The organism is Sphingomonas sp. P3_C5, from assembly GCF_056402635.1.
The window spans coordinates 226,994-274,563 of record NZ_JBFUHA010000008.1; the positions used below are offsets into that span (position 1 = coordinate 226,994).

50 protein-coding genes, 1 tRNA gene and 1 other RNA gene (1 of these 52 cut by a window edge) are annotated in these 47,570 nt (G+C 64.4%); 13 read left to right on the forward strand and 39 right to left on the reverse strand.

Annotated features, from left to right (window positions below; all coding sequences use genetic code 11):
* From AC1DVS_RS19745 to AC1DVS_RS19775, 7 genes are all read right to left on the reverse strand, one after another.
* Window positions 1–51 carry the 5' portion of a YbaB/EbfC family nucleoid-associated protein gene (locus AC1DVS_RS19745; protein ID WP_478025628.1) on the reverse strand. Its footprint begins 273 nt before the window's first position, so the window shows 51 of its 324 coding nt (coding positions 1–51); it begins with the start codon at window positions 49–51; the stop codon falls past the left edge of the window.
* On the reverse strand, window positions 48–1,700 hold the full coding sequence (locus AC1DVS_RS19750) for a DNA polymerase III subunit gamma/tau (RefSeq protein ID WP_478025629.1): 1,653 nt from the start codon (window positions 1,698–1,700) through the stop codon (window positions 48–50). Before AC1DVS_RS19750 ends, AC1DVS_RS19745 begins: the two co-directional genes overlap by 4 nt.
* Window positions 1,701–1,763: 63 nt before the next feature.
* Window positions 1,764–1,861: signal recognition particle sRNA small type (gene ffs, locus AC1DVS_RS19755), an RNA gene on the reverse strand.
* A 39-nt stretch (window positions 1,862–1,900) separates the two neighbouring features.
* The gene (locus AC1DVS_RS19760) at window positions 1,901–2,170 is read right to left on the reverse strand and encodes a hypothetical protein (RefSeq protein WP_478025630.1); all 270 of its coding nucleotides are present in this window, start codon (window positions 2,168–2,170) and stop codon (window positions 1,901–1,903) included.
* Between the two features lie 43 nt (window positions 2,171–2,213).
* Window positions 2,214–2,546: a 2Fe-2S iron-sulfur cluster-binding protein gene (locus AC1DVS_RS19765; RefSeq protein WP_478025722.1), complete on the reverse strand. Its 333-nt coding sequence runs from the start codon at window positions 2,544–2,546 to the stop codon at window positions 2,214–2,216.
* Window positions 2,543–3,637, reverse strand: coding sequence for a cysteine desulfurase family protein (locus AC1DVS_RS19770; RefSeq protein WP_478025724.1), 1,095 nt, complete (start codon window positions 3,635–3,637; stop codon window positions 2,543–2,545). Before AC1DVS_RS19770 ends, AC1DVS_RS19765 begins: the two co-directional genes overlap by 4 nt.
* Window positions 3,634–4,710: a cysteine desulfurase family protein gene (locus AC1DVS_RS19775; protein WP_478025726.1), complete on the reverse strand. Its 1,077-nt coding sequence runs from the start codon at window positions 4,708–4,710 to the stop codon at window positions 3,634–3,636. The genes AC1DVS_RS19770 and AC1DVS_RS19775 overlap by 4 nt, the downstream gene beginning before the upstream one ends.
* A gap of 94 nt (window positions 4,711–4,804) precedes the next feature.
* Here AC1DVS_RS19775 and AC1DVS_RS19780 point away from each other — a divergent pair, with 94 nt between their 5' ends.
* Window positions 4,805–5,461 carry an alpha/beta hydrolase gene (locus tag AC1DVS_RS19780; RefSeq protein ID WP_478025631.1) on the forward strand — a complete coding sequence of 219 codons (657 nt, stop codon included), beginning with the start codon at window positions 4,805–4,807 and terminating at the stop codon, window positions 5,459–5,461.
* Window positions 5,458–6,366: an ADP-ribosylglycohydrolase family protein gene (locus tag AC1DVS_RS19785; RefSeq protein WP_478025632.1), complete on the forward strand. Its 909-nt coding sequence runs from the start codon at window positions 5,458–5,460 to the stop codon at window positions 6,364–6,366. The genes AC1DVS_RS19780 and AC1DVS_RS19785 overlap by 4 nt, the downstream gene beginning before the upstream one ends.
* Here the strand turns inward: AC1DVS_RS19785 and AC1DVS_RS19790 are convergent.
* Complete coding sequence (locus AC1DVS_RS19790) at window positions 6,363–6,542, reverse strand: hypothetical protein (RefSeq protein WP_478025633.1); 180 nt, start codon at window positions 6,540–6,542, stop codon at window positions 6,363–6,365. The two genes, AC1DVS_RS19785 and AC1DVS_RS19790, sit on opposite strands and share 4 nt — an antisense overlap.
* Window positions 6,539–7,477: a threonine ammonia-lyase gene (locus tag AC1DVS_RS19795; protein ID WP_478025634.1), complete on the reverse strand. Its 939-nt coding sequence runs from the start codon at window positions 7,475–7,477 to the stop codon at window positions 6,539–6,541. Before AC1DVS_RS19795 ends, AC1DVS_RS19790 begins: the two co-directional genes overlap by 4 nt.
* 167 nt (window positions 7,478–7,644) lie before the next feature.
* Between AC1DVS_RS19795 and AC1DVS_RS19800 the strand changes: the two genes are divergently transcribed.
* The 5 genes from AC1DVS_RS19800 to AC1DVS_RS19820 all read left to right on the forward strand — a co-directional run bounded on the left by AC1DVS_RS19800 (window position 7,645) and on the right by AC1DVS_RS19820 (window position 12,176).
* Window positions 7,645–8,865: a type III PLP-dependent enzyme gene (locus AC1DVS_RS19800; protein WP_478025635.1), complete on the forward strand. Its 1,221-nt coding sequence runs from the start codon at window positions 7,645–7,647 to the stop codon at window positions 8,863–8,865.
* A gap of 135 nt (window positions 8,866–9,000) precedes the next feature.
* A complete protein-coding gene (locus tag AC1DVS_RS19805; RefSeq protein WP_478025636.1) occupies window positions 9,001–10,050 on the forward strand; it encodes a 1,9-bis(guanidino)-5-aza-nonane synthase in 1,050 nt (349 codons plus the stop codon).
* A gap of 77 nt (window positions 10,051–10,127) precedes the next feature.
* Window positions 10,128–10,706 (forward strand): NMCC_0638 family (lipo)protein, encoded by a 579-nt coding sequence (locus AC1DVS_RS19810; protein ID WP_478025637.1) that lies wholly within the window; start codon window positions 10,128–10,130, stop codon window positions 10,704–10,706.
* 66 nt (window positions 10,707–10,772) lie between these two features.
* On the forward strand, window positions 10,773–11,207 hold the full coding sequence (locus AC1DVS_RS19815) for an MAPEG family protein (RefSeq protein WP_478025638.1): 435 nt from the start codon (window positions 10,773–10,775) through the stop codon (window positions 11,205–11,207).
* 366 nt (window positions 11,208–11,573) lie between these two features.
* On the forward strand, window positions 11,574–12,176 hold the full coding sequence (locus AC1DVS_RS19820) for a DUF6940 family protein (protein ID WP_478025639.1): 603 nt from the start codon (window positions 11,574–11,576) through the stop codon (window positions 12,174–12,176).
* A gap of 59 nt (window positions 12,177–12,235) precedes the next feature.
* Here AC1DVS_RS19820 and AC1DVS_RS19825 read toward each other — a convergent pair whose 3' ends face one another.
* From AC1DVS_RS19825 to AC1DVS_RS19890, 14 genes are all read right to left on the reverse strand, one after another.
* Window positions 12,236–14,128, reverse strand: a complete 1,893-nt coding sequence (locus AC1DVS_RS19825) for an XrtA/PEP-CTERM system amidotransferase (RefSeq protein WP_478025640.1) — start codon at window positions 14,126–14,128, stop codon at window positions 12,236–12,238.
* A 114-nt stretch (window positions 14,129–14,242) separates the two neighbouring features.
* Window positions 14,243–15,781, reverse strand: a complete 1,539-nt coding sequence (gene xrtA / locus AC1DVS_RS19830; RefSeq protein ID WP_478025641.1) for an exosortase A — start codon at window positions 15,779–15,781, stop codon at window positions 14,243–14,245.
* Entirely contained in the window at window positions 15,778–16,989 is a 1,212-nt protein-coding gene (locus AC1DVS_RS19835) for a TIGR03087 family PEP-CTERM/XrtA system glycosyltransferase (RefSeq protein ID WP_478025642.1), read from the reverse strand. Before AC1DVS_RS19835 ends, xrtA begins: the two co-directional genes overlap by 4 nt.
* Entirely contained in the window at window positions 16,989–18,062 is a 1,074-nt protein-coding gene (locus tag AC1DVS_RS19840; protein WP_478025644.1) for a FemAB family XrtA/PEP-CTERM system-associated protein, read from the reverse strand. The genes AC1DVS_RS19835 and AC1DVS_RS19840 overlap by 1 nt, the downstream gene beginning before the upstream one ends.
* A complete protein-coding gene (locus AC1DVS_RS19845) occupies window positions 18,059–18,913 on the reverse strand; it encodes an XrtA system polysaccharide deacetylase (protein ID WP_478025646.1) in 855 nt (284 codons plus the stop codon). Before AC1DVS_RS19845 ends, AC1DVS_RS19840 begins: the two co-directional genes overlap by 4 nt.
* A 7-nt stretch (window positions 18,914–18,920) precedes the next feature.
* On the reverse strand, window positions 18,921–20,135 hold the full coding sequence (locus tag AC1DVS_RS19850) for an ExeA family protein (RefSeq protein WP_478025647.1): 1,215 nt from the start codon (window positions 20,133–20,135) through the stop codon (window positions 18,921–18,923).
* A 37-nt stretch (window positions 20,136–20,172) separates the two neighbouring features.
* On the reverse strand, window positions 20,173–21,780 hold the full coding sequence (locus AC1DVS_RS19855; protein WP_478025649.1) for a hypothetical protein: 1,608 nt from the start codon (window positions 21,778–21,780) through the stop codon (window positions 20,173–20,175).
* Window positions 21,777–22,796 (reverse strand): AAA family ATPase, encoded by a 1,020-nt coding sequence (locus AC1DVS_RS19860; RefSeq protein ID WP_478025651.1) that lies wholly within the window; start codon window positions 22,794–22,796, stop codon window positions 21,777–21,779. Before AC1DVS_RS19860 ends, AC1DVS_RS19855 begins: the two co-directional genes overlap by 4 nt.
* On the reverse strand, window positions 22,793–24,301 hold the full coding sequence (locus tag AC1DVS_RS19865; protein ID WP_478025653.1) for an XrtA system polysaccharide chain length determinant: 1,509 nt from the start codon (window positions 24,299–24,301) through the stop codon (window positions 22,793–22,795). The genes AC1DVS_RS19860 and AC1DVS_RS19865 overlap by 4 nt, the downstream gene beginning before the upstream one ends.
* A gap of 13 nt (window positions 24,302–24,314) precedes the next feature.
* The gene (locus tag AC1DVS_RS19870) at window positions 24,315–24,926 is read right to left on the reverse strand and encodes an XrtA/PEP-CTERM system exopolysaccharide export protein (RefSeq protein WP_478025655.1); all 612 of its coding nucleotides are present in this window, start codon (window positions 24,924–24,926) and stop codon (window positions 24,315–24,317) included.
* 100 nt (window positions 24,927–25,026) lie between these two features.
* Entirely contained in the window at window positions 25,027–26,292 is a 1,266-nt protein-coding gene (locus AC1DVS_RS19875) for a pyridoxal-dependent decarboxylase, exosortase A system-associated (RefSeq protein ID WP_478025657.1), read from the reverse strand.
* A gap of 72 nt (window positions 26,293–26,364) precedes the next feature.
* The gene (locus tag AC1DVS_RS19880) at window positions 26,365–27,285 is read right to left on the reverse strand and encodes an alpha/beta hydrolase family protein (protein ID WP_478025659.1); all 921 of its coding nucleotides are present in this window, start codon (window positions 27,283–27,285) and stop codon (window positions 26,365–26,367) included.
* Complete coding sequence (locus AC1DVS_RS19885; RefSeq protein ID WP_478025661.1) at window positions 27,282–28,808, reverse strand: acyl-CoA ligase (AMP-forming), exosortase A system-associated; 1,527 nt, start codon at window positions 28,806–28,808, stop codon at window positions 27,282–27,284. Before AC1DVS_RS19885 ends, AC1DVS_RS19880 begins: the two co-directional genes overlap by 4 nt.
* 76 nt (window positions 28,809–28,884) lie before the next feature.
* Complete coding sequence (locus AC1DVS_RS19890) at window positions 28,885–29,148, reverse strand: DUF7660 family protein (RefSeq protein WP_478025663.1); 264 nt, start codon at window positions 29,146–29,148, stop codon at window positions 28,885–28,887.
* 151 nt (window positions 29,149–29,299) lie between these two features.
* On the opposite strand from AC1DVS_RS19890, the gene AC1DVS_RS19895 reads away from it, so the two are divergent.
* The 3 genes from AC1DVS_RS19895 to AC1DVS_RS19905 are packed head-to-tail and all read left to right on the forward strand — an operon-like array spanning window position 29,300 to window position 31,054.
* A complete protein-coding gene (locus tag AC1DVS_RS19895) occupies window positions 29,300–29,572 on the forward strand; it encodes an acyl carrier protein (protein WP_478025665.1) in 273 nt (90 codons plus the stop codon).
* Window positions 29,573–29,582: 10 nt separating this feature from the next.
* On the forward strand, window positions 29,583–30,290 hold the full coding sequence (locus AC1DVS_RS19900) for an alpha/beta hydrolase family protein (protein WP_478025667.1): 708 nt from the start codon (window positions 29,583–29,585) through the stop codon (window positions 30,288–30,290).
* 29 nt (window positions 30,291–30,319) lie between these two features.
* Window positions 30,320–31,054, forward strand: coding sequence for a hydrolase 1, exosortase A system-associated (locus tag AC1DVS_RS19905; RefSeq protein ID WP_478025728.1), 735 nt, complete (start codon window positions 30,320–30,322; stop codon window positions 31,052–31,054).
* Between the two features lie 4 nt (window positions 31,055–31,058).
* Here AC1DVS_RS19905 and trxB read toward each other — a convergent pair whose 3' ends face one another.
* From trxB to AC1DVS_RS19945, 8 genes are all read right to left on the reverse strand, one after another.
* Window positions 31,059–32,024, reverse strand: coding sequence for a thioredoxin-disulfide reductase (trxB, locus tag AC1DVS_RS19910; protein WP_478025669.1), 966 nt, complete (start codon window positions 32,022–32,024; stop codon window positions 31,059–31,061).
* Between the two features lie 106 nt (window positions 32,025–32,130).
* Window positions 32,131–32,973 carry an S-formylglutathione hydrolase gene (fghA, locus tag AC1DVS_RS19915; protein ID WP_478025671.1) on the reverse strand — a complete coding sequence of 281 codons (843 nt, stop codon included), beginning with the start codon at window positions 32,971–32,973 and terminating at the stop codon, window positions 32,131–32,133.
* A gap of 4 nt (window positions 32,974–32,977) precedes the next feature.
* Complete coding sequence (locus AC1DVS_RS19920; protein WP_478025672.1) at window positions 32,978–33,361, reverse strand: VOC family protein; 384 nt, start codon at window positions 33,359–33,361, stop codon at window positions 32,978–32,980.
* Window positions 33,362–33,385: 24 nt separating this feature from the next.
* On the reverse strand, window positions 33,386–34,492 hold the full coding sequence (locus AC1DVS_RS19925; protein WP_478025674.1) for an S-(hydroxymethyl)glutathione dehydrogenase/class III alcohol dehydrogenase: 1,107 nt from the start codon (window positions 34,490–34,492) through the stop codon (window positions 33,386–33,388).
* Between the two features lie 94 nt (window positions 34,493–34,586).
* Window positions 34,587–34,663: transfer RNA gene (locus AC1DVS_RS19930), tRNA-Met, on the reverse strand.
* A gap of 46 nt (window positions 34,664–34,709) precedes the next feature.
* Window positions 34,710–35,213 carry a 2'-5' RNA ligase family protein gene (locus AC1DVS_RS19935; RefSeq protein ID WP_478025676.1) on the reverse strand — a complete coding sequence of 168 codons (504 nt, stop codon included), beginning with the start codon at window positions 35,211–35,213 and terminating at the stop codon, window positions 34,710–34,712.
* Window positions 35,210–37,135 (reverse strand): potassium transporter Kup, encoded by a 1,926-nt coding sequence (locus AC1DVS_RS19940; RefSeq protein ID WP_478025678.1) that lies wholly within the window; start codon window positions 37,133–37,135, stop codon window positions 35,210–35,212. The genes AC1DVS_RS19935 and AC1DVS_RS19940 overlap by 4 nt, the downstream gene beginning before the upstream one ends.
* Before the next feature lie 138 nt (window positions 37,136–37,273).
* Window positions 37,274–37,714, reverse strand: a complete 441-nt coding sequence (locus AC1DVS_RS19945; RefSeq protein WP_478025680.1) for an Lrp/AsnC family transcriptional regulator — start codon at window positions 37,712–37,714, stop codon at window positions 37,274–37,276.
* A gap of 129 nt (window positions 37,715–37,843) precedes the next feature.
* On the opposite strand from AC1DVS_RS19945, the gene ald reads away from it, so the two are divergent.
* Complete coding sequence (gene ald, locus AC1DVS_RS19950; RefSeq protein ID WP_478025682.1) at window positions 37,844–38,950, forward strand: alanine dehydrogenase; 1,107 nt, start codon at window positions 37,844–37,846, stop codon at window positions 38,948–38,950.
* Here the strand turns inward: ald and AC1DVS_RS19955 are convergent.
* The 8 genes from AC1DVS_RS19955 to AC1DVS_RS19990 all read right to left on the reverse strand — a co-directional run bounded on the left by AC1DVS_RS19955 (window position 38,947) and on the right by AC1DVS_RS19990 (window position 44,481).
* Window positions 38,947–39,627 carry a tetratricopeptide repeat protein gene (locus AC1DVS_RS19955; RefSeq protein ID WP_478025684.1) on the reverse strand — a complete coding sequence of 227 codons (681 nt, stop codon included), beginning with the start codon at window positions 39,625–39,627 and terminating at the stop codon, window positions 38,947–38,949. The two genes, ald and AC1DVS_RS19955, sit on opposite strands and share 4 nt — an antisense overlap.
* Entirely contained in the window at window positions 39,627–40,028 is a 402-nt protein-coding gene (locus AC1DVS_RS19960; RefSeq protein WP_478025686.1) for a cytochrome c-type biogenesis protein, read from the reverse strand. Before AC1DVS_RS19960 ends, AC1DVS_RS19955 begins: the two co-directional genes overlap by 1 nt.
* A 110-nt stretch (window positions 40,029–40,138) precedes the next feature.
* Entirely contained in the window at window positions 40,139–40,666 is a 528-nt protein-coding gene (locus tag AC1DVS_RS19965; RefSeq protein ID WP_478025688.1) for a redoxin family protein, read from the reverse strand.
* Complete coding sequence (locus tag AC1DVS_RS19970) at window positions 40,663–42,597, reverse strand: heme lyase CcmF/NrfE family subunit (protein ID WP_478025690.1); 1,935 nt, start codon at window positions 42,595–42,597, stop codon at window positions 40,663–40,665. The genes AC1DVS_RS19965 and AC1DVS_RS19970 overlap by 4 nt, the downstream gene beginning before the upstream one ends.
* Entirely contained in the window at window positions 42,594–43,028 is a 435-nt protein-coding gene (ccmE, locus tag AC1DVS_RS19975; protein ID WP_478025692.1) for a cytochrome c maturation protein CcmE, read from the reverse strand. Before ccmE ends, AC1DVS_RS19970 begins: the two co-directional genes overlap by 4 nt.
* Window positions 43,025–43,132, reverse strand: coding sequence for a heme exporter protein CcmD (locus AC1DVS_RS19980; RefSeq protein WP_478025694.1), 108 nt, complete (start codon window positions 43,130–43,132; stop codon window positions 43,025–43,027). Before AC1DVS_RS19980 ends, ccmE begins: the two co-directional genes overlap by 4 nt.
* On the reverse strand, window positions 43,129–43,851 hold the full coding sequence (gene ccmC / locus AC1DVS_RS19985) for a heme ABC transporter permease CcmC (protein ID WP_478025696.1): 723 nt from the start codon (window positions 43,849–43,851) through the stop codon (window positions 43,129–43,131). The genes AC1DVS_RS19980 and ccmC overlap by 4 nt, the downstream gene beginning before the upstream one ends.
* 504 nt (window positions 43,852–44,355) lie before the next feature.
* Entirely contained in the window at window positions 44,356–44,481 is a 126-nt protein-coding gene (locus AC1DVS_RS19990; RefSeq protein ID WP_478025698.1) for a hypothetical protein, read from the reverse strand.
* A gap of 79 nt (window positions 44,482–44,560) precedes the next feature.
* Between AC1DVS_RS19990 and AC1DVS_RS19995 the strand changes: the two genes are divergently transcribed.
* Window positions 44,561–46,549, forward strand: a complete 1,989-nt coding sequence (locus AC1DVS_RS19995) for a PA5441 family protein (protein ID WP_478025700.1) — start codon at window positions 44,561–44,563, stop codon at window positions 46,547–46,549.
* Between the two features lie 3 nt (window positions 46,550–46,552).
* Window positions 46,553–47,287, forward strand: coding sequence for a DUF3142 domain-containing protein (locus AC1DVS_RS20000; RefSeq protein WP_478025702.1), 735 nt, complete (start codon window positions 46,553–46,555; stop codon window positions 47,285–47,287).
* Window positions 47,288–47,570: the final 283 nt, after the last annotated feature.

The following is a 47,570-nucleotide window of genomic DNA, read 5'->3' on the forward strand; positions in this document are numbered from 1 at the left end:
CTCGTTCTGAACGTTCTGCGCCATGGCCATGATGTCTTCGAGGCTATTCATGATGTGCTCCGTTGTGCCGCCATCAGGCGGTCGAGTTCGCTTTCGGGAAATTCCGCATCGGGAAAGGCTTCAAACGCTGCCTTCACCACCGGGGTTTCAAGAATGGCGGCGCGCATCGCATTGCGGCTCGCTTCCTCTTCCTCACGCATCGTCGGCGCGCCCGGGGTATCTTCGGCGGTGACCTTCCAGGGCCGCCCGGTCAGCCGCTTCAGTTCGGCGTTCAGCTCGCGGATCAGGTCAGCCGGAAGCGGCCGCGCCGAGCTCAGGACCAGCTCGGGCGCGGCGAAACGCACGACGCTGGCGCTGCGGGTGAGTTTCACCGCAAGGCCCTGCTCGCCCTTGTCTTCGAGAAAGCTGACCAGCTCGCGGATCGTGCTGGGTAGCGAAGCCTCGACCGGCACCGCCTGCGCGCGCGACGCCGGTGCGGTGAGCGCAGCCCCGGCGACGGGCGCGCCATTGGCGATCATCCGGGCCAGTTCGCCTGGATCCGGCAAGGTGGATGCGTGGATAAGCCGCAGCAGCGCCATTTCGCAGGCCTCGATCGGCAACGCCGCGCGGGCGACCTCGTCATGGCCCTTGAGCAGCAATTGCCACAACCGATGCAGCGACGCGAAGGAGAGCGATGCCGCCCAGCTGGCCAGCGCATCGCGCTCCTCGGCTGCTTGTCCCATTTCCGGCGCTGTGCCGAGCTTCACCAAGGTGATACCGTGCACCGTCTCGAGCAGCGAGCGCAGCACGCCGAGCGGATCGACGCCGAAATCATATTGCCGCCTGAGCGCCGCAAGCGCGCCCAGGCCATCGCCTGCGAGCACCAGCCCGAGCAGATCGCGAATCGCCCCCCGATCCGACAGGCCAAGCATGTCGCGCACCGTCGCCGCCTGGACGCCACTGCCCTCGATCCCGGCATGCGCAATCGCCTGGTCGAGGATTGACAGCCCGTCTCGCGCCGAGCCTTCAGCCGCGCGCGCAATCAGCGCCAGCGCCTCGGGCTCAGCCTCGACGCCCTCTGCCTCGGACACCCGCGCGAAATGCTCGGCCAACTTCTCCGCCGGAATGCGCCGCAGGTCGAATCGCTGGCACCGTGACAGCACCGTCACCGGCACCTTGTTGACCTCGGTCGTCGCGAACAGGAACTTCACATGCGCCGGCGGTTCTTCGAGCGTCTTCAGCAGCGCGTTGAACGCGTTCTTGGACAGCATATGAACTTCGTCGATGATGTAGATCTTGAACCGTGCCGAGACAGCCGAATAGCGCGAGGCGTCAATGATCTCGCGGACATCGTCGACGCCGGTATGGCTCGCCGCATCCATCTCGATCACGTCGATATGCCGGCCCTCGGAAATCGCGACACAGGGCTCGCAGACGCCGCAAGGGTCGATCGTCGGGCCGCCATTGCCATCGGGGCCGATACAGTTGAGCGCCTTGGCGATCAGCCGCGCGGTCGAGGTCTTGCCCACCCCGCGCACGCCGGTCAGCAAAAAGGCATGCGCCAGCCGCCCGCGCCGAATCGCGTTGCCGAGCGTCGTCACCATCGCATCCTGGCCGATCAGCTCCGCAAAGGTCTGCGGCCGGTATTTGCGGGCGAGGACGCGATAGACCTCAGCCTTGGCGGGCTGAGGCGGTTCGCCGAGATCGAAGGAGTCGGACATTGCGATCCATCTAGGCGGTCGTTCGCCACGACGCCAGAAGATCGACCAATTTTCGTGGAAAGCGGCGGTGGGAGCCGGAACGACCCGCGGCGAAATCGTTGCGGCTGCTTCCTTCCGGATCTGACCGGGTTGGCGACGACCACGTCCGCCCGACTCCCGCGTGCCATATGGCGGGGCCGGGCGGTATGATCAAGCCCGTCTTACCAGCGAACGGTGCGGCAGACGCGAACGCGATGATGATGGCGCCATTTGGTCTTGCACACACGACGCGTGCGATGACGGTCGCGCCAGCCGCGGCGTTCGCCAGGCCGTACGTCGCGCCGGCCATCGTCGGTCCTGACGGTGGTCGTCGTCGTGACGACGCGCTTGTCGTGCCGCTCGTGGCTAGACTGCATCTGTGCGCTCGCGGTGGCGGGCGCAATCGCGGCGACAGCCACAAGGCCTGCCGAGATCAGCGTGAACAATTTCATGGTATCTTCTCCTGCGTGCCGCGACGGCACGGGAGCGAAATGATCAACGGCCCTGCATGTTCCGCGCTTCCCCCGGAATCCGGACCGTCAGCGTATCGAATGCAGCGTCGAGCCAGATCTGGCAGGCAAGCCGACTGGTGCGGGTCGCGCCGGCGGCGAGATCGAGCATATCCTCCTCATCCTCGCTCGCCTTTGGCAACCGGTCGAAATCACCGGCATCGACGATGACATGGCAGGTGGAACAGGCCATCTGCCCCTCGCATGTGCCCTCGAGCGGCTGCCCATTGGCCTGGGCGATCTCGAGCAGGCGATCACCGGCTTTTGCCTCGACCTCACTGATGGTGCCGTCGGCGCCGATGAACCGCACCAGCATCAGGCGGCGATCCGTTGCGCTGTCGCGGCGGCCATGATCCCGTCGATGGCGCTCATGATCTCATCCTCGCTCGTATACCGCCCGAAACCGAGCCGAATGCTGCTGCGCGCCTCCGCATCGCTGAGGCCAAGCGCGCGCAGTACATGGCTCGGCCGGCCCGATCCGCTCGCACAGGCTGAGCCGGCGGAAAAGGCAATATCGCGAAGCCCGGACATCAGCCGATTCACATCGAGCCCGTCATGGCGGACATTGAGATTGCCATGGTAACGATGCTCGACAGATCCGTTGATGATCCAATCCTCCCCAAGCCGTTCGATGGCCAATCCCCAGAGTTGCTCGATATGCCGGGTGTCATCCTCATGATAGTCCGAGGAAAGGCGCGCCGCGGCGCCGAATCCAGCGCAAAGAGCCGGTGACAGCGTGCCGGACCGCCCCGCCGCTTCCTGTCCGCCGCCATGGAGAAGAGGCGCAATCGACACGCCGTCGCGGATCCACAGGGCACCGATCCCCTTTGGTCCATGGATCTTGTGCGCGGAGATAGCGATCAGGTCGCAGCTATCCGGAATTGCGACGCGGCCATAGCCCTGCACCGCATCGCACAGGAACAGAGCGCCCGCCGCGCGTGCCAGTGCCGCAAGCTCGGCGATCGGCTGGATCACGCCGATCTCGTTGTTGACCAGCATCGCCGCCACAAGCGCCGTGCCGGGCGCAATGGCGGCTTTGGCAGCGGCAAGATCGACGAGGCCGTCGGGACCGACCGGCAACTCCGTTATGGCCCTGCCCGTCCGGGCCATCGCCTCGACCGTGTCGAGCGTCGCAGCATGCTCGGTCGCGAGCGTCACGATCGCGCCGGGCCCTACACCCTTGATCGCCCAGTTGATCGCCTCGGTCGCACCACTGGTGAAGCTGACTCTGCCGCCCGGTGGGAGCAATGCCGCCACGGCATCGCGCGCGACCTCGACGGCAGCTTTTGCTGCTCTGCCCGGCGCATGCGCCGAATGCGGATTGGCGTGCTGGTTTTCGAGCCAGGGCAGCATCGCGGCAAGCGCTTCGGGCGCGAGCGGTGTGGTCGCCTGATAATCGAGATAAATCATGCCGCGAACGCCCGTGCCGAGCGCGAGATCGTGCGCCATTCGGCCACGAAACGCTCGATATCGGCCGCAGTCGTCGCCCGGCCGAAGCTTACCCGCACCACTTCGCGGGAAGCCTCGACGCTCCAGCCCATCGCGCCGAGGACATGGCTCGGCTTCATGCTGCCGGACGAGCAGGCGCTGCCCGCCGAGACTGCGATGCCGGCCATGTCGAAACGGATCAATTGCGTCGTCGCGGCCAGGCCGCGCATCCGATACGAGCCGATCGCCGGATGACGCTGCTGCCCGGCCGCCACGACATCGCCGCCCGAGCGTGTGATCGCATCATCAAGCTGCGCTCGGAGCATTGCCATGCCCGCAATATCCTCGGGCACTTCGAGCGCTGCCGCATAGCCAAGCGCGCCAGGCAGATTCTCGGTGCCGGGGCGATAGCCGCGCTCCTGCCCGCCACTCGGTATCAGCGTTCCGAGATCGCGCACCAGCAGCGCCCCGATCCCCGGCGGGCCGCCGCGCTTGTGTGCCGAGATCGCGATGAAATCGGCACAAGCCGTTATATCGGGGTCGGCACCAGCCGGCATCTGCGCCGCATCGACCAGGAGCAGCCCCCCTGCTGCCTTGACCCGCGCCGCAAGCGCAGCGACCGGCTGACGCACGCCAGTCTCGCTATTGGCCCATTGGATCGCAACCAAGGGCCGTCCTGGCATCGCCAGCGCCGCATCCAGGGCCTGCGTGTCGATCCGGCCGGACGAATCGACCGGCACCACCGGAGCGTTGGCCGCGGCACGAATCACCGAATCATGCTCGACCGCAGAGATCAGGCAGCGATCGGCCACCGACCGGGAAAGCGCGATGCTGAGCGATTCGCTGGCACCGCTGGTGAACAGCAGCTCACCCTTCCAGCCATAGGCAGCTGCGATCCCCGCGCGCGCCTCTTCAAGCGCGGCCCGTGCCGCTCGCCCCTCGGCATGCGGCGAGGACGGGTTGGCCCAGCGTGCCATCCCATCCGCCACCGCAGCGGCGGCTTCGGGGAGGATTAGGGTCGTCGCGGCGTGGTCGAGATAGAGGCGGTCGGACAGTATTGTGGTTCCAATTGCGAAAATGGGCACGTCGCCTATATAGCGCGCACATTCCTGCGCTCCACCCGAGCGCAACATTATGTCAGCAGGTCAAATGCCAGAAGTTATTTTCCCCGGTCCCGAAGGCCGTCTCGAAGGCCGTTTCGCTCCAGCCCCGCGCCCGCGCGCACCGGTGGCGATGATCCTGCACCCGCATCCCACCGCCGGCGGCACGATGAACAACCGCATCGTGCAGGAGCTCTACAAGACCTTCCAGCGCCGCGGCTTCGCGACTCTGCGCTTCAACTTCCGCGGCGTCGGCAAGAGCCAGGGCGCGTTCGACAATGGCGTCGGCGAGCTCTCCGATGCGGCGAGCGCGCTCGACTGGGTGCAGAGCTTCCATCCCGAAGCTTCGACGACCTGGATCGCCGGCGTGAGCTTCGGCGCCTGGATTGGCATGCAGTTGCTGATGCGCCGCCCGGAAATCCGCGGCTTCATCTCGATCGCGCCGCCCGCGAACATGTACGACTTCACCTTCCTCGCGCCGTGCCCCGCTTCGGGAATCATCATCCAGGGCGAGGCTGACGAAGTGGTGACGCCGCTCGCGACCCAGAAGCTGGTCGACAAGCTGCGCACCCAGAAGCACATCACCATCCACCACGACACCATCCCCAAGGCGAACCATTTCTTCGAGCATGAGATGCCCGAGCTGATGGGAAGCGTGGACAAATATCTCGACATGCGGCTCGATCCTAACTCACCGATTCGGTGACGACTGCGGGGAGCATCGAGGATCGCGCCGTTGGTGCCTTGCTCGGGCTTGCGGCAGGCGACGCGGTTGGCACGACGCTCGAATTCTCCCGCCGAGACACGAAGCCGCCGCTGACCGACATGGTTGGCGGCGGGCCATTTGGTCTGGAGCCGGGGCAATGGACTGACGACACGGCGATGGCCCTCGCGCTCGGCTACAGCCTGGCTGAAGAGGGCGTGTTCGACGCGCACGACTGCATGGCGCGCTTCTCGGATTGGTTTCTTCAGGGCGCCTATAGTTGCACTGGCACCTGCTTCGATATCGGCATGGCGACACGGGCAGCGCTCGGTCAATTCCGTTCCGACGGCAATCCCTTTGCCGGGTCAAGCGCCACGCACTCCGCCGGCAACGGATCGTTGATGCGGCTCTCTCCGGTCGCCATCTGGTGCGCCCGTCGTGGCGAGGATGTCGTTGCCGACATCGCCCGCCAGCAAAGCTGCCTCACCCATGGCGCCCAGGAATGCCTGGCCGCCTGTGAGGGTTTTGCGGTGCTTACCGCCCGCGCAATCCTGGGCGCGTCACGTGACGATGTGCTCGCCCCATTCGCCCTTGAAGCACCATCCCGCGTTGCTGAGATTTTCGCGGGCTCATGGCGCGAAAAGTCCCGCGACCAGATCAAGTCGAGCGGATATGTCGTTCACAGCCTGGAGGCAGCTTTGTGGAGCGTGGCGAATACCGCCTCCTTCGAGGAAGCCATCCTGCTCGCGGCCAATCTTGGCGACGACGCCGACACAGTGGCGGCCATCACCGGCCAACTTGCGGGCGCGCTTTACGGCGCGAGTGGTATCCCGAGCCACTGGCGCGCCCGGCTCGCCTGGCACGACGAGATGGAAAAGCTGGCCCTGGACCTGCTTGGCGAAAGCTAAAGCGTCCAGATCACCACATTGCCGATCAGCACGACGGCCATCACCAGCATCAAGACACCCTTCTTCACGTCGCGCTGCTTGGCGATGAGCACGCCGCCGCCGATCAGGCAGGCAAAGGCCGCGAGCATAGCAATCGCAGGCGCGGCGGCGGCAATTCCGGTCAGGGCGGGCGTCATGCGCCCGCCCCTGCCAGCACTGCGCCATAGGCCGCAAGATCGACATTGCCGCCCGACAGGATGACGAGCGTGCCGGCCGTCACATCGACCTTGCCCGCGAGCAAAGCGGCCAGCGCGACCGCGCCGCCCGGTTCGACCACCAATCGCAACCGCTCCGCCGCCCAGCGTTGCGCCGTGCGAATCTCGGTCTCGCTGACCGCAACGCCCTGAACGCCGCGCCGTGACAGCACGTCGAAGGTCAGCTGCGAGACGAGCGGAGTCTGGAGCGCGTCACACGCAGTCGGCGGCGGATTCGGACCGACGGGCTCGATCCAGCCTGCCTCCAATGAGCGACGCATATCGTCCCAGCCCTCAGGCTCGACGACAGTGATCATTGCATCGCGCAGCCCCAGCGTGACGCCGGCTGCCAGTCCGCCGCCACCGCAGGGCACAACGACATTCACGACCGGGCCCAGCCCCATCGCCTCCATCTGCGATTCGGCCTCGAGACCGGCGCTGCCCTGCCCCTCAATGATCCAGGGGTCGTCGAAGCTCGGCACCAAGACCGCGCCGCGCGCCTCGGCGAGCTGCGCCGCCATCGTCTCGCGACTCTGAGTCGCGCGGTCATAGGCGACGACTTCTGCACCCAGCGCCAGTGTGCCATCGCGTTTCGATTTGGGCGCGTCGGACGGCATCACGATCACCGCCGGCATGCCGAGCCGCCTGGCCGCCCAGGCCACCCCTTGCGCGTGGTTGCCCGACGAGAAGGCCACGACGCCTTTGCCCCTCAATTCCGAATCGATTGCGGTCAGCCGATGCCACGCTCCGCGCAATTTGAATGCGCCGACCGGCTGCAGCGACTCAGCCTTGAAAGCCACTGAAATCCCGCGGATTTCTGCAACGAACAGCGGCGATGGCGGCAGGATTGCTGCAATCTTCGCTGCGGCGTCCCGCACTCCGGCTCGTGTAGGCTGTCGCACAAATGTCACATCGAATCTCCGTAGGTTCAATTCCGCTTTACATCCGCGAATGTCGATCCTATTTCGCGCTTCCCGCTGCCCCATGGGACTTCCAACCGCAAGGCAGCTTTCGTCCGCCGTCAGGCACTTGGAGGTCCCTTGAGTTGCACAAGCATCATAGCGCGCTGGGGTTAGCGACCACCCTTTCGAACGCCGTTCGCGGCATCGATATCGCTAAGCACGGACCGGTTCAGCCGGTAACGCTCATTCGTCCGCACGCAGCATCGCGTGCCGCCCGCTTCTTCGTCGAGAAGTTTCCGGGTCGCTCGATGTATGCCGTGAAAGCGAATCCGTCTCCCGACCTGCTTCAGGTTCTGTGGGATAGTGGAATCACGCATTACGACGTCGCCTCGATTGCCGAGGTCCGGCTCGTGGCACGTACGCTTCCGGAAGCGACCCTGTGCTTCATGCACCCGGTCAAGGCCGAGGAAGCGATCCAGGAAGCCTATTTCACCCACGGCGTTCGCGTCTTCTCGCTCGATTCCATTGATGAGCTGGAAAAGATTGTCCGCGCGACGCGGTCCGCTCAGGACCTGACTTTGTGCGTCCGCCTGCGCGTGTCGTCGGAACATTCGAAGCTCAGCCTCGCGTCGAAGTTCGGCGCGGCGCCCGGCGAGACCAAGGCGCTGCTGTTCGCGGCACGCCAGGCTGCAGATGCGCTCGGCATCTGCTTCCATGTCGGTTCGCAGGCGATGACGCCCGAAGCCTATGCCAATGCGATGGAGCGCGTTCGTGCCGCCATCGTCGAGGCAGCCGTCACGGTCGACGTGATCGATGTCGGCGGCGGCTTCCCCTCGACCTACCCGGGCATGGAACCACCCCCGCTCGAGCGCTATTTCGAGACGATCCACCGCGCCTTCGAGAGCCTGCCGGTTAGCTATTCGTCCGAGCTCTGGTGCGAACCAGGCCGCGCGCTGTGCGCCGAGTACAGCTCGTTGATCGTACGCGTCGAGCGGCGCCGCGGTGATGAGCTGTACATCAATGACGGCGCCTATGGCGCGCTGTTCGATGCAGCGCATATCGGCTGGCGTTTCCCGGTCGAGCTGCTGCGCGAGCCGGATAGCCGGGCGAAGCTGATGGAATTCAGCTTCTACGGCCCGACCTGCGACGACATGGACCATATGGCCGGCCCGTTCCTGCTGCCCGCCGATACGCGTGCCGGCGATTATATCGAGATCGGCATGCTCGGCGCCTATGGTTGCGCAATGCGGACTGCGTTCAACGGCTTCGGATCGGACGAGACGGTTATCGTCGCGGACGAGCCGATGGCGTCGCTGTACACGGCGGACGAGCGCGAGGTCGCTTCGAACGTCGTCACGCTGTAACAGCCTGATCCTATCGCTCTTCTTCCCCCTCCCGCCTTGCGGGAGGGGCTGGGGGAGGGCCTGTAATCATTGGGGAGCGGCGACATGCCCTCCCCTAGCCCCTCCCGCAAGCGGGAGGGGAACAAGGAGACCATCATGACGGAAGCCATCAACGACACCCGCAAGGCGGAACTGCTGTCCACCACCGTCGAGCATATCGACATCACCAGCTTCGACGCGCGACCGATCGTCGATGCGATGAAGAAGATGAGCTTCACGAGCCGCGATCTCGGCCGCGCGACCGACATCTATAACCAGATGCTCGCCGACCCCGACTGCACGATCTTCCTGGTGATCGCGGGTTCCACCTCGGCCGGCGGCTGCATGGACCTTTATGCCGAGCTGCTCCGCTCGAACATGATCGACGGCGTGGTCGCGACTGGCGCTTCGATCGTCGACATGGATTTCTTCGAAGGGCTTGGCCACAAACATTATCAGGCGCTCGAAGTGCCTGATGACGACACGCTGCGCTCGCTGCTGATCGACCGGATCTACGATACCTATATCGACGAAGAGCAGCTGCAGGACTGCGACCACACGATCTACGAGATCGCCAACAGCCTCGAAGCGCGACCTTATTCGAGCCGCGCGTTCATCCGCGAGATGGGCAAATATCTCGTCGAGAACGGCAAGAAGGACAACAGCCTGGTCAAGCTGGCTTATGAGCATGACGTGCCGATCTTCTGCCCGGCATTCGTCGACTCGTCGGCCGGCTTCGGGCTGGTCAAGCACCAGGTCGACCGCGCCAAGGAGGGCAAGCCGTACATGGTGCTCGACGCGATCGCCGATTTCCGCGAACTGACCGACATCAAGATCAAGGCGGGCACAACTGGCCTGCTGATGATCGGCGGCGGCGTACCGAAGAACTTCATCCAGGACACTGTCGTCTGCGCCGAGATCCTCGGTCACGACGATGTCCAGGTGCACAAATATGCGGTGCAGATCACCGTCGCCGATGTCCGCGATGGCGCCTGCTCCTCGTCGACGCTTCAGGAGGCCGCAAGCTGGGGCAAGGTCAACACCGGCATCGAGCAGATGGTCTTCGCGGAAGCCGGCTCGGTGATGCCGCTGCTCGCCAGCGACGCCTATCATCGCGGCCTGTGGAAGAACCGCGCCAAGCGCCGCTGGGGCGCCAGCTTCGACTGAGTATTTTGTCGCCAGCGCCTATGGACGCCAGGAACCGGATGAGTCACCTTCCCCGCTGAACCGGGAGGAGAGAGCTCATGTTGACGGCGATTGCATTGGCGCTGGCGGCAGCACCCGCGGCACAGGCCGCTACGGATGACGGCATTCTTTCGAGGATGACCGCACTGTATGACGAGGTCTGTCTCAAGGACTTTCCCAAGGACGAGTCGGTCGCCGCGGCGATGACGGCAAAGGGAGCGACTCCGCTCAAACCGGACGAGGTCCAGATTTATCTGCACGACGATCCCGGTCGCGGCTGGACGATCGATGATGGCGCCGAGAAATTCGTCGTGACGATCGAGGCGCCGCCCTACCATGCCTGCTCAGTCCGGCGCCAAACACCGTCGGGATTTCCCGACCTTGCGACCTATTATGCTGTCGCCGAGCCATATGAAACAGCAGCCGGCGGCGGCTATAACAAGATGAAACCGATGGACATGAAGGTCGGCGATATCACCTCGCATGCCAGCGGCGAGCAGAAAATCGCGTCCGACGGCAGCGCTGAGGCGCTGTACGTGTTTTCAAACACCGCGAGCGACCCCAAGGACCGTGCCAAGGGTTATACGGCGGTAGAGGTTCGTTTCGTGCACCAGTTCGTGTCGCCGGGCGCGCACTGAGGTAAGTTGCAAATCCGTACCGATTGAGGCAGCCTCTCGTCCATAACAAGAGGGGAGCTGCCTGACATGACCGACCATAGCCCGATCCTCGCGCCGATCGTCGCGCTGATCGCCTGGAGCCTGGTGATGTGGCTCTGGATGTACGCCACGCGCCTGCCAGCCATGAGTGCGGCGAAGATCGACACGAAGAACCTGGTCGGGGGCAGCGGCGCTGACTTGAAGAAGGTCATACCGCCCAAGTCGCAATGGCCGGCAGACAATTACAATCATCTGATGGAGCAGCCGACGCTGTTCTACGCAATCGCGCTGGTGCTCGCGATGCTTGGTGCAGGCGGCGGAGTGAACCTCATGATCGCCTGGGCTTATGTAGTGCTCCGCATCGTGCACAGTATCGTCCAGGCGACCTTCAACCGCGTGATCGTCCGCTTTGCGATCTTCTCGCTTTCGACGCTCTGCCTCATGGCGCTGACGCTCCACGCCGCGATGCATCTTTTGAGGTAATATCCGCCGTTTTCTCCCTGTTATTGGCGATTAACAGGGAAGGAACAGGGAGGATTTTATTTTTTGCCCCGATTTTGGCCCTTTTGTTGGATTTTTTCGGCAAATTTAACACGCTTATTCAGTATCTTGGAAGGCAGTCTCCCTGTTAATTCAATAACAGGGAGGCTGTTGGAGATAACAGGGAGCGCCGCGTCCATAACAGGGAAGGAACAGGGACGGGCGGAGCACCGAAGTTTCGACCATCATGTCAAAGAGCGGGGCGGAGAATTTACGCTCCGTCCGGTTTGCACAATGCAACGATTCCGGTTGCGGTTGAATCGAATTGCCCCGCTTCAAGCTACGGCTGTGACAGAACGGAAATATGCCATGACGACTTCAGCTGGCCGGTGCATCGCGGTCGCCAACTCCCTCGATCCGACGACGATTCATCTGAGCTTCGTCGAAGACTGTGCCAATCTGACTTGGCGCGACGTACTGGATCGGTGGGCTTCCGATGACGGCTTCTGTGCCGTCTTCACCAACGCTCTGATCGAAGCGCCAATGTCGGCCTATTTCTGGGAAACGCCAGCTCTCACCCGTAACAGCGCGGATCGACCTTTTGAATGTATTCTGAAGCATGCACCGGGGCTCGCGCGGCTGCGAGCTGACGCAGCACCCTTCGCGGTGCAGCTCGCTGCGGCCCAGGGTGATGTAACTGCATTCGGCAACCTCGGCGGCGACGCTGATCTCGTCGTTCCCCGAGACCGCGGAGATAGCGCCAATTACGCACACCTCGCGAGCTTTCTACGGACCGCCTCGGCCGATCAGGTCCGTGCCTTGTGGCGCCACATCGCCCATTCCGCGCGACCGTGGCTCGCACGGGAGCAGACCTGCTGGATCAGCACCTCGGGACTCGGCGTATCATGGCTGCACGTCCGACTTGATGCACGGCCGAAATACTATTCCCACGCGCCGTATCGAAGTGCGTGAACGCTGAACCGCCGCACCTCTCCCATCGCATCACGCCAAGCTGCCTCGCGAGCGTGGACTCAACCGAACAAGCGCTCCATCGATCGCTCGAGCATAACGAGCTGCCACAGCGTCCGGCCATGCTCAGCGCGCCCGGCGCGGTGATCGGCGGCGAGGCGTTCGATCATGGCTGGTTCGAACCAGCCGGACCCGGCCAGTACACGCGACCGGGCAAGGTTCGCCGCCTCGTCGGCGAGCGGTCCTCGGAACCACGCGCTGATCGGCGTGACGAAGCCCATTTTGGGCCGGTAGAGAATGTCGCGCGGGAGATAGCGCTCCATCGCCTTCTTCATCAGCCATTTGCCCTGCCCACCCCTGAGCCGCATCGACGCCGGCAGCGTCGCAGCGAACTCGACCAGCCGGTAATCGAGCAAGGGCTCGCGTGCTTCTAGGCTGACCGCCATGCTGGTACGATCAGCCTTGGTCAGGATGTCGCCGGGCAGCCAGTGCTGGAAATCGGCATATTGCGCTCGATCCAGCGCGTCGCGCGCCGGGGCATTGCGCATGGTTCGGACATAGCGATCTTCGGCACGGTGCCCGCCGAGTGCGCGCCGCGCTTCCGCTGTGAAGAGCTGAGCGCGGAGCGCCGGGGTCGTCACGCCAACCGAGCGCGCATAGGCCTCAGCGCCATCCTCGGCGAGCGCGAGCAAGGTCGTCTTCGCGCGCATCGGGCGCGGCGCCCAATCGGCCTTGGGATAAAGGCGGCCGAGCGTTCCGAAAGCACCGGCGCGGATCGATGGCGGCAGCAATCGTCGTATCCGCTCCTCCGCTACCTGGAATTTGTAGCGGCGATAGCCGGCGAACGCCTCATCGGCGCCGTCGCCCGACAGCGCGACCGTGACATTCTCACGCGCAAGCTGGCACACGCGGTACGTCGCGAGCGCCGAGGCATCGGCAAAGGGCTCGTCAAAGGCACCGACCAGCGTGTCGATCAGCGCGAAATCGTCAGCTGCGACGACCCTCTCGCGATGCTCGGTGGCGAAGCGCTTTGCGATCTGGCTGGCATAAGCGCGCTCGTCGAGCCCTGCCTCGTCAAAGCCGATCGTGCAGGTCTTCACTGCGCGCTTCGACGCCTCGGCCATGAAAGCGACCACCGCCGAACTATCGACGCCGCCGGACAGAAACGCTCCCAAGGGCACGTCCGCCACCATCCGCGAGGTGACCGCGTCCCGCAAACGCCCGATGAGTTCTTCCCGCAGCGCCTTGGCTGACCCAGTCGCCCGCCGCGAGAAATCGATATCCCACCAGCGCGCGGGTGTCGGCACCGGCTTGCCACGCTCGATCAGAAGCGAATGGCCGGCCGGCAGCTTCTTCACGCCCTCGATCAGGCACGCGTCGTCAGGCACATAGCCGAGTGCCATATAATCCTCGACCGCGCGGATGTCGGGCGTTCGCCGCAGCAGCGGGTGCGCGAGCAGGCCCTTCAGCTCTGACGCGAACGCAACGCCGCCGTCCGACAGCTCGACATAATGAAGCGGCTTTACCCCGAGCCGGTCGCGCGCGAGAAACAGGCATTGCCGCCGCGAATCGTGGAGCGCGAAGGCGAACATGCCGTTCAACCTTTCGAGCATCGCCGAGCCCCAAGCCTGCCAGCCATGGAGCAGCACCTCGGTGTCACCTCTGGTGGCAAACACAGCACCCAGTGCCTGGAGCTCGGTGCGCAGTTCGGCGAAATTATAGATCTCGCCGTTATAGGTGACGGTCAGCGCGCCGTCAGCGCTCGCCATTGGCTGCGGGCTCCCGGCGACATCGATGATCGAGAGACGCCTGTGTCCCAGCCCCACGCCGGGGGCCGTCCAGACGCCGGAACCATCAGGCCCGCGATGCGCCTGCGCGTCCGCCATCGCGGTGATACGCGCCGGATCAACGGGTTTTGGCGTGGCGGGATAGAATATCCCGGCGATGCCGCACATGGTCCGACCTTACTCCCCCGTTCGTCCCGAGCATCAAGGACGGCTGCGTCGCGCTACCCTAGACAAGAAGGCGGGCGCTTCGACAAGCTCGCACGACCCGAAATGGAGCGCAGGTCAGCGCAGCCCGGCGCTATGATCCGCCAGTGCTTCGATCGGGCCGAGCGCCTGGACAAACCGCTCCATCGCCGCGCGCGGATCGCGACCGGGAAGGACTTCTGTCGACATATGGACAGCAACCGCGCGCTGCGGGCCGCCGAGCAGCTTCGCCTTCAGCGTTTCGAGCTTCACCATCTTGTCGTCATGCGTCACGACGTTGCCGACCCGGTACCAGGTGACGATCTGGCGCTGGACTGGCCCGGGAGCCGTCACCAGCATCGCAGCGCCACCGGCGAGATCGGGCAGGTCATCGACCCGCACCCAGACATCGTCCTCCCGAAGGGCGCCGACCCCGAAGGAGACGAGCTCCTTGCCTTCATGCTGGCTGCCATAGACGGCGATGGCGAGATCGACAGCGTCGCCCTGCCCGTTCTCATAGCGACCGATCAGATAATGGTCAGCGCCGGGGTAATAAGGCGACCAGGGCGCGCGCAGACTCATTTGGGCGCGGTGCCAGCCCGGAACTTCGGGAAGCGAAATCGATGCGGGGAGCGTTTCCGCCCGACCAGCGACGGCTGCCGACCAGGCGGGGAATATGGCCGCGACCGCCAAAGCCAGCGCCGCTGCGACGAGCAGGTCGATCCGGCGCCCGGGTACGGCCTGAAGCGTTGCCGGATCGAATACCGGGGCATCGGGCGCGCGGTCGAACCAGCGCCAGCCGATCGCGAGCACCGCCGCCATCACCAGTCCGAAGAAGATCCAGCCATAGACGATATGGTCAAGGCCGGTCGCCCGCTCGACCGAGGTGAGATAGGCCGCATAGATCGTCCCGAATGCGCGCAGGCCGTTCGCGATGATGGGCACGATCAGCGCCAACACCATGAAAACAGCGCGCCGGCGCCACGAGACGAAACAGACATTGGCGACCAGCGCCCCATAGGCGATCATCGCGATCACGAACTTCGTGCCGGAGCACGCTTCGGCGACCTCGAAATAGCCATTAGGGATGGTGATCAGCACGCCATCGACCTGCGCCGGCACGCCAAACAGATGAAGCAACGGCATCGTCATCGCGACCGTGATGGTCTGGAGCGGGGCTTGAAGTCCCTCCCCAAACGGGACCAGGAAAAAGGCGTAGCAAAGCGGGAAGAGCAGCGCGCGTGCGACGTTCGGCCCGAGGATCGTCACCACCGCGCCCTGCAGCATCATCACCAGCCCGAGATGCCGTGCCAGCGCGACGCTCGCCGCATCACCCAGCAGCCAGCCAAAGCCGCCGACCGCGACCAGAGCCAGCCCCGGCCACCACGCAGCCGGTTTCACCAGAGCGAGCCCGCCGCGGCGCTGCCACACCAGCCAGGCGATGACCGGGGCGATGAACAAACAATGCCCGAAGGTCGTGCTGGTCCACCAGATTTTCGCGAGGCCAGCGGCATCGGTTTGGAACATCAGCAGGAGAATGACGGCGACCGCGCCGAGGACTCCGGCATGGCGCCGCCACCGCACGGCGTCAGTCTTGGTCCCGGCCGCGAACTCGGCCGCCGGGACGGCGATGGTCATGCCGCTGACTTTCGCGGCGGCGCCTTCACCCGAATGCCAAGGATTTTGTCGAGCGGCGCGAGGCACGCCTCCCAGCTGTAACGGCGCTGCACCTGCGCACGGGCGGCGTTGCCCATGGCCGCGGCCCCCGACGCATCGTCGAGGACGGCGATCACCTCGTCAGCGATCTCGCCAACCGTCTCGCCGACGCGGATCGTGCCGCCATGCTCGATGCCCTGCGCGGCAGCCGCTGACGCAACCACCGGCCGCGCCATCGCCATTGCTTCGAGCACCTTGTTCTGCACGCCCCGCGCCAGCTTCAACGGCGCGACGACGACGGAAGCCGCTGCGATCCAGCCACGCACATCGGCAACCTCCCCGGCCACAATCACACCGCGCTGTTTCGCCAGCGCCTTGACCGCTTCGGTTGGGTTGCGGCCGATGATCGCAAAGCGGGCATGCGGGTGGCGTGTCTGGATATGGGGCAGGATTGTCTCGACGAACCAGACCACCGCCTCGATGTTCGGGCGATAATCCATCTGGCCAGTGAAGACGATCAGCGCACCGGTCGAGTCGATCCGCTTGAACTGCGCGGTTGGGTCGAAAAAGACCGTGTCGATGCCGTTCTCGACGACATGCACGCGTTCGGCGCCGGTCTTCGAGCGGAACAGCTCGGCCTCCGCCTCGCTGACGAAGAGACTGGCATCGGCGCGATTGGCGACTGAGCGCTCATGGTTGAGCATCATCTTAGCTTCGCGCTTCATGAACCACTGCGTGGGGCCGGTGGATGTCTTCGCATAGGCAGCGAATTTCGCTGAATCCATATCGCAGAAATCCATGATCACGCGCTGCCGCGGCCGCGCCGGCAGATATTGCGCCATCTGGCTTGAAAAGACGTAGATCGTGTCGATCGAATGCCGGGCTAGGATATTGTCGACCGCCTCGCGCAAGGGCCGGTTCTCGAACGCAGTGAGCGATACCGGTTTGCGGCTGAACAAAGCTTCGAGCGCGGCGACGGCGCGCGGTTTCGACCGCCATATGATCGAGCGATTGCCGGTCAGCTTTGCCAGGCCATCCTTGCGCTTCATATCGCGTGTATCGTCGGCAAAGGCGATGAGATGGACGCGCTTCCGCCCCGACAGGAATTTCAGCACGTTGAAGCCGCGAATCTTGTCGCCGCGATCCGGCGGGTACGGCACGCGATGTGCCAGAAACAGGATGTCGCCCATCAGCCGAGTCCCTTTGAAATCCACGGCCCGAGCCGGTTGGCGGCCCAGAGCGGTAGTTTCTTCCATGCGGCAACCTGAAGCCGATAGCGCGGGTTCAATGGATTGATTTCGCGCAGCGTCCCCCCGGCAGCCACACGTTTAACATACATCAATGGAACAGGCTGAAAACCCCAGTTCTTTTTGAAGGCGGCAGCCCCTGTGCCAACCTTGGACCGCCCGAAATCGAAGCGTGTGCAGCCCTTGCCGCGGGCATGCGCCATCAGCGCGAAATACATGCGATCATTGGCGCGCAGCGCGCGCGCGGCTTCAGTGCCGCCGCCCCAATAGGGGAAGACAGTGCCGTTCAAGTAGAGGCTCAGCACGCTCGCCACTGCGGCTCCTTGCTGCCGGATCGTCAGGATATCTGCGGAGTCACCAAATTCGCGTAAAACGGCCCGAAACAACTTCGACGGGAAGACAGGCGTCCCGAGATTACGCACCGACTCAGCATAAACGCTGTAGTGCTCGCGCGCGTCGGCATCGTGACGGCCGGTCACCACTTCGAGATCATTTTGCAGCGCCTTGCGGATTTCAGCGCGCTGCTTGCGCGGGATCGCAGTGAGCTCTTCCTCGTCCGATGCGGCAAGCGGCCGGGTGAAGCCGAGATAGCTGTTATCGTCGACGATCCATTCGGCGCCGTCGCCGCCGACACCGCGCAATTCGAGGGTCGGGCAACCAAGCCTCTCGGCCAGCGCCCAGGCCGCGTCGGCAAGCGCCTGGACCGCGGCGTCGCCTTCAGCGAGGATTCCGCCGCCAACCGCAAAGCCGTTCGAGACGAGCGCCTTGCCGAACAGGCTCGAGCGGATCTCGGTCAGCGGCACCATACCAACCAGCGACCCATCGGCACGCTCGGCGACAAGGGTATGACTCTTCTGGCCGCAGCCCTCCGCCACCGCCACGCTCCAGGCGGGCAGATGGAAGGGCGTGGCCTGTGGGTGCGCACGTACAAACGCATCGAGCCTTGCCCGCTCGCCCGATTCGCGCAGGTCGATCGTCCGGATACCGAGCAGGGCCGAAGATAGCGGCATGTTCATGCCGCTATCTGGTGATCAAGCGCAGCCCGGGTTTCAGCGACGACGGCGTCCATCCGTCCCCAGTCGTGCCGCTTGATCAGGGTACGCAGCTTGCCCGCCATTGCGCCCAGCCGGGAGTAGTGCCGCAATTTCGACCGCAGCGGTGCATTGGCGACCCGCGGCTGGCCCGGATCGATTTCCCAGGGATGGAAATAGAAGATCGCCGGCTGTCCCGCGCCCTTGGCCTGGCGGATCGAATAATGGGTGAGCGCTGCCGGGATAAGCCGGAAGAACCCCCCGCCTGTCGCGACGCGGCGCCCGGCGATCTCAGCGACCGTCACCGGCACTTCGATCAGATCGGCACCCTCGACCGGGCGGAAGGCGAAACGCGGTGCCTCGGGCCAGCCATAATGGTCATGGTGGAGCGGGGCGACGCTCGATGAATAGGTGTATCCGGCCTCGGCGAGGATCGGGTGCGCCCAGGGAGTACGCGTGTCGATCGAGAAGCTCGGCGCACGATAGCCGGTCACCGCGACACCGCCGGCATCCTCGAGCGTGGCACGCGTGCGGGCAAGATCGTCGCGGAACGTTGCCGGATCCATAGTGAAGACACGGGCGTGATCCCAGCCATGGCTGGCCACTTCATGGCCCTGGTCGACGATCCGCCTGATCAATCCGGGGAAGCGGTGCGCCACCCAGCCAAGCGTGAAGAAGGTCGCCTTGACCCCGCTCTCAGCAAACAAGGCTAGCACGGCATCGGTATTGCGTTCGACCCTGGGCGCGAAACTGTCCCAGTCGGCCCGGTCGATCACTTTCTCGAACGCGCCGACCTGGAACCAGTCCTCGACATCGACGGACAGCGCATTGCGCATGGCAGCGTTAGCCGCCTGCCGCACGGATCGCGGCCAGATCGGGCTGCTGCTCGCCCTCGACCCAATCGACCAACAGGGTGAGCACACGCCGAAGCGCTGCATCCTGCTCCTCGATCCGCGTCTCGAGCGTCGCTATCCGGGCAAGGAGTGCCGCATCGCCGCCGCGCTCTCGGCCAGGGTCTCGGTCCCGCCGAGGCTCGCGCCCGAGTTCACGGCCAAGCTCGCGCCTGAGCTCGGGCCTGATCTCGACTCTGGTCTCGGGCCTGATCTCAGGCGGGAGCACTGGCTCCGCTATCGGTGCCGGCTCGTCGCGAACCGCACGGATCGGGCGTGGTTCATATCCCTGCGCACCGCCAGAAATCGGCAATGGTGGCGCGGTCTCGACAAACGGCTCGTGCTTCGGTGCCGGGGAATCACCGGCGATATCCTCGATCACCGCTGCTACGACGCGCGCATCGATCGTATCGAGCTGGTCGATCGCGCCGAACAGCAGCACGCGTCCGGCAAGCTGGTTGAGCCGCCGCGGAACGCCGTCCGAACCCTTGTAAAGCGCGGCAAAGGCATCGGGCGTGAAACGCGGCCGCCCCTCCCAGCCGACAACCGAGAGGCGGTGGAGCATATAGGGCTCGACCTCTTCAGGCCCCATCGGATCGAGATGGTGCATCGCGATCACGCGCTGGCGGAGCTGTTCGAGCCGGTCTGATCCGTGCAGCCGCTGGCGGAACTCGGGCTGGCCGAGCAGGAATATCTGGAGCAGCGCATGGCCGCCCGCCTGGAAGTTCGAGAGCATGCGCAGTTCTTCTAGCGCTGAGACCGGCAGTGCCTGCGCCTCGTCGACGATCAGCAGGGTCCGCCGGCCCGCGCGCGCCATCGCATGGAGCGCGCGCTCGATCGCGACCAGCAGCTGCGCCTTGGTCATGCCGCCGGATTCTACGTCGAGGCCGCCCGCGACCATCCGCAGCAGATCTTCAGCTTCGATCTGGGTCGAGACGATCTTGACGATATGGAGCCGCTCGCGATCGACCGTCGCCATCAGGTGGCCCACCAGGGTCGTCTTGCCCGCACCGACGTCACCAGTGATGACGATGAAGCCCTCGCCCTGAGCCAGGCCATAGCCGAGATAGGCCATCGCCTTGCGATGCGTGGCGGTATCGAACCAGAAACGCGGATCAGGCGTCAGCTGGAACGGCCGTCCGCTCAATCCGTAATGGTCGTCGTACATCGTCACCGTCCTCGTGCCGGCGTGGGCCGGCCACGTTTCAGAATTGATAGCGCATTCCGAGCTCAGCCGAGCCTGAAACCTGATCGTCCGAACCCTTTTGGCTGAACTGATAGATCCCGAGCGACGCGGTCGTCCCGATCCGTCCGAAATTATGGTAGTAGAGACCAGTCGCGCCCGTGCCCAGCACTGCGGGGGCGCCTGAGATTCCGCTCTTGTAGTAGTTCATGAACAGATCACCCGAAACACCTGAATTCCGGTCGATCTTCGCCGAGACGAAGCCTGTGCTGTAATAGCTTTCGTCGGTCAGGCCATTGGTCACGAAACCGCTGCCGCCGGGCGAGTAGAACCTGCGATTGGCATAGCCGGCACCGACGCCGAAGGTGAGCGGACCCCGGTTGGCGGTGAGCACCGCATCGACTCCGCGTGCGCGGTAGGCCGAGGTGGAGATCGACTGGAACACACCGTTGAGGCATCCGCCTGCGGCGCTGCTCGACGCGCCATAGGTGCAGCCGGTGAATTGCTGGCCGAACGCATCGCGCTGGTTGATGAAGCTGGTCGGCAGGCTGGCGATGCCGTCACGCAGCTGACGCCCGAAGGTCTCGACGCTGTCATAGACGCCGACCTGAACGCCCACCGACTTCGATGCCGCATAGCTGAGCGAACCGGTATAGGTCGTGCCGCCATAACGCTTGCCGACCCGCGCCTGCAGCGTGGTGCGCGGCGATGGCCTCCAGACGACGCCGGCTTCGTAGATGAACCCGTCAGTCTCATAGGAGATCCGGCGCGGCGAGCCCGGCGCCGTCTGGAACCGACCCTTGCTGTCCACGACAGGGTTGCCGCCGACGTCCAGCAAGACATCCTTCTGGCTGACCGTGATCTTCTCGTAACCGCCGCCTGCGGTCAGCGCGAGCGTTCCCGTCACTGGCAAGACCACATCACCCCGGGCATATTTGCCCTCGTAACGCTGCGAGAGCTGGCTTGCGTCTTCGCGCTCATAAGCGCCGCTCACCGTGATCCCGACCGGTAGCACCGTGCCCGCCTTCACGCCCGCCGTACCCTGGACGACATGGCTGGTGGAATGATCGAACTTATCGAGCGGCGCGCTGCCCGGCCGCACGCCAGTCTCTCCCGGCGCCTCGACCTTGGTATAGCCGAACCGATAGCTGGCGCCGACGCTGACCGGGCCGACATGCGATGACAGGGTCGGGCCGGCATAGGCCGCATAGACCTGCGAGATATTGTCGACATTGCCGGCGAGGACGCCGGGCGCCGAGCCGCGAATATCCGAGCGCGCCCGAGTTGCGAGCGCGCCGCCTTCCATGGTGAAGCCGGGCACGACCTGCACGGCGGCACGCGCAAGCCCGCTATGGACGGTATCGTCGCCGACCTTCTTGTCCCAGGAGATGCGCCGCTCATAACGATAGCTGACCTGGAACTGGGTGCGCTTGGTCTGGATCGATGCATCCACGCCTGCCGCGACCGTCGAATAGGTCAGCACGTCGCCGGTCTGCAGATCGGAGGTCAGCACCTGGCCGATCTCGATATAGGGCGTAATCGATTTGCGACGCGCGTGATCGTCCGCAGAAGCAGGCGAAGCGAAAAACATAGCGGCAATGCCGGCGCCGATAATGAGCGCACGCGTCATGTCGCGTCCTCCTGACCGTAATAGCCACCGAAGCGGCGCCCCCCCGGCGCGAACGACACGGCGTTCAGCACCAACTGAATATGTTCGCACCCCTCGAGCAGCGCGACTGCCTCGCGCAGGTCCCCCTCGCTGGTGCGGTCCGCACGGACCACGAGCATCACCTGCCCGGCATGGTTGGCCAGAACCGAGGCCGGTGTCGCCGCGAGCGCGGGCGGCGAATCGAAGATCAGCAGGCGCTTCGGGTCGGCCGCCAGCAACGCGGCGATCACTTCGCCCGTGCGGCGGCTTGCGACCAGCTCAGTGTCGTTGTTCGATTTGGTGCCCGCCGGCAACAGGCTGAGCTGCGGGATATCGGTCGCGACCACACAGGCCTCGACATCCATATTGGGATCGGCCAGCGCGTCGAGCAGGCCGGGACCGTCCTTCAGCCCGAGCCGCTTCATCACGTCGGGCTTGGCGAAATCGGCATCGATCAACAGCACCTCGACATCGCGCTCAGCCGCCATCGCAATGGCGAGGTTGACTGCACAATAGGTCTTGCCGTCATTAGGTTTTGCCGAACAGACCAGCACGGTCCGCGAGCGATCGCCGTCGACCTTCTTCACGACGCGTGCGGTCTGGAGCAGCTGGCGCTTCACCTGGCGGAATTCCTCGACGAGGGCGCCGATCGGCGCGCCCGGCACGAGCAGGCCCTTTTCCGCGAGCATCTCGCGATCGATCGAGACCGCCGGCACGCTCGACTGAAGGATACGGATACGGGGGCGCGGCGCGTCCTCGCTCGCAGGCGCATGGATCGGCTTTGGCGCGGGCTCCTGGGGCGCAGGCTCTTCGCGTGCTGCCTCTTGCGCCACAGGCTCCTGCAACTCGGGCGGTTGCTGAAGGGGAATTGCCTGCACCTGCTGCGCGCGCCGCTCCTTTTGCACAAGCGGCTCGCGGGGCGGCACGCCGAGATCATAGAGCTGGGCGGCGCGTTCGAGCAGCGAGCCTTTCATCTTGCGGGGTGTCATGTCGGTCATGCCACAAGGCCCCGCTGGAGCATCTCGACACCGAGCAACGCGACATAGGCGAGTGCGAGCGCTCCCGCTCCGCCGCCAAAATAAGCGAGCTTGCGACGACGCGACGCGATCTGAGCTCGGGTCACCATTTCACCGATCGATCCGATCACCGGCATGCCGGTCGCGCGCTCGAGCCGGCTGGCGGTCGCGAAAGTGGTCTGGAGCTGACCCATTGCGAAGGCAGCGCCGATGCCGCCGCAGATGCCGGCCAGGAGCACGCCGGTCAGCAGCAGCGGACGGTTGGGAGCGGTCGGCACGCGCGGTGCGGTCGGCGGGTCGATCACGCTGAACTTGACTGAGTCGGTCTGCGTCTGGGCTTGGCCGCGCAGCTTGATCGCCTCGCGCTCAGCCAGCAGCTTGCCATATTGGTCCTTGAGCACCTGATAGTCGTTCTCGATCTGCGACTGCTCGGCGGCTACCGCCGGATCGCCTGCGAGCTTGGCGTTGAGCGTGTCGAGATCGCCCTGGAGCTGAGTCTTGCGCATCGTCAGCGAGGCGACGGTCGCCTGCTTGTCAGCCTGCATCGACTTCAGCGACAGATAGAGCGGGTTATTCGCGCCGCCGCCGGCGCTGACCGGCTCGCTCCGCGCCGCGGCCTGTGCCGCCGCCATCTGGCTCTTCAGCGCGATCACATCGGGATGATTGTCGGTAAAGCCGCGCGACCGCGCCTCGGCGAGCTGGCCTTGGATCGCCGAGAGGCGCGCGCGGGCGGGCCCGACGCCGCTGGTACCGCCGCCAGCCACCATGGCAGGCGTGCCGGCAAGCTGACCGTTGAGAGCCGCGAGGCTCGACTGCGCAGCGGCGAGATCGCTGTCAATCTGCGACATCTGGCTGCGGACTGCGCTCATCCGGTCGTTCAGCGAGCCGGTGCCGGGAAGCGAGCCGAGATAGCGATTCTGGAAATCGGTGCGCTTTGCCTCGGCCTCCTGAAGCTGCTTCTGGCGCGCCTGAAGCTGCGAATCGAGGAAGCCGAGCGACTGGGTCGTCTCAACACGATTACCTGCGAGATTCTGCTCGACGAAAATGTCGATCAGCTTCTGGACAACCTGGCGCGCTACCTTAGGGCTCGATCCGGTCACCACGATTTCGAACAGATTATCCTGCTGAGCGGTAATCTTGATCGCCTTTTGCAGGCCCGCGACGCGATCCGAAACGTCGGCCGGGCTCGAGACGCTGTTGGCGAGATCGGTGCCACGCACGACCTTTTCCAGATTCACCGCCGAGGTGAGGGTCTGGCGGATCGTGTCGATATCCTTTTGCTGCTCGGCGGGGCTGATGCCGACCGCGTTGGGCAGGATCGTCTGCATCTGGACGAAGACGCGGGCGCGCGATTCGTAGCTGTTCGGGATCTGCGAGACGAACAGCCAGCCGACGATCGCGATCGCCCAGGCGACCGCGAGCGCAAGCCAGCGCCGCGTCCAGATCGCGTGGATCGCGACCCTGATCTCATCGTAAAGGCCGTTCATCCCCCCGGCGCTCCTAGAACATGCTCTCGGGGATGATGATCACGTCGCCAGGCTCGAGCCGGACATTCGCGCTCGAATCGCCGTTCTTGAGCAGGCTGGAGAGCTTGATGTTGTATTCGCGCTGCTTGCCGGTGTTGCGATCGTAGCGGACCAGCTTGGCGCGGTTGCCGGCAGCATATTCGCTTAGGCCGCCGACCGCGATCATCGCATCGAGCAGGGTCATGTTGGCGCGGTATGGGATCGAGGCCGGCTTCGCCGTCGCACCGACGATGCGGACCTGCTGGCTGTAGGTGCCAGAGAAATTCTCGACGATCACCGAGACGATCGGGTCTTTGATATATTCGCCAAGCGCAATCTTCATGTCGTCGGCGAGCATCGCCGGCGTCTTGCCGACCGCGGGCATGTCGCTGATCAGCGGCGTCGTGATCCGGCCATCGGGGCGTACCTGCACCTTTGCCGACAGTTCGGGGTTGCGCCACACGAAGATGTTGAGCTGGTCGAGCGGGCCAATGATATATTCTTCGCCCGGCTGCTCGTGGCTGGCGACAAAGGCGGCGGGCGGCAGTTCGGAACGGCCACCGCTTACGCAGCCGTTAAGGATAAGTCCGCTGCTGGCCAACAGCATTAAACTATTGAATCGACCCGTAAAACGCATGCGACTTCCCTCCGACCGCAAAGGCATGCCGGTGACGTCACTCCGGCAAGGTTCGCGGCAATCGGGTCGGCTATGCAGTTGGGGGGGTTAAGATAGCGTTAGGACTATCGGCCGAACCGGCCAGGATTTCGGCGGGAAACGGGTGTCCGAGGAAGGCGCTCGGGCTCGCCGACAGGCCGTACGCCCCTGCCATGAAGACGGCGATAAGGTCACCAGGCTGGGCCACCGGCAGGGTCACCCGATCGGCCAGGCGATCCAGCGGTGTACACAGGCAACCGACGACCGTGACCGTTTCGGTTTCGGCGCCTGCGGCCACTGTCGCAACGGCGACGGGGTAGTTGCGCTTCACCACCGTGCCGAAATTGCCCGAGGCAGCGAGCTGGTGGTGCAGACCACCATCGACCACCAGGAACGTCTCGCCGCGACTTTGCTTACGGTCGATCACCCGGGTGAGATACACGCCGGCCTCGCCCACCAGCCAACGCCCGAGCTCGATCGCGAAGCGCGTGTCTTTCAGTGCACTAGGCAGTGACGTCATGGCGTCGCCAAGGGCTGCGCCCACCGAAGCCACATCGAGCGGCACTTCTCCCGGGAAATAGGGGATGCCAAAGCCGCCGCCGAGATTGACCAGGGGCGGCGCGGCGCCAACCTCGTCCGCCAGCCGCCCGGCCAACGCAAGCGTCTCCGCCTGGGTCTCGATGATCGCGTTTGCATCCAGGGCCTGTGAGCCCGCGAAGATGTGGAAGCCTCGCCAATCGGCACCAGCAGCGATGATGCGCTTTGCCAGCGCTGCTGCACGATCAGCGTCGATGCCGAAGGGCGAGGCCCTGCCGCCCATCCGCATACCTGATCCGCGCAGCTCGATCTCGGGATTGACCCGCACCGCGAGCCGGGGCGTGACGCCAAGCCGCTCCGCCGCCAGCAGCGCGCGGCTCGCCTCTCCCTCGGATTCGAGATTGAGCGTGACGCCCGCCGCGATCGCCGCCTCGATCTCATCGTCGCGCTTGCCGGGTCCGGCAAAGCTGATCGTCGCACCCGGCTTCGCCGCCAGTGCGAGCGCCATCTCGCCCTTGGAGGCGACATCGAGGCCGTCGACCAGAGGGGCGATTGCGGCAATCAGCGGAGCGAACGGGTTGGCCTTGATCGCATAGTGAAGGTCGAGTCCGGCCGGCATCGTCTCTCGGAACAGCGCCATGCGGCTCGCCACCATGCCGAAATCATAGACAAACAAGGGCGTATCGCCCGCCGCCTCTACCCATTCTTCCGCGTTTTTTCCTCCGATTACCAGTGGTACCTCACTACGAAACTCAGCTGGTATCGCGCCCGTTGGCTTCATGACGTCACTTCCTTATCCACCGCCGGCACGCTGTCTGGCGCAGGTCGCTGTCGGTCGATCCAATGACGTCGGCTAGCTGCGGTGTATGTTGTTGAAAAAGGCAATACTGGCGGAGATCTCAGCTGGCACCGCACCAAAATGATCTCCCGGAAATTCCTGAACCACAACATTCAGTCTTGCTGCCGTCGCTACGTCGGCCAGTTTACGCGTGCCAGGACGAAAAAAGGCCTCCTCGGACCCGTGGTACAGTCGCGTTGGCGCCTTGAAACTGGTCGCATACGACAGCGGCGAGCGCATGATGAATTCACGGGGGTCGTTCAGGTCGAACGGCGCCAGACGGGAATAGCCCCCGGCCTTTATCCACAGCATCTGATCTGCCGATCCGGATAGCGACGCCACTGCTCGAAAATGGGGCGATGCCATCGCGGCCAACATCGCGGTCGTCCCGCCGATGCTATGGCCTGCAAGGTAGACGCGGTCCGGGTCGACATTGGGCAGCTTGCGGACATGCTCGACCAGCGCAATCACATCGTCAACCTCGTCGTAAAACATGGAGAAGTTGCCAGCCTGGCCGTCCTCGCCTCTCAGTATCGGTGTGAAGATGATAAAGCCCGCGTCGCGATACGGCATTGCCATCTCGAAATCATCCGCGCCAAAAGCGAAGCCGCCGTGCAGGAAGATGACTACCGGGCTTCGGTCGGGGGCGCTTTCAGGTTTGGCGCTCCAAGCAACTAGCGAGAGATTGCCCGACTTGAACGTGACTTCGGCGGCACCCTTTGGCAGCCTCGGCATGATCTGGGCTTGGGGCGACGGGCCGTATCGCAGTAACCGGGTCTGGAAACCGGCGCGAGCCATCGCGTAATCGGCCGTTTGTACTGGTACGACCGGCGCGAAGCGTTCGGAGTTGCCAGGTATCGATTGCGCGCGGGAGCCCCCCGCCACCGCGACGGTGATCAGCCCACTGAGGAAAAGCCGTCTATTCACCGCGGTCATTGTGCGCCCCCTTCTTCCCGAACAGAATTGTTGATGACAGCACGGTCCAGCTTGCCGTTCGCGTTCTTAGGCAACGCATCCCACCACCTATAGCGCGCAGGCTGCATGAAGCTCGGCAATTCCCGCCGCAGCCGCTCGCGCAGTCGCGCCTCGGCGTCCGTCGTATCGCCATTCGCCCGCACGACTACGACAATCGCCTGGCCGAGCCGGGCGTCCGCCACGCCGATTGCCACCGCTTCCAACGCTTCGCCGCCGGCCAACACCGCTTCTTCGATCTCGGTCGGGCTGATCCGGTTGCCGGCGCTCTTGATCATCTCGTCGTCCCGCCCGACGAAACGGAACAGCCCGTCCTCGCCTTCCACGACAGTATCGCCTGACCATACGGCCATGCCGCCATGAGACGCCCAGGGAGGCGCAGGCCGAAAGCGTTGCGCGGTGCGTTCTTCGTCATGCCAATAGCCCTGCGCTACCAATGGCCCGGCATGTACCAGCTCACCTGGCTCGCCGGGCGCCGCCGGCGACCCATCCGCGCGTACCACCATCACCTCGGCAAAGGGGATAGCACTCCCGATCGATTCCGGATGCGCATCGACCAGTGACGGCGCGAGATAGGTGGAACGGAACGCCTCGGTCAGGCCGTACATCGGATACAGGTCGGCCGAGGGGAAGCGTGCGCGCAATGCCCGGATCATCGCCGGCGTCAGCGCACCGCCCGAATTGGTCAGCCGCCTGAGCCGCGCGGCCGTTTCGGCCGGCCAGTCCGCCTCGAGCAGTTGGACCCAGAGCGGCGGTACGCCTGCCAGCGTCGTCGCCTCGACACGATCGACTGCCTTCACCACGTCACGCGCGGTCAGATAATCGAGCGGCGCCACGCTCGCGCCCGCTGCCCAGGTCGAGAAAAGCTGGTTCTGGCCATAATCGAAGCTTAGCGGCAGCACGCCAAGGACGCGATCGGCTGGCACGAGCTCCAGATAATGCGCGACCGAGATCGCGCCGAGCCAGAGGTTCGCATGGGAAAGCATCACACCCTTGGGCCGCCCCGTGGAACCCGAGGTGTAGAGGATCGCCGCCAGCGCATCTGGATCAGCCGAGGATGGCGGCACGACGTCGCCTGTTGTGGCAATCTCGCCCTCAAGCACCAGCCGGCAGCCCTCAGGCACATCACCAGCCTCAAGTGAGGCGATCCGTGCCTCCTGGGTCACCAGCAGCGCCGCGCCGCTGTCAGCGAGGATATGCGCCACCTGCGCGCGCTTGAGCACTGGGTTGACCGGCACATGGACCAGCCCGGCTCGTGGCGCAGCCATCGGCAGTACGCAGGCGAGGCGGGTTTTGGGGAGCCAGCTTGCGACCCGCGACCCTCGTTCGAGCCCCTGCGCCGCGAGCCATGCCGCCACGACGCCAGTGAGGCGTTCGAGAGCGGCAAAATCGAGAACGCCCGCGCGGTCGATCAGAGCCACATCAGTCGCCGCGCCACGCAAGGGCAAAGCGTCAATCGGATGCGGCGCGGGATCGAGCGGAATCATGCCCCTTGATACGCATCGGGGAGGCGCTGTGAAGGGCAGCTTTCGGCAGGGCGCTGGTTTCAGCGCTCAGCGTCGATTATTCGTAAAAGGCCCCGGCGTGCAGCAGGTCGGCTGCGTAACGCCAGGGATTGGCCTGCGCCGGCGCGCGGGAACTGGCCGCCCACGCTTCCATCGCTTCGAGAAAGCTGCCGAGCTTGGCGCTTTCCCAGGCAAGTGCGCCCTCTGCGAAATCGGACCGCATCGCTGCCAGAAACGCAAGGAAGCTGATCTGGTCCTTCACCTCATCCACGTCCATCACTCCCCCTGCCTTCCCGTTCGACCCATGTCTCGTGGCGCGCATGTTCACGCCAATCGACGACGAAATCGTTACAATGGGGAGGGTTTCTCATTTTTCGCGGGAATACGCCGGCTGCGGGTGCATTGCCCGCCCTTGGCATCCCCCCGCCCATTCTCTAACGGGCGAACCATAATGGCATCTACTGGGGTCCGCGGTGCTTCCTGACGATATCAATGAAATCGACGCCACTGTCCGTGCCGTCCTGCGCGATGTGCTCGGCCTCACCCAGGCACGGGTCGACGGCTTTCGCAGCGAAACCCCGTTGTTCGGCGGGCTGGCCGAGCTCGATTCGATGGCGGTTGCCGGCATGCTGACGGAGCTCGAAGAACGCCTGGGCATCCTGATCGAGGATGACGAGGTCGATGGCGAGATGCTGGAGACCTTCGGCGCGCTGGTCCGCTTCGCCGCCGCGAAGGCCAATCGATGAGAGCCTGCGGGTGATCGACCATTATGACTGGGCCGGCGGGCGCGAAGCGATGCTTCGCTTCGGACCCGATACCGGACCGGTCGTAATCGCGGCGATGCCGCTGTTCGAGGAAGCCAATCGCACCCGCGCCTTCATCGTCACGATTCTGCGGGCGCTTGCTGCACAGGGCATCGCCAGCGCCCTGCCCGATCTTCCGGGCACCGGAGAGAGTCTCATTGAGACTGAGCATGCTAGTCTAAATACATGGAATACAGCCTTTTCAGCCGCAGCAGAGTGTTTTGAGCCAGAAAGCCGACCAGTTCATGCCATCGCGGTTCGCGGCGGAGCTCTGGTCGACGCCACCGCCCCGGTCGCCTCGCGCTGGCATTTTGCCCCGACTGCGGGCGAAGGCCTTATCCGCGACATGCTGCGCGCGCGCCTGGCCGCCGCGAAGGAAAGTGGTGAGGCTACCGATAGCAACATGATCGAACCGCCAGGCCCGCCGCTGGAGCTCGCCGGCAACCGGCTGAGCCGAACCCTCTTGGCGGAACTCGAAGCCAGCGTTCCCTCGGATGGCTCACCGCTTCGCATCGTCCGCTTGGACACCGACACCCAGCCCGCCGATCGCCATGTGTCGGGAGCGCCGCTGTGGCGGCGTAGCGAGCCCGGCAATGATGCCGACCTCGCGCGCCTGCTCGCTGACGATATCGCCGCCTGGATTTCCACCTGCGCCGGCTGATCGCCTTTCCCTGCGCCGGCGACACGCTGATCGGGACGCTCGACGAAGGCGACGCCACCACCGGCCTGCTGATCGTCTCGGGTGGCAACGAGGTGCGAATGGGCGCGCACCGCGGCATGGCGTTACTGGCGGCGCGCCTAGCTGCGACCGGAACGCCAGTGTTTCGCTATGATCGGCGCGGCATCGGCGATTCGACGGGCGAGAATCACGGCTTTCTGGAATCCGCGCCCGACATTGCGACAGCGGCGGCGACCTTTGCAGCCGAAACCGGGATCAGGCGTCTGGTCGCGTTCGGCAATTGCGACGCCGCGACCGCGCTTGCGCTGTTCCACCATGTCGCCGGGATTGACGGGCTGATCCTCGCTAACCCCTGGGTGGTGAGCAGCGGCGACGACCTGCCGCCTGCAGCCGCGATCCGCGCACGCTATGCCCAGCGCCTGCGCGATCCCCGTGCCCTGGTGCAGCTGGTGCGTGGAGGTATCAATCTTCGTAAACTTACCAGTGGCCTGACTAAGATTATTACGATGAAATCTCAGGAAGATTCAGCACTGACTGGTCGTTTCGTTGCAGCTTTGAACGACAGCACCAACCCCGTCACTATCGTCCTAGCCAGCCGCGACGCCACCGCACTTGCCTTCATGGGCGCGATCAAGGCGTTGAAGCTCAACGCCACGATCCAAACGATCGACACAGCCTCGCACAGCTTCGCGCGGGAATCCGATCAGGCAGCGCTTGAATCGATTATCCGCACCGCCCTCGCCTGAGACTCTATTCGGCGGCCTCGGCCACCTCGAAATCAGCCTCGGCGAGGAAGCGCTCTGCGTCGAGCGCGGCCATGCAACCGGTGCCTGCCGCCGTCACTGCCTGGCGGTAGACCTTGTCCATCACGTCGCCACAGGCGAACACGCCGGGCACGCTGGTCCGCGTCGTTCCGGTCTCGACCTTGATGTAATGGTCCGAATCAAGTTCGAGATGCCCGCGGAACAGCTCGGTCGCCGGATGATGCCCGATCGCGACAAAGCCACCCTCGACATCGAGCCGCGACTTTTCGCCCGTCACGGTATCGACCAGGTCGAGCGCAACGAGACCGGCAGTGCCGCCGCCATCGACGAAGGTCTCGACCTCCTTGTTCCACAGGACCTTGATGTTCTTGTGCGCGAACAGCCGGTCCTGGAGGATCTTCTCCGCCCGGAACGAATCGCGACGGTGGATCAACGTGACGTCCTGGCTGTGGTTGGTCAGGTACAGCGCCTCCTCGACCGCGGTGTTGCCGCCGCCGATCACCGCGATCTTCTTGCCGCGGAAGAAGAAGCCGTCACAGGTGGCGCAGGCGCTGACGCCCTTGCCCTTGAGGTTCTCCTCGCTGTCGAGCCCAAGCCACTTCGCCTGAGCTCCGGTCGCGATGACGAGCACATCGCCCTCATAGACATCGCCACCATCGCCGATCAGGCGGAACGGGCGGCGGGTCAGATCGACCTCGACGATCGTGTCCCACATCATCCGCGTGCCGACATGCTCGGCCTGGGCCTGCATCTGCTCCATCAGCCACGGGCCCTGGATGACATCCTTGAAGCCGGGATAATTCTCGACATCAGTGGTTGTCATCAGCTGGCCGCCGGGCTGGATGCCCTGGACGACGATCGGCGCCATCCCTGCCCTCGCACCGTAGATAGCAGCGGACAGGCCGGCCGGGCCTGAGCCGAGAATAAGCATGCGGGTTTTGTGGGTGGTCATGGATTCGTCCGTCGTGAAGCAGCGCATCTAGAGGCGATGGCGTGTGGCTGGCAACATGGCGCCTGGGAACCACTATTTGAATTAGCCTGGCAGTGCAGTTTTGCTTTCAGCCCTTCAACCGCGCTGCGTGCCAGGCGACGTGATCGGCCATGAAGGTCGAGATGAAAAAATAGCTGTGATCATAGCCCGGCTGCAGGCGGAGCGTCAGGTCGATGCCCGTCCCGGCACAGACTTCCTGTAGAAGTTCGGGCTTGAGCTGCTCCTCGATGAAATTATCCGCCAGACCCTGATCGACGAGAATCGCCGGAATGCGTGCACCATCCGCGATCAATGCGCAGGCGTCATATGCGCGCCACGCCGATCGATCGGCCCCGAGATAACCGGTCAGCGCCTTCTCGCCCCAGGGGCAGTTCAGCGGCGACACGATCGGCGCGAAGGCCGAGACGCTGCGATATCGCCCCGCATTGCGCAGCGCGATCGTCAGCGCGCCGTGCCCGCCCATCGAATGGCCGGTGATCCCCTGCTGTGACAGGTCAGCCATCGGGAACTGGGCTGCGATCAGCGCGGGAAGCTCATCCTCGATATAGGACTTCATCCGGAAATTGGCGGACCAGGGCTTTTCGGTAGCATCGACATAGAAGCCCGCACCCTTGCCGAAATCATAGCCGTCGTCATCGGGCACGGTGTCGCCGCGCGGGCTGGTGTCGGGAGCAATGAAGATCACGCCGTGTTCGGCACAGGCGGCGCGATACTCGCCCTTCTCGGTGACATTGGCATGGGTGCAGGTCAGGCCCGAGAGATACCAGAGCACTGGCAGCGTCGCGCCCTCCGCATGGTCAGGCACGAATACCGAGAAAATCATGTCCGTCCCGGTCTCGACCGAGGCATGGCGGTAGACGCCCTGGGTGCCGCCATGCGCCTTGTTGGTCGAGACCGTCGCGAAGCTCATGTCGTCAGGCGGGCATACGGTGCAGGGCGCACAGCTTGTTGCCGTCGGGATCGCGCAGATAGGCGAGGTAGAGCGCACCCATTGCGCCGGTGCGGACGCCCGGCGCGTCCTCGATCGGCGTGCCGCCATTCTCGGCGCCCGCCTTGTGCCAGGCGTCGGCCTGTTCTGGGCTGTTCATTGCGAAGCCAATCGTGCCGCCATTGGCGTGGCAAGCTGGCTCGCCGTTGATCGGCGGGGTAACGAGGAAGATGCCGCCATTATGCATATAGATAAGCCGGCCCTTCTCATCCGTGATGCCCGGCTTGCCGCCGACCGCGCCGAACAGCGCGTCGTAAAAGCTCTTCGAACGGGCAATGTCGTTGCTGCCCACCATCATGTGACTGTACATATCTCTCTCCCTTTGTGGTGTGGTTCAGAAGACGACGACCGAGCGGATGCTCTCGCCGGCGTGCATCAGGTCAAAGCCCTTGTTGATCTCTTCGAGGCTCAGAACATGGGTGATCATCGGGTCGATTTCGATCTTGCCGTTCATATACCAGTCGACGATCTTGGGCACGTCGGTCCGGCCACGTGCGCCGCCAAAAGCGGTGCCCCGCCAGTTACGGCCGGTGACGAGCTGGAATGGCCGGGTCGCGATCTCCTTGCCCGCTTCGGCCACGCCGATGATGATCGAGGTGCCCCAGCCGCGGTGGCAGGCTTCCAGGGCCTGGCGCATGACGGTCGTGTTGCCGGTGCAGTCGAAGGTGTAATCCGCCCCGCCATCAGTCAGCGCGACGAGATGGGCGACGATGTCCTCAACGTCTTTCGGGTTGACGAAGTGTGTCATGCCGAAGCGCTTGCCCCATTCCTCTCGGGCCGGGTTGATATCGACGCCGATGATCATGCCGGCGCCCGCCATCCGCGCGCCCTGCAGCACGTTGAGGCCGATGCCGCCAAGCCCGAAGACGATGACATTGTCGCCGGGCCGGACCTTGGCTGTGTTGACGACCGCGCCGACGCCGGTGGTGACACCGCAGCCGATATAACAGCTGGTCTGGAACGGCGCGTCCTCGCGGATCTTCGCGACCGCGATCTCGGGCAGGACGGTGAAGTTCGAAAAGGTCGAGCAGCCCATATAATGGTAGATCGGCTGACCCTTGTAGCTGAACCGGGTGGTGCCGTCAGGCATCAGTCCCTTGCCCTGGGTCGCGCGGATCGCGGTGCAGAGATTGGTCTTGCCGCTGAGGCACGACTTACACTGGCGGCATTCGGGCGTGTAGAGCGGGATGACATGGTCACCGGGCTTCACCGAGGTGACCCCTGCCCCCACTTCGCGGACGATCCCAGCGCCTTCATGGCCGAGCACGCTCGGGAACAGCCCTTCCGAATCGAGCCCGTCGAGCGTGTAGGCGTCCGTATGGCAAATGCCTGTCGCCATGATCTCGACCAGCACTTCGCCGGCCTTTGGCCCTTCGAGATCGAGCTCGACGATCTCGAGCGGCTTCTTCGCCTCGAATGCAACGGCAGCGCGGGTCTTCATGAGCCTCTCCTCTGGAGAGGCTCCGCTAGCCGAATAACAGGAGGTGGAAAAGGACAGAAAAGCCGGCAAACTCGATATGGCGGCGCCACCAGAATGGTAGCGGAGGAGGGACTTGAACCCCCGACCCCAGGATTATGATTCCCGTGCTCTAACCAGCTGAGCTACTCCGCCCCGGCCATTCGAGAGCGGCGCCTATAGGAGCGCCGGGCCGTTCCGGTCAAGCGAACATGTGCCGCGACAGCGGCGCCCAGGGACCGCCGCGATACCACCAGCTTGCGAGACCAGCGATCACGATGGGGCGCGGGCTGAATTCGGCCTCCAGCCGGCGCAGCAGCGCCTTGGCCTGTGCCGGTGCTACCTTGTTCTGGATCGTGACATGCGGGCGCCATCCCGCTTTGTCCTGCGGCATCAGCATCGGTGCGAACGCTTCGGCGATTCGGTCGCGAATATCAGCGAGCCCTTCGCTCTCGATCCTGAAAGCTGTGCCCTGCCCGAGCGAGACGAGCCCCGCCACCCGCGCGAACGGCGGCCTGACACGGTGAGTCTCCGCGGCGAGGCGGCGCTTCAGCTCCTCCTCGAGCGACGGCGCGAGATGATGGAACATCGTCAGATGCGCCGGCAACTGGTTGCGTTCGGGCGGATAATGCGCGCGGCGCAGAGCATCGAACCAGGCCGTATCGGCCTTGCCGAACAAGGCCGTCACGATGATGGGGTCGTTCAAATCTCGAGCTGGCTGCCCAGCTCGACCACGCGATTGGTCGGCAGGCGGAAGAATTCCATCGCGCTTTCAGCGTTGCGGAGCATCCAGGCGAACAGCTTCTCGCGCCAGATCATCATGCCGGGCTTGGCTGAGGAGAGCAGGGTCTGGCGCGCGAGGAAGAAGCTCGTATCCATCATCCTGAAGTCGGCACCGCATTGATGCACCTTGGCGAGTGCTGCGGGCACATCCGGCTCTTCGATAAAGCCGTAGCGCAGGATCATGCGATGGAAGCCGTGGCTCAGGTCTTCGAGCGTTATCCGCCCCGCCTCGGGCAGATAGGGCTCGTCCATGATCTTCACGGTGAGCAGGATGATCCGCTCATGCAGCACCTTGTTGTGCTTGAGGTTGTGGAGCAGCGCATGCGGCACGCCCTCGGGCGAGGAAGTCATGAACACAGCGGTGCCGGGTACCCGCGTAGCAGACGTCGCGGCTGACTGGATGAACACCTTGATCGGCATCGCCGCCTCACGCATCCGGTCGATCATCAGCTGACGACCCTTCGACCAGGTCGTCAACATGGTGAACATGAACAGCCCGATCAGCAGCGGGAACCAGCCGCCCGACGGCACCTTGGTCATGTTCGCCGCGAAATAGGCGCCGTCGACCAGAAAGAAGACGGCCAGCAGCGGAATGGCGAGATATTTCGGCCAATGCCACAGGCGGAAGAACACCACGGAGAGCAGGCAGGTGTCGATCAACATCGCCCCCGTCACCGCGATGCCATAAGCCGAGGTGAGGTTGGACGAGGTGCGGAAGAACATCACCAGCAGCAGCACCATCACCAGCAGCGCCCAGTTGACCAGCGGGATGTAGATCTGCCCCGCGGTCGCGGCGCTGGTATGCTCGATCCTGAGGCGCGGCATGAAGCCGAGCTGGATCGCCTGTTGGGTCACCGAGAAGGCGCCCGAGATTACCGCCTGGCTCGCGATGACCGCCGCCGCCGTGGCGAGCCCAACCAGCGGCAGTCGCAGCGAATGCGGCGCGAGCATGTAGAAGGGGCTCTCCAGCGCTTCCGCGCCGAGGCGCGACAGCAAGGCGCCCTGCCCCATATAGTTCAGCATCAGCGCGGGGAGCACGAAGAACAGCCAGGAGACGCGAATCGGGTTGCGACCGAAATGCCCCATATCGGCGTAGAGCGCCTCGGCGCCGGTCACCGCCAGCACCACCGACCCAAGCGCCAGGAAAGCGCGGAGCGGATCCATCGCGAAGAACTCGAAGGCATAATGCGGCGAGAAGGCAAAGAGGATCTGCGGCGTCTGAACGATACTGAGCAGTCCGAGCGTCGCGATCACCGCGAAATAGGTGAGCATGATAGGCCCGAAGAACAGGCCAACGCGCGATGTGCCGCTGCGCTGGATCAGGAACAGGCCAATGATGATGACGATCGCGATTGGCATCACCAATCCGCCAAAGGAAGGCGCCGCCACTGCAAGACCCTCGACCGCCGACAGGACCGACACCGCCGGGGTAATCATGCTGTCGCCATAGAAGAGCGCGCAGGCGAACACGCCGAGCAGAATGATGCCGTTCGACCAGCGCCGCGTCTTGGTCTTGCCCGAGATCAGCGCGAGCAGCGCGAGGCTGCCGCCCTCACCCTTGTTGTCCGCGCGCATGATGATCGAGACATATTTCAGCGTCACGACGATCATCATCGACCAGAACATCAGGCTGGTGACGCCCATGATGTGCGCCGGATCGAGCGCGAGCTTGTGGTGGCCGGCAAAGGTCTCACGAAAGGCGTAAAGCGGGCTCGTGCCGATATCGCCGAACACGACTCCGATCGCGCCAAGCGCAAGCTTGACGAGGCCGTCCTTGTGATGATGGGGGCCGGATACCGCCTCGGCAGGCGCGGATTCGTCCGCGCAGGGTGCGTCGTTGCTCACTGGCGGGACAATCTTGCCCGATTTTCAGCTGGATGAGTCATGGATGGACCGAAGCGCGCCCCTGCGTTCGAAGAGGCGGCGCAGTAGCACGCGCCCTTGGCACCCGCAATGTCGCATCGGAAAGGCCGGCGACGCATCTCAACTCTCCGTCGCGAGCGTGCGGATCGTGAACTGAGTCACGAGCCGGTGGACGCCCGGGAGCACGGACAGAACCTCGCGGTGGATGCGTTCATAGCTGTCGTCCTCGCGCACCAGCACCTTGAGGAGATAATCCGACTCGCMGCTCATGAGATGGGCCTCGCTCACCTGCGTGGTATGGTCCAGCGCCTGTTCGAACGCCATCATGGTCGCCTGGCGCTGATCCGTCAGCGTAACCGACACGAACACAGTCGAGGGATTGCCCCGCGCTTCGCGTGACAAGCGCGCGCGATAACCGAGGATCAGGCCCTGCTGCTCGAGCAGCTTCACGCGCCGATGGGCTGCCGATGGCGAGAGGCCGATCCGGGCGCCGAGATCCTCACTGGTGATGCCCGAATCCCGGCCCAGCTGCGCGATGATCTTGCTGTCGATGTTGTCCATGCGGGATGTCATTGCGTCGATTGTGATATCGGCGCAATCCGATCGCGTTTCAAGGCCGCTGGCCTGTGAGATTGCAAGCACTTCCCGGCCGCCCTGATGTATATTCTCAGGCATAGCAGGAGAGAATAGATGCGCATCGGCGTTCCCCGGGAAATCAAGAACAACGAGTTTCGCGTGGGGCTCACGCCCCCTTCGGTTTCGGACATTGTCGCGGCCGGGCATGAGGTGTTTGTCGAGACCGGTGCCGGGCTCGGCATCGACTTCGAGGACCGGGACTATGTGAAGGCCGGCGCGACGATCCTGCCTGACGCCGCCAGCGTGTTTGCCAGCGCCGACATGATCGTGAAGGTCAAGGAGCCGCAGCCCGGCGAGGTCGCGATGCTTGAGCCGCGTCATCTGCTCTTCACCTATCTCCACCTCGCCGCGGACAAGCCGCAGGCAGAGGGCCTGATGAAGTCGGGCGCGACCTGCATCGCTTATGAAACGGTGACCGCGAACGACCGTTCCCTGCCGCTGCTCAAGCCGATGTCCGAAGTGGCGGGGCGCATGTCGATTCAGGTCGGCGCGCATTATCTCGAAAAGGAACAGGGCGGCCGCGGCGTGCTGCTCGGTGGCGTACCAGGCGTGGCGCCGGCGCGAGTCGCGATCCTCGGCGGCGGCGTCTCTGGCGTGAACGCGGCGCAGATGGCGGTCGGCATGCGCGCCGATGTGACGATCTACGATATCTCGAACGCGCGGCTGGCCGAGCTCGACATGGTCTTCGGCAGCCAGATCAAGACCGCTTATGCCTCCAAGGCTGCTATCGCAGCGGCGGTGAAGAACGCGCACCTCGTCATCGGCGCGGTGCTGGTACCGGGCGCCGCGGCGCCGAAACTGGTCACGCGCGAAATGCTCAAGACGATGAAGCGTGGATCGGTGCTGGTCGATATCGCGATCGATCAGGGCGGCTGCTTCGAGACGAGTCATGCGACGACTCATGAGAACCCGGTGTTCGAGGTTGACGGCGTGATCCATTATTGCGTCGCCAACATGCCCGGCGCGGTGGCGCGGACCTCGGCCTTTGCGCTGAACAACGCCACCCTGCCCTTCGTGATCAAGCTTGCCACATTGGGCGCCGAGGCGGCGATGAAGGCCGATCCGCACCTTGCCAATGGGCTCAACGTATCGGGCGGAAAAATCCGGCACCAGGCGGTGGCGGAAGCGCTCGATCTGCCGTTCGAGCCCTGGAAGGGTTAGGGCTGACGCGTAGCGGCTCCGCTGGCGGCGGCCTGGGCAGCGGCTTGGGCGTCGGCCTGCTCCGTCGCTGCCAGATAGGCGTCGAGTTGTTTCAGCTGATCCGCGATCTGCTTGCGATAGGAGAGGCCGGGTGGCGTGAGCGCCAGGGCACGAGCCCAATAGGGCCGTGCCACTGCGAATTGGCCTGAGTTGATATAGGCCATACCGAGGAAATAGTACGGCGCTGGATGCGACGGCGCCAGATGGGCTGCATGGCGGAAGGCGAACAGGGCAGCGGGCGAGACGGTGCCGTCATGCTGGGCATAGGCCATACCAAGCCCGGTCCAGAGCGTCAGGCTTCTCGGATATTTCCGTATGCCGCCCAGCACTGCCTGTACCGCGCTCCGCGTATCGCCCGAGCGCGTCATCCCGTCGGCGGCCATCAGATAGGCGCCATCACCGGTGAAGCGCCCCAGCATCGAATCGCGGAGTTCGATCACCATTGGGTTGAGCTGAAGCGGTTCGGCGAAGCTCTCGACCGGATGGCCGGGCACGGATGCCCGCTGCTGCAGCGCATAGCCGGCCGCGCCAAGCATCAGCGCGGCGCCGACAAAGCTCCACAGCGACCGTGCTACGCCGCCCAACCACAGGGCCAGGAACGCCGCGACGCCGATCAGCGCAAGCATGAGCCAACCCATCAGCTACGCCTCCTGCGCTTGAAACTGCCGCGCGCGAGCCATCCGCCGATCGCCAGCAGCAGGATTGGCGCAATCCATAAAGGCGCGGTCACGGCGCTGAGCGGAGGGTCATAGCTGACGTAATCGCCATAGCGTTCGATCATCCAGCGGCGGATCGCGGCCGGGCTCTCCCCTGCCGCAATGCGCTGCCGGACCATCGCGCGCATGTCGCCGGCGAGATCGGCGTCGCTATCGGCGATTGACTGGCCCTGGCAGACGACGCAGCGCAGCGTCTCCATCAGCGCCTGAGCCTTGGACTCGAGCACCGGATCGCGCAGCTGCGTGTTGGCGAGCGCCGCGGGTGGCAGGCCGCTATCGGCGTAGAGCGGGGTGGCGAGGAGCAGGCCCAACACAGTCGCCATTGTCACCCTGGACTTGTTCCGGGGTCCATGGTCCCGCACACGCACCAACCGCAGCTCATGTGGCGCGATGGATGCCGGAACAAGTCCGGCATGACGGGAGTGGAGGAGACTCACTTCGCGCCCTGCAGGGCGGCGAGCAGCGCGGGGATATGTTCCTCCCGGATCTCACCGATGTGCTGATCGACGATACGCCCTTGGCCGTCGATCACGAAAGTCTCGGGCACGCCGGACGAGCCCAGTGACAATTGCACCGTGCTGACCTTGTCGTCACCGATCCGCTCATAGGGATCGCCGTTGCGGCTCAGGAAACCCTGGAGCGCCGGCCCCGTGTCGCGGATGGCAATCGCGTCGATCGGTACGCCCATCGCCTTCAACCGCATGAGCTGCGGCGCCTCGGCAATGCACGGGATGCACCAGCTCGCAAACACATTGAGCAAGCGCGGCTTACCCTGCTTGAACAGCGTGCTGTCGAGGCCGGGCTTGGTCTTGATGATGGGCGGCAGCGAAAAGGCGGGCAGATCCTTGCCGACCATCTTCGAATGGATCTGGCGGTCGGCGGGCGAACGCAGGCCATAGGCGACCACGCCGAACAACAGCGCAAATGCCATAAAGGGCAGCCAGAGCAGACCGCGTTTCATGCCTCTTCCTCATCCCGCTGCCAGACGCGCCGCTCGCGCCGCAGCCGGCCGAGCAGCGACAGCACCCCGCCGATCGCGATAAGGGCGCCGCCCGCCCAGATCAGCGTGACGAAGGGCTTCCACCATAGCCGCAGCTGCCAGCGGCCCTGATCATCGGGCTGGCCGAGCACTGTGTAAAGCTGCCCGTCGATCCGGGTCGCGATCGCCGATTCGTTCGTCTCCGTCACCGGATTGGCGAAGAAGCGCGATTGCGGTCCAAGCGTGAAGGGCGCCCCGTCCCCGCGCCGCGCGACCAGCTTCGCTTCGAGTCCTGACCAATTGGGGCCGATGACCGGGCTGATGCCAGCCAGCGTCACCGTATAGGGACCGACTGTCTGCGGCTCACCGATCCTTGCCGCCACCAGCGTCTCCGTGGTGAAGGCGGATTCGGAGGCCATGCCGGCAAGGCTCACCGCGATGCCGAGATGCGACACCACCATGCCCAATGTGAACAGCGGCGTGCGGCGCAGGTTGCGCTTCCACAGTGGCGCGACGCTCGCCGCGGCCAGCCCTGCGGAGAGCGCAAGCCCAAGCAAGGGCAGCAGTGCAATGCCGTGGCCGGATAGCGAGAATATCGCGAGCCCTGCCAGTGCCAGCGCGGTGGCGCCGATGGGAACCATCATCCGCCCGAGCACGGCATTCAGGTCGTCGCGCCGCCAGCGCAGGAGCGGCCCGGCCGCCATCACAGCCACAAGCGCAAGCGCAAACGGACCAATCCATTTGTCGAAAAACGGCTTCCCGATCGACAGCTGGACCCCGAACCCTGCCGCGACGATCGGGTAGAGGGTGAAGATCAGCACCATCGACAGAATCACCGACAGCAGCAGATTGTTCATGACCAGCGCACCTTCGCGGCTCACCGGCTCGAAGGTGTTGCCCTGTCGAACGGTGCCGACCCGGGCAGCGAACAGCAGCAGGGCGCCACCGATATAGATAGCGAGCAAGGCGAGGATGAAGGCGCCGCGCTTCGGATCGACCGCGAAAGCGTGGACGCTGGTGAGGATTCCCGAGCGGACTAGGAAGGTGCCGATCATCGACATCGAGAAGGCGACGACGGCGAGCATCACCGTCCAGGCGCGCAGGCCATCGCGGGTCGCTAGCACCGTCACTGAGTGAAGCAGAGCGGTCGCGGCGAGCCAAGGCATCAGCGACGCGTTCTCGACCGGATCCCAGAACCACCAGCCGCCCCAGCCGAGCTCATAATAAGCCCAATAGCTGCCGGCAGTGATGCCGAGCGTCAGGAAAATCCAGGCGCCGAGCACCCAGGGGCGCATCGCACGGGCGAAGGCCGGGCCGACATCGCGGGTGACCAGCGCACCGACCGCGAAGGAGAAGGCGACCGAGATGCCGACATAGCCGATGTAGAGCGTCGGCGGGTGGAAGGCCAAGCCGGGATCCTGCAGCAGCGGATTGAGGCCGTTGCCGTCAGGCGGCGCGGGGTTGAGTCTTGCGAAGGGATTCGAGGAAAGCAGCAGAAAGGCATAGAAACCCAGCGCAATCGCTGCCTGGGCGCCGAGTGTCGCGATCAATGTCGGCCTGGCGAGCCGGTGCTCGAGGATCGCAACCGCGCCCCCCGCGAGCCCGAGGATCGTGACCCAGAGCAGCATCGAGCCTTCGTGATTGCCCCAGGCCCCGGCGAATTTGTAGAGCCACGGCTTGTCCGAATGGCTGTTCTCGGCGACCAGCAGCACCGACATGTCCGAGCGCAGGAAGCAGGTAATCAGAAGCGCCAAGGCGAGCGCCGCGAGCAGTCCCTGCACCACCGCGACCGGGCGCACAGCAGACATCAGTACAGCGTCACCGCGGCGGATGCCGATCGCCGCCAGCACAAGCTGAAGCGCCGCGAGCGCGGCTGCGAACCAGAGCGCGGCGAGGCCTGCCTCTGCGATCATTGTTTCAGCGTCTTCGTCTCGTGCATCGCACCGGCGACCTGAGGCGGCATATATTTCTCGTCGTGCTTGGCGAGCAGATTGGTCGCGGTGAAGCTGCCATCGGGATTGAAGCTGCCTTCGGCAACGACGCCCGATTTCTCGCGGAACAGATCAGGCGTGATGCCGCGAAAGGCCACCGGCACCTTTGCCAGCCCGTCTGTGACGACGAAACTGATGGTGACCCCGTCGGGCTGACGCTTGATCGATCCGCCCTCGACCATCCCACCGAGCCGCACCCCGCGACCGAGCGGCAGGCCGGTCTTTTTGATATCGCCCGGCGCGTAGAAGAAGGCAGCCTGATCCTTGAGCGCGGAGAGCGCGAGGACCCCCGCCCCCACGACCGCAACCAGCGCGACCAGGGCAAGCGTCAATCGCTGATGTTTTGCCTTCATTTGCGCTCCGCCCGGCGCATCTCGAGCCAGCTCCACAGCGCGAGGCCCGCCGCCGCAAGGAAAGTCACGCCATAAACGGCGATCACGAAGGGCCAGGGGTTCATGCCGCCATCCTGCGCATACGGGCTTCGGCCTTGGAGACGGCAAGGATCGCCCGCATCCGCATCAGTACGATGCTTGCAAAGAACAGTGTGAAGCCGAGGAGCGTGAATGGCAGCGGCCACAACATGGAGCCGGCGATCGTCGATGAGGTGAGGCCAATGCTTTCGCCCTGATGGAGTGTGTTCCACCACACCACTGAATAATGGATGATCGGCAGCAGTACCGAGCCGGCCACGCCATAGATCGCTGGAATCCGCCCGTCACCGCCGCGTTCGGCATCGGCGCGGGTGAGCGCCGTGAAGCCGAGATAGACGAAGAACAGCAGCAGCATCGAGGTTAGCCGCCCGTCCCATTCCCACCAGGTGCCCCAGGTCGGGCGGCCCCAGATCGATCCGGTGATCAGGCACAGCGCGGCGAACATGGCGCCGGGCAGCGCAATGGCGCGCGCGGCGATCATCGCCAGCGGATGGCGCCAGACCAGGAAAGTGAGGCTGGAGACCGCGATGCCGCTCCAGCCCGCCATGCCGAGCCAGGCCGTGGGAGCGTGGATATAGAGGATCCGCACCGTCTCGCCCTGAAGATAGTCGGGCGGGGTCTGGGTCAGCCCGGCCCAGGCGCCGATCGCGATCAGCACCACACCCGCCCAGAACAGGACCGGTGTGAGCGGACGGGCGAGCTTCAGGAAGCGCGCTGGATTGGCAAGGGCATGAAGGCTGGGCACTGGCTCGAACGTCTAGAGGGTGTTGGGTCCGTACTCAACCGGCTGTTGCGCGCTTGTCGGGCGAGAAGGATCGACTCTGGTGCTGTCCATGCGCGCCTTTTGCTGCCGGCCTGACCGACGAGATGTGCCGGGCTGCAGGCGATTCTCTCCCTGTTCCTCCCTGTTATTGGGCAATAACAGGGAGAAAAAAACTTTTCGGCCCGTTTTTTGGCCAATTTGTTGGAAATATTCTCCTTTTCTATCAGCAGCTTGAATGCCATTCTCCCTGTTATTCGATAACAGGGAGAGCTGTTGGAGATAACAGGGAGGCGTGTTGGAATTAACAGGGAGCGGCCATCGCCGAACAGGGAGGCTTGATTCAACAGCAGCGTGAAATCGGCTCTAGGGGTGCGGTTCTTCATCGATGGAGCACTGACATGGCCGGGCGTAAAGTTGAATCATTGGACAGCGATGTGGCCATTTGCCGCTGGTCTGCCGCTTATCGGTTGTGAGGCGTGAGGTTCGCTATGCTCGAGATGTGGTCATGAACGTCTCGACCATCGCGTCGATATTGGTGCACAAGGCGCCTGCAGCCATCACCTGAAAGACCAGCATGTTTCGAAATTGCGCGTTGTTGATTGCGGTAGTCATAGCCCTCGCCTGGCATAGCCCAGCGCGGGCGAGCAGCGATTTCGAATGTTCGCCTGGCCTGAAATTGAGGCACATAGCGATGACCGGGTGTGACAATATGGTCATGCTGCAACCCGGCAACGACACACGCGTCAATCTGACGCTCCTGCTGCTCGACCGGGAAGGCCGCAAGCCCGGAGACCCCCAGCATGCTCTCGGGACCGCGTTTTTCGAATGGGGTCTTTTCAAGGAAACGATGTTCCCGAAGCCGGGGCAGTCCGACAGCGGCGATACCAGCTATGCCGATGGCGAAGGATCGCGGTGCCTGAGCAATGCGACCGGCGCACAGGCCTTCGAGGCGGCGCTCAATGCCGCGGGAAAGGTGCCGGGTGGCGAACGCGCCGACCTGATCGCTGCGCGGCGCGCGCTGCAACCGAGTTGTACGGGTGCGAGCGCGGGCGCAGCCGCGATCGCCGATGTTATGGCTCGGGTAAAAACACCAGCCGGCAAAGCTTTTGCCCATTATCTGCAAGGCGCCAAGGCATTTTACGACGGCAATTATGATGTGGCCGCGGCGCAATTTTCGGCGCTCCGCGCTGCCGATCAGCCCTGGTTGAGGGAAACGGGGCGCTACATGCTTGGTCGGGTCGAGGTGAACCGGGCGCAGATCGACGCCTTCGACGAATATGGCTCGCGCAAGGAGGCCGACAAGATCGATGCAGGCGTCATTGCCCGGGCCGAAGCCGGCTTGCGCGACTATGTACGGGATTATCCCAGGGGCCTCTATACCGTATCGGCGCGAGGTCTGTTGCGGCGCGTCTATTGGCTGAGCGGGAATGTCAGCAAGCTGGCCGCCGAATATAGCGCGCTGTTCGCGCTGCCGCCCGCCGAGCGCGGCCTCGACGATGGCATGCTGGCCGACGAAATCGACAGCAAGCTGCTGCCCGATCTCAAGACAACCGACACTCGTGATCCGATCTTGCTCGCGATGCTGGATCTGAGCCGTATGCGCGCCTCGGAAGACGGTAGCGGCGCAGGTGGCTCTGATGCGCAGATCCCCGTCGCTGAGCTCGAGGCGCAACGCCCCTATTTTGCGGGCAATCCGGCGCTGTTCGAATATCTGCTGGCGGCGCACAGCTATTATGTCGCCAAGCAGCCCGCCGCGGTGCTGCGCCTCCTTCCGGACGCTGCTCGGCAGGGCAATTTCAGCCACCTGCAGTTCAGCCGGCAGATGCTGCGCGGCATGGCGCTCGACGCAGTGAAGGATCGCAACGCGCGCGGCTTCTGGCTCGAGGTGATGCCGGGTGCGAAGCAGGTTTTCCAGCGCTCGGCGGTCGAGCTGGCGCTCGCGATGCACGATGAACGGAGCGGCGCGCTCGACCGGGTCTTCGAAGCCGGCTCACCGATTCACGATCCGCAGATTCGCGAGACCCTGCTGGTGAACGTCGCCGGTGCACAGCTGCTGCGACGCCAGGCGAAAGACACCAGCGCAACGCGGCATGAGCGCGACGTGGCGCTGTTCACCCTGCTCTACAAGGAGGTGAGTCGCGGCGCCTATCGCGACTTCCTCGCCGATCAGGCGCTGGTGCCGGCTGGCGCACCAGCGGACGGCGGGTATTTCGACTTGCTTGGGGCGGAGCACCCGTCCGTGGGCATTTTCAGGCAGCCATCGGGCACCGCAGAAAATGACTGCCCGTCGCTGAAGGACATAGCGGGGCAATTGGCCGCCAATCCAAATGCCAGCAAGGCGCGGTTGTGCCTGGCCGATTTCATGCGGACCAACGGCTTTGACGACTTCATGCTGGATGGCCACCCACCAAGGGACGAGCTCGGCGGAACGCCCTCGCTGTTTCCCGGCCCGGTCTTTTCCCGTCTCGAGCTTTACAAGGCGATCATCGCTGACGCGGCGACACCGGCGCCCGACAAGGCCTATGCGCTGTACCGTGCGGTCAATTGCTATGGGCCATCGGGCAACAATACATGCGGCGGCGTCGAAGTGCCAACCTCGCAGCGCAAGGCCTGGTTCCTGCGGCTCAAAAAGGACTATGCGACATCGCAATGGGCGCGGGAGCAGCGTTATTACTGGTGAGCCGTGATCCGCGGCCTGGCCATCGCTGTCCTGCTTGCGTTCGCCGCCGCGTCAGGCGGTTCGGTGCCCCAAACCCTGGCCCCGGAAAACCGCGTCGACGCCAATAATTATGACGCGTTCTGGCTATGGGCTGGGGTCAAACCACAGCCCGTGCTTGCGCGCGCTACGCGGATCTACCTGTTGCAGGGCCAGGTCGAGGCGCGCGAGCCAGTCCGCTTCGTCTCGCAACGTCCTGCGATCCCGCATGTGCGGGGGCCGGAGGTCTGGATCGTCGTGCGGGTCGAGACCTTGCGCTGGCCTCCGCCGGTTTATCGGCGGGTCCTGGCGCAACTGGCGCGGTGGCGATCGGCCGGGAATAACGTCGTTGGCATCCAGATCGATTTCGACGCGCGGACGCGGCATCTTGAAGATTATGCCGCTTTTCTGAAGGATTTGAGGCAACGCCTTCCCGCCGATTGCAAGCTGGGCATCACCGGGCTGCTCGACTGGAGCAGCAATGGCGATCCCAAAGGGCTGGATGCACTGGCGAGCGCGGTCGATGAGGTGGTGTTGCAGATCTATCAGGGCCGGCACGTCATCCCTGGCTATGCGGGTTATCTCGCCAGGCTCGACCGGATGAAGGTGCCTTTCCGGATTGGCCTGTTGCAGGGCGGTGAATGGCGGGCGCCGGTGGGGTTGGCGGCGAACTCGCATTTCAGGGGATATGTGGTTTTTCTGCAAAACCCGAAGCGGGGCTAAGCGGCGTTCGGACCGAAGACTGATCAGCCCCTCTCCTTCAGGAGAGTCAGGTGAACAGCGCCCCGCGCTGTTCAGGACATGCTGGGAGCATGTCCGACCTGACACTGGGTTGGGGTGGGGCAGCGTCGGGCGAGGCTCGATGCCTCGCTCGACGCTTCGACCTTGGCGATGAGTCTTTTTGAGCGCGCAGACGCGCGCCCCCACCCCTTACCCAGTTGTCGGCCGAGCCGGGTCGGGATTGCCCCCGGCAATCCCTAAACCATGCCGGGGGCATGGTTTACCC

Coding starts and splice junctions, on each gene's coding strand:
- AC1DVS_RS19750 (WP_478025629.1), bottom strand. CDS start 1,700: ATGTCCGACTCCTTCGATCTCGGCGAACCGCCTCAGCCCGCCAAGGCT.
- AC1DVS_RS19760 (WP_478025630.1), bottom strand. CDS start 2,170: ATGAAATTGTTCACGCTGATCTCGGCAGGCCTTGTGGCTGTCGCCGCG.
- AC1DVS_RS19770 (WP_478025724.1), bottom strand. CDS start 3,637: ATGATTTATCTCGATTATCAGGCGACCACACCGCTCGCGCCCGAAGCG.
- AC1DVS_RS19780 (WP_478025631.1), top strand. CDS start 4,805: ATGCCAGAAGTTATTTTCCCCGGTCCCGAAGGCCGTCTCGAAGGCCGT.
- AC1DVS_RS19790 (WP_478025633.1), bottom strand. CDS start 6,542: ATGACGCCCGCCCTGACCGGAATTGCCGCCGCCGCGCCTGCGATTGCT.
- AC1DVS_RS19805 (WP_478025636.1), top strand. CDS start 9,001: ATGACGGAAGCCATCAACGACACCCGCAAGGCGGAACTGCTGTCCACC.
- AC1DVS_RS19810 (WP_478025637.1), top strand. CDS start 10,128: ATGTTGACGGCGATTGCATTGGCGCTGGCGGCAGCACCCGCGGCACAG.
- AC1DVS_RS19815 (WP_478025638.1), top strand. CDS start 10,773: ATGACCGACCATAGCCCGATCCTCGCGCCGATCGTCGCGCTGATCGCC.
- AC1DVS_RS19820 (WP_478025639.1), top strand. CDS start 11,574: ATGACGACTTCAGCTGGCCGGTGCATCGCGGTCGCCAACTCCCTCGAT.
- AC1DVS_RS19825 (WP_478025640.1), bottom strand. CDS start 14,128: ATGTGCGGCATCGCCGGGATATTCTATCCCGCCACGCCAAAACCCGTT.
- xrtA (WP_478025641.1), bottom strand. CDS start 15,781: ATGACCATCGCCGTCCCGGCGGCCGAGTTCGCGGCCGGGACCAAGACT.
- AC1DVS_RS19835 (WP_478025642.1), bottom strand. CDS start 16,989: ATGGGCGACATCCTGTTTCTGGCACATCGCGTGCCGTACCCGCCGGAT.
- AC1DVS_RS19840 (WP_478025644.1), bottom strand. CDS start 18,062: ATGAACATGCCGCTATCTTCGGCCCTGCTCGGTATCCGGACGATCGAC.
- AC1DVS_RS19845 (WP_478025646.1), bottom strand. CDS start 18,913: ATGCGCAATGCGCTGTCCGTCGATGTCGAGGACTGGTTCCAGGTCGGC.
- AC1DVS_RS19850 (WP_478025647.1), bottom strand. CDS start 20,135: ATGTACGACGACCATTACGGATTGAGCGGACGGCCGTTCCAGCTGACG.
- AC1DVS_RS19855 (WP_478025649.1), bottom strand. CDS start 21,780: ATGACGCGTGCGCTCATTATCGGCGCCGGCATTGCCGCTATGTTTTTC.
- AC1DVS_RS19860 (WP_478025651.1), bottom strand. CDS start 22,796: ATGACCGACATGACACCCCGCAAGATGAAAGGCTCGCTGCTCGAACGC.
- AC1DVS_RS19865 (WP_478025653.1), bottom strand. CDS start 24,301: ATGAACGGCCTTTACGATGAGATCAGGGTCGCGATCCACGCGATCTGG.
- AC1DVS_RS19870 (WP_478025655.1), bottom strand. CDS start 24,926: ATGCTGTTGGCCAGCAGCGGACTTATCCTTAACGGCTGCGTAAGCGGT.
- AC1DVS_RS19875 (WP_478025657.1), bottom strand. CDS start 26,292: ATGAAGCCAACGGGCGCGATACCAGCTGAGTTTCGTAGTGAGGTACCA.
- AC1DVS_RS19880 (WP_478025659.1), bottom strand. CDS start 27,285: ATGACCGCGGTGAATAGACGGCTTTTCCTCAGTGGGCTGATCACCGTC.
- AC1DVS_RS19885 (WP_478025661.1), bottom strand. CDS start 28,808: ATGATTCCGCTCGATCCCGCGCCGCATCCGATTGACGCTTTGCCCTTG.
- AC1DVS_RS19890 (WP_478025663.1), bottom strand. CDS start 29,148: ATGCGCGCCACGAGACATGGGTCGAACGGGAAGGCAGGGGGAGTGATG.
- trxB (WP_478025669.1), bottom strand. CDS start 32,024: ATGACCACCCACAAAACCCGCATGCTTATTCTCGGCTCAGGCCCGGCC.
- fghA (WP_478025671.1), bottom strand. CDS start 32,973: ATGAGCTTCGCGACGGTCTCGACCAACAAGGCGCATGGCGGCACCCAG.
- AC1DVS_RS19920 (WP_478025672.1), bottom strand. CDS start 33,361: ATGTACAGTCACATGATGGTGGGCAGCAACGACATTGCCCGTTCGAAG.
- AC1DVS_RS19925 (WP_478025674.1), bottom strand. CDS start 34,492: ATGAAGACCCGCGCTGCCGTTGCATTCGAGGCGAAGAAGCCGCTCGAG.
- ald (WP_478025682.1), top strand. CDS start 37,844: ATGCGCATCGGCGTTCCCCGGGAAATCAAGAACAACGAGTTTCGCGTG.
- AC1DVS_RS19955 (WP_478025684.1), bottom strand. CDS start 39,627: ATGGGTTGGCTCATGCTTGCGCTGATCGGCGTCGCGGCGTTCCTGGCC.
- AC1DVS_RS19960 (WP_478025686.1), bottom strand. CDS start 40,028: ATGGCGACTGTGTTGGGCCTGCTCCTCGCCACCCCGCTCTACGCCGAT.
- AC1DVS_RS19965 (WP_478025688.1), bottom strand. CDS start 40,666: ATGAAACGCGGTCTGCTCTGGCTGCCCTTTATGGCATTTGCGCTGTTG.
- AC1DVS_RS19970 (WP_478025690.1), bottom strand. CDS start 42,597: ATGATCGCAGAGGCAGGCCTCGCCGCGCTCTGGTTCGCAGCCGCGCTC.
- ccmE (WP_478025692.1), bottom strand. CDS start 43,028: ATGAAGGCAAAACATCAGCGATTGACGCTTGCCCTGGTCGCGCTGGTT.
- AC1DVS_RS19980 (WP_478025694.1), bottom strand. CDS start 43,132: ATGAACCCCTGGCCCTTCGTGATCGCCGTTTATGGCGTGACTTTCCTT.
- AC1DVS_RS19990 (WP_478025698.1), bottom strand. CDS start 44,481: ATGACTACCGCAATCAACAACGCGCAATTTCGAAACATGCTGGTCTTT.
- AC1DVS_RS19995 (WP_478025700.1), top strand. CDS start 44,561: ATGACCGGGTGTGACAATATGGTCATGCTGCAACCCGGCAACGACACA.